Here is a 53,723-nt window from a genome sequence, read left to right as displayed (position 1 = left end):
GCAGGGGAAAAGGTGGAGATAATATCAAATCCTTACCTATTGCTATAAATATTAAGAAGCACGGGAGAGATGCTAAAGAATAACGGATATAACATAAAGGTCATCAATCTTATAGATATGGACCAGTCAGACTGTTATAACCCGTTTTTTTATATAAGAGAAGAAACAGATGTAATAAAACTTATAACAAACCTAATTGCAAATACAACGCCTAAAGGTGCAACATCAGCTGATCCGTTTTGGGAAAAAGCCGAGGGAATGTTCCTTCAGGCGTTGTTTTATTATGTGTGGCTTGAGGTTCCGCCTAAAAGAAGAAACTTTGAAACAGTGCTTAAACTTATGGGAAAAGCTGAAGTAAAGGAAAAGGGTAAGCCATCACAGCTTGATGCCATAATGAAAGCTTTGGAAGAGACAAGTACGCTTGGCTCAAATCATCCTGCTGTAAAGCAGTACAACAAATGTATGAGAGGGGCAGGAGATACTGTCCGTTCTATTATTATCAGTGCCAATTCAAGACTTGCTTTTCTTGAAAATAAGAAGGTACTAAGGATTCTTTCAAGAGATGAAATGAATCTTGCTGATATTGGAATCGGAGTTAATGGAGATTGTGAAACCAAGACTGCACTGTTTTGTGTTATTCCTGATTCGGATAAATCCTACAACTTTATTATAGGAATGCTGTATACACAGATATTTCAGGAACTATACTATCAGGCAGATTTCAATTTCGGTGGAAGATTACCTATACATGTTACTTTTATGTTGGATGAATTTGCAAACGTTGCTCTGCCGGATGACTATTGTTCATTACTGTCAACAATGCGAAGCAGGGAAATAAGTTCTGTAATCATCATACAGAACCTTGCACAGATTAAAGCATTGTTTAAGGAAACGTGGGAAACAATTCCAGGAAACTGCGACACGCTTATTTATCTTGGAGGTAATGAGCAGAGTACCCATAAGTATATATCAGAGCTTCTTGGAAAGGGAACCATTGATAAGAGGTCAAGCGGAGAAACAAGAGGACGTCAGGGAAGCAGCTCAAGAAATTATGATGTGCTTGGAAGAGAACTTATGACACCTGATGAGGCAAGAAAATTTGACAATAAAAAGTGTCTTATATTTATCAGAGGATTTGATCCCATTGTGGATAATAAATTTATACCGTTTAAGCATCCTGCGTTTGAACAGACTGCTGACGGTAAAGGAAAACCTTATATACACACACCTAAGGAGGATTCGACTTTTGTCGGTCCTCCTTTTGAAATCCTTAATAAACAGTCATTGGCATATTTTGAAAAGCTAAAGGAAAAAGGTGAAAACGTGTACATAGATGAAATGACACTGGAACAATTCATGCTGCTTGGTAATGACGGAATTGAAAAGAGATTAAGTAAAGCTCAAAGTAACGAGAAAAAAAGTCCTGCAGAAAAGGAAATGGCATATGAACTTGAGTATCAGGATGATGATGCTTCAGGTGGTGAAAAAAACACGGTAAAAAGAAAAGCATTAAAAGATGACACAGTTACAAACCGAATACTTAACTGGAACTTTTCAAAGGAACAAAAGGAAGAAGCAAAGGCAGCAATGAAAGAAGGAATTCCGGTTAAAAGGATTCTTGAATATTTTTATCCTGAGACATCGGTGGAAGAAATGAGAAACAAATTTAGAAGTTAGAAAAGGAGTAAGAGATTATGATAAGAGATTTAGTTAAGAAAATGAAAGATAAGAAAGAGACAGTTGGTGCAAAAATTAAAAACAATGTGATTCCGGCATTATCTGGAGCATTAATGATGACAACGATTGAATGTACAAATGTATTAGCAACGGATACAAGCTCTGTAACAAAACCGCTTGATAATCTTAAAACATTGATACTGGCAATTATCGGAGCAATCGGTGTAATAATTCTTGCTAAAAACGTAATGGAGTTTGCACAGGCATATCAGCAACAGGATTCGTCCACAATGAATTCTGCCCTTAAAGGAATTGTAGCAGGAATAATGATGGCAGGAATATCATCAGTTCTTGGAATTCTTGGATTTTAGAATCTAAAAACGGAAGAAAAGAGGTGATGAAAGTTGGATATTTTTAATCTGGGACAGCAGATACTTGATTTGCTTGAGATGGTCTTTGGATTCTGGAACAATCAGATATCACTTGTATTTGCTCTCTTAGGACAGTCACCGGTCAGTTTCAAAAGCGGGGGTCCGTGGGGAGTAATACAGAATCTGGAACCAATTTTTGTAGGTGTCGGTTCTTCGCTGGTTGTACTGTTCTTTGTTATTGGTTTTTGCTCGGAGAGTGTGGATGTAAAAGAGGACATGAGGTTTGAAGTTATTCTTCGTATGCTTATGAGAATAGGAATAGCAGAATGGCTTGTAGCAAACAATGTAACAATAATGAAAGCATTTTTTACCTCCGCAGGCAATCTGGTAAAACTTGTCGGAGCAGGAGAAATGGCAGAGCTTACCATAGACAGCGGACAGGCTGAGATTATAAAAAATCTTGGCTTTGGTTCAAGTCTGGTAATGCTGATACTTGCATCAATACTTTCCATTGTCATCATAGTGTGTGGATTTTTCCTGATATATACAGTGTATTTCAGATTCCTAAAGATACTGATTTTAGTACCTTTTGGAGCAATTGCATTTTCAACAGTCAGTGGAAACAGAATGGTAAGCCATACGGCGGTTTCATATGCAAAGTACTTTTTATCAATTGTGTTTGAGGCTGTGACAATGGCACTGGCTATAGTAGTGTGCAATGCACTAATAAGTGCAGGACTTCCGTCATTTACGGGAGAATATGCTGACTGGACTCAGACACTTATATATCTGTGTGAAATGACATTTACAATCGCACTTACAGTAGGAACGGTAAAGGGTGCACAAAATCTTACAAGCAGGGCATTAGGATTATAAAAGTTAGGAGGAGAGAAGATGAACAAAAAGATGAATTATGAATCTAAATGGGGAGATGTAAATGTAGAACTTTCAATGAGCCAGTATACAGACAATGGCAATATTTATCTTGAACTGGTAAATACAGAGGGTGAATATCCGGAACCTTATGGAAACATAACTGTTAATTTAGTGGAAGTACCTAAATACTGCGGATATGTTGATACAAATAACATGCCGGAGATGGAAAAGTTTTTGGAAGAAAATTATTTAGGAGATTTCACGGGAATTACATTAAAAAGCGGTTTTTGCGAGTATCCGCTTTATGTTTTCAATGTGGATAAACTACGAGAGTTATGCCCCAAACAGATGGCTGAATATGAAAAAAACTTTGAGCGTAACAGAGATAAAGAACATGAAAAAGGGCAGGTGAAATAAATGTCAGTAGAAATAAATAAAGATATAGATAAATTTCAGGAATCGGTTGTGTTAGGACTTACAGCAAAACAGCTTATAGCTTCAATTCTAAGTGTGCTGGTGGGTGGAATAATAGTATTCCTTACATATAAAAAAGTAGGTCTTACGTTGTCAGCATATATAGCCATTCCGGTGGTGGCTCCAATAGCTTTAAGCGGATTTTATACATACAACGGAATGAGCTTTATGCAGGTAATGAAAAAAAGAATACAGTTTATGTTTAAAGCAAAACCGTTACTTTATAAGTCTACGGAAAATGCAGAGGAGTTAAAGAAAATCGCAGCACAGATTGAGGAAGAAAAAAGAAAGACGGAAACGGATAATAAATCAGAGTTTAACAAAACAAAAAAGAAAATGATTGTGGTGCTTGCAGTAAGCATCGTGTCAGTAATTGCAGCCATAGGCATTGCCTGTGGCTGTAAATTTTTATAAGGAGGAAATAACATGGGATTATTTACGGATGGGTTTAAGAAATTAAAGAAAGCATCTGAACCGCTTTACAAAAGTCCTAAATCCATACAGGAAACAATAGAAATAATGGAAGTATCTGAAAGCGGAATCTTTAAGGTACAGCAGAATAAATATTCAAAAACATACAAGTTTATGGATATTAATTATACAACTGCAACTTATGACGAGCAGGAAGAAATACTGCAGAGATACTGTAAATTCTTAAATTCTTTTGACTGTTCTTTTAAGATTACAATCAATAATAAAAATAAAGACATGCAGGATTTGAGAAAGTACATACTTCTTCCATACTTAAATGACGGTTTTGATGATTTCAGAAAAATATATAACAAAATCATAGAGGAGAAGATAAAGGAAGGAAGACAGGGAATAGAGCAGGAAAGATATCTGACCGTAACTGTTGAGAGAAAAACATTTGAAGAAGCAGGGGCACAGTTTGCAACCATTGAGGTAAATATAAGAAAAGCATTTAATGAACTTGGAACAGGTATTAAAGCGTTAACAGGAAATGAAAGACTCCATGTGCTGCATGATTTTTACAACATTGGAAAAGAAGATGAGTTTGATTTTGACATAAGGGAAGCAAAACGTGTGGGAAGAGATTTCAGAAATGATTTGTGCAATGGAATGATTAAGTTTCATCAGGATTATTTTGAGACAGAAAACAAGTTTTGCCGGGCATTATTTTTCAAAAAATATCCAAAGAGTTTGTCAGAAGAACTTCTTAATACAATCACAATGCTTCCGGTACATATGATAACAAGCATAGATGTTGTTCCGGTTCCAAAAGATATGACCATTAGGGTTTTACAGAAAAAGTATCTGGGAGTAGAATCAGATATTATAAAACAGCAACAGGTAAGAAACAGAAACAATGATTTTTCAACAGAGATTTCTTATGCAAAGAGGATGGAGAAAAAAGACATTGAAGACATGATGAACAACGTAAGGGAAAATGATGAGAGCATGTTTTATACTTCCGTTAATATAATCGTTATGGCAGACAGTAAGGAAGAACTGGAAAGTGCCTGTGAAACAATTGTGACAATTGGAAAAGGTAATGGAGTTACAATCGACACAAATCAGTTTATGCAGAGGGAAGCATTAAATACCATACTTCCAATTGGTGTAAGACAGATTGAAACAATGAGAACAATGCTTACCAATTCACTTGCAGGTTTAGTTCCATTTAACGTGCAGGAATTAAATGACGAAGGCGGCAATTATTACGGTATCAATCAGGTGTCAAAGAATATCAATGTTGGAAACAGAAAGAAGCTTATAAATGGAAACGGGTTTGTATTTGGTGTTCCCGGTTCAGGAAAATCCTTTTTCAGCAAAATGGAAATGGGAAGTGTTTTTTTAAAAGGAGAAGATGATGTAATCGTAATTGATCCGATGCATGAATACTTTGACATTGCAAAGACGTACGGAGGAACAGTTGTTAATTTATCAACGTATACGGATAACTATGTAAATCCTCTTGATATGGACGTGTGGAATCTGGATGCCAGAGACTCAAAAGGATGGATTAGGGAAAAATGTTCATTTATGTTTGGCTTGTGTGAACAGTGTCTTAATAAACCGCTTACACCGCAGCAGCGTTCTATTATTGACAGGTGCTTAACAGAGATGTATTTGGATATCGCAAGAAGCAGAGAAAAGTATATTCCGGTAATGTCTGATTTTTATGAAAGACTATTAAACCAGACAGATGCAGATGAAAGAAAGATAGCTAAGGATATTGCCCTTTCTCTTGAAATCTTTGTAAAAGGTTCCTTAAACATTTTTAATAATCAGACAAACGTGGATATGAATAACAGATTTACTGTTTATGGAATAAGAGACTTAGGACAGGACCTTGCCCCGGTATCTATGCTTATTATGATGGAAGCAATTCAGCAGAGAATTGTTGAGAACGGACAAAAAGGCAGGGCAACATGGCTTTACATAGACGAATTTCATGTTCTCTTAAATTCAGAGTACAGTGCAAAGTATTTACAGCAGCTATGGAAAAAGGTAAGAAAGCAGGGTGGACTATGCACAGGCATAACACAGAATGTTATTGACCTTTTGCAGAACTATACTGCAACGACTATGCTTGCAAACAGTGAGTTTGTGGCAATATTAAAACAGGCAAACACAGATGCAGAAAAAATAGCGGAAGTGGTAGGTGTATCAGAGTCACAGCTTGAATTTGTAAGCAATGCACCGTCAGGCATGGGACTTATTAAGTGTGGAAACGTGATTATTCCGTTTGATAATACTATCAGCAAAGACACAGAGCTTTATAAATTGTATAATACAAATATCCATGAAAGAATAGCAAATAAGGAAAGTATCAATAGTTAAGTGAGTAGATAAAAGGAATAACCTATGTTAAAATTGTATCAGATAAATATGTGATTCTATTTTAACAAACCAATAAATTGTATTGGGTAAAGGAGGAGTAATGGGAAAAATAATTTATGAAAATTCAGAACCTGTAATCCATTTCGATTATTTGGTAAATAACAGTAAATATAATAAACTAACGAGGGAAAATTATGCGGTTATAGATAAGCGAACGTCATTTTATTTTAAAAATAATCCAAAAGCATACGAAATAAATAAGTCGGATATTGATGAAGGAAAAGTGCCAAGATATGATTTAGCATTAGACAAAAAAGGATTAACATATACAGATGAATGGTGCGAAAAACATAGAGAACAGGCTTTAAAAAATTTTGATATGAATATGGAGTATTATAAGTATGTGGGCAAAAATTTTGAAGAAAAACTAAATGAATTTTTGTTGACAGATGGAAGTGAGTTTAAAGAATACTATTCTCTAAATCACGAAGATATGAAAAAACCAGGAATATATATGCTTGTATTAGGTGAATATAAAAGAATCTATATAGGAATTACCAGAAAGCAAACATTACGCCGAAGAATATTAAAACATTGGAGCACGGTAAAACAGTTTGATAGATTAATATGGGGAAGCGTTAATAGTTCAATTATATCAATTGATTCGTTTGGGTGTTTAGATACAACAAGGATTTTTTTGATACCTGTAGATAGCGAAGCGATTGACGAGTTATATGAAAAAGAATTACAAATTACAAGTAGTCCGTTGATTTACAATTTTCTTCAAAACAGAACATCCGGTGGAATGACAACGTATATGGATTCAGTGATGAATATGAGATGTATTGATATAAAAAATAATTGTATAAAAGACCTTTGAGGTAAAGGAATAACAATACAAAAAAATGAAGAGTAATAAGCTAAAGATACTTTATTGTTTAGGTACTATTACAGTATAAACGGTGGAGGAGTTGGTGATATGGTACAACAAAAAGTAAAAAATGAACATTATGTTCCACAGAGATATTTGCATACATTTGCAAAACAAAAGGGAAAAACATATCGTTTTAATATTTTTGATAAAGAAAAAATTCAAATTAGACCGGGAAATGTTGAAGATTATGCATCGGAAAGATATTTTTACGATGTAGATTTTGAGCAGTTGAGAAAAAAAGCAGAAGAAAAAGATCCCAATTTTAAGATAGATCCTGAGATGGAAAAGTTGATGCAAGAGATTGACACTCAACATATTGAGCATTTTTTTGCAGAAAATGTAGAAACTTTTTTGTTTGATTCTGTTGCACAAATTACATCAACTTATATGATGGCAAATCCTGTACGATTGTTAGAAATGGAAATTCTTAACGATGAACAAATGGATAAAATTTCGTTATATCTTGCATTGCAACAAGTGAGAACAAAGGAATTTAGGCAAGTAATCATTGAAACGTATGAAAGAATGCCATTACTACTAATGAAAAAAATGGCTAAATCGGAAGAAGAAAGAGAATTATTAAATAATATTAGACTAGAATGGAATGACGAAAATCAGAAGAAATTGCTTCATGCACAGATGATATTGGATGAAGAAAATATTACAAAGTTAGCATTAGTATTTAGGGATAAATATTGGATGGTGTTAATTAATGAAACTGGGATGCCATTTTATACTTCGGATAATCCGGTGGTACGATATGGACATTGTGGACAAATGGGATATGGAAGCCGGGGAATAGAAATTGCATTTCCAATAAATTCACGATTGATACTTGTTTTACGTGATAGGGACTACTTCTCAACGGATGGAGTTCTTCATAAGCATTTTTGTAAAATAGACGAAGAAAATGTTATTTTTTATAACGCTTTACAAGTGCAACAAAGTTATAGATATGTTTTCTGTAAAGAAGAAAAATTTGATTTGGCAAACGATATACTAAAAAAAGAGCCTGAATTGAGTGATATAAATCGCAATAGATTTTTTATGTGTTGATAGATTTTTTGAATTCTACGGAGGTATATGTAGTTTGGTTGAAGTACAGTTTTATGATAGTATTAATGATAATTTATTAAAATTTGCGGTCATTATTTCAAAATTTGACGGGAAGTGGGTTTTTTGTAAACATTGGGAGAGAGATACCTATGAAGTTCCAGGTGGACACAGAGAAGCAGATGAACCTATTTTAGAAACAGCAAAGAGAGAATTGCAAGAAGAAACGGGAGCTGTTAATTTTGAAATAAAGCCAATATGCGTGTATTCAGTGAAAGGCAAGACAAGAGTGAATGAAAATATAGATGATGAAACGTTTGGAATGCTTTTTATTGCTGATATTACTTCTTTTGGAAATATAAATAGTGAAATAGAAAAAATTATTATTGTAGATGATTTGGTTGATAATTGGACATATCCATTAATTCAGCCTAAATTGATAGCTGAGGCAAAGAAAAGAGGCTATATATAATCACTCGAAGTTTTCAATTTGCCGAAGAGACAAATTCAAAATTATCGAGAATATAAAGTGATGTAAAAATTTGCAGTTGATGGTGAGATTATATGTAATTTTGTTAGAAGAATCAGCAATTTGGGAACAGTTAAAGCGAAAGAAATGATTTAATATATAACTACCACGTGGAGTTGAGAGGTGATGGTTATGAATCACGTACTAAAATATATTGAAGAACATTTAGAAGAATCATTAAATATAAAAAGATTGGCAGAGATAGCTGGGTATTCTGAGTATCATTTTATTCGTATGTTTAAGCGATATACGAATGAAACCGTTATGGAGTATGTTTGCCGACGTAGACTTATTAGGGCATGTGAAGATATTTTGTTGGGGATGCGTATAATTGACGTTGCAATAAAATATGGATGGCAGTCACATAGTGCTTTTTCTAAGTCGTTCAATAGAGAATTTGGATTTCCACCATCACTCCTTAAAACAATGAAATTAGAAATTGATTGTATAGGAGGTAGTTATATGAATCATATTTTTTTGCAAACTACAAAAATTGGTATGAGCAAAGAGGAATTGCTTGAACTACTGGAAGAAACAATGGATAAAAATAGTATTGCTTTTGCCCCCAAAAAATTATCAGAGGTTTTTAAAGTAGCATGCAATGCTTATAAAGACAAAAAAAGATATTCGGGTGAGGAGTATGTTACGCATCCTATAAATGTTTCAATCTTGTTAGCTGAATTAGGGGCGGAACAAGATATTATTTTAGCAGGCATGTTTTGTGATGTGTCGACCAAAGGGAATGATGCCAATTTAGAAAATGAATTGCCATACGACATATGGAATATAGTTAAACGAATTGATAATCAAGAATCAAATGAAGTGATTTTGATTAAACTTGCTGAAAGACTTCACAATATGCGAACAATAGATTACATTGATGAAAACAAAAAAGTAGCAAAAGCGAAAGAAACTATTGAAATTTATATGCCTTTAGCAAGAAAAATTAATAATCAAAAATTGATTGATGAACTTAATAATTTGGCCTATAAGTACAATAATTGATACTTGTTAGTCATTGCAGTTAATATAAGGGGAACCCAGGTTTAATGTATGATATTTTGTTTGAACGCAGAACAGAAATATGGTAATCTTGTCAATATTTAAGTTTCATGAAATAACAGAAAATCATCAAAAGATAGAAAATCGCAATTGTTGTATTTTATAAGAAAACCTATGAATTAAAAAAATATATAACATCACTTAAAAATTGTTAAGCCATTACAAAGCTAAAAACTTTGTAGTGGCTTTCTTTATGCAGGAGGAAAAATGGAAAAGAGGAAAGAGAAAAAGGAAAGGCATATCCATAGCCGTGATATGCCAAATTTCCGTAGAAATGATACAGATAAAAGAAAAGTCATTAAAGATAAAAAGAAAGTCCTAAGACAAGGAACAGATATGGCAGTAAGAACGGGAGTAAAAACCACGCTAGACCAAATGGAAGGCAGTGAGGAAGTAGAAAATGCACTGGTTACTGCGGCAGTTGTTACAACTCCCATTAGAAAAACAGCAAGTAAGACAACTAAAACTGTAAAAGAGAAAGCAAAGCGAAAACGTGTAAAAGAGCAGTCTGAAAAAAATGTAAGAGAAAAGCAGAAAAGTGAAAATAGAAAAATACACAGTCAGACACACAAAGAAGACAGTTATGCAAAGGAAAAGCAAATACGCAAGAGGGAAAATAGTGTAAAGAAAGATACAACAGGAGGAAATAAAGTAAAATCCGGTAAATCAAACAGCAGTAGTGATAGAGGCAGTCATTCAGCTTCCAAAAGCAGAAAGGTTGCTTTTTTTGTGGAAAAATTAAGAAGTACAGGAATGACAACATCGTTAAACAGTGAAAATCAGAAGTCTGGTGTATCTGACATAATGAAGACAGTTATGATAAAGATTGGTGCTGTTTTACTTCCAATTGTTTTACTTCTGTTTTCCATAGTTGCCATTGCCACAGCGTTGGTAGCCGTAGTTATAGCGGTTATATATAACTCTCCATTTTCTATATTCTTTCCACCATTAGAGAATGGAGATACCGTTATGACAGTCACAAGCCAGTATGTTGCTGAGTTTAACAGAGACATCAATACTATGGTTACCGAACATAAGGACTGTGATATTGGAAAAATCGTATACGTGGATTATGAGGGAACATCATCCGCACCATCCAATTACTATGATGTCATGAGTGTATATATGGTTAAATACGGTGTAGGAAATACTGCAACGGTTATGAATGATACAGCGAAGGCAAATCTTAAAACAGTGTTTGATGATATGTGTTCATACACCACATCAACGGGAGAAGAAAAGATTAAAAATGAAAGTGGTAATAAAGAAAAGAAAAAAGTTCTTTATGTAAATGTTACTTTAAAAACATATCATCAAATGGAAACAGAGTATGGAATGAGTGATGATGAAATAAGTATGCTTAATTCCCTGATGAGTCCTGAAAATCTGTCTTCACTGGGTATTACCAGTGGCAGTACGGGAACACAAACCGGAGGGAATAAAAAGTCATTGCTTACGCAGAATGAGATTAATGAGATTTTAAACAAGATAACTGATGAAAAAGCAAAAACAGCAGTGAGTTTTGCATTGTCAAAAGTAGGTTATCCGTACAGTCAGCCACTTAGAAATTCAGGGACACATTTTGACTGTTCATCTTTGGCATATTATTCATGGAACAGTGCCGGCATATCTGTAATGACGGACGGTTCAAATACGGCAGCATCTGAGGCTAAGTGGTGCAGTGATAATGACTGTACTGTGAAAGAAGAAAACCTAAAGCCGGGAGACCTTATATTCTACAGTTATTCAAATAACGGAAGATATAAAAATATAAGTCATGTAGGAATTTATGTCGGAGACGGAAAAATGGTTGAAGCAGTGGATGAGGCAACTGGAGTTGTTATGCAGGATTATCATAATGGTGGTCTGGTTATGATAGGAAGACCGGATAAAAAGAAGAAAAATTAAAATTATTAAGGAAGCAGAGCATAAATTGTTCTGCTTCTTTTGGAACAGGAGGACAAATGAGAGAAACATATATTAAAAACATGGAGTTTTTGATAAGCGAACTTCATAAGGAATGGAATAAAAGCAAAGGAGACAGCAATCAAATTAAAGTATCTTTAAATAAGGCTCATAAATTACGAAGTAAGATTTCAGAACATATAGTAAAACAACAGAAAACTATTAATGAAGACACAAACATTGACTTTGAGGAAAGTATGAAAATGTCAAAAGAAAATTTTGTAATGTTAAGACTGATAAAAAAGATAAACAGAAATATGAAAAAAGGTGAAAAAGAATTTTCTGTAAATCTTGATACAGAAGAATACAATGTATATTTGAAACTTTTAGAATCGAAAGAAGGTGCGTAGCATGGGTAAAAAATATAAAGTGATTTACGCTGATCCCCCTTGGCAGTATCGTGTGTATTCAAAAAAAGGTCAGGGAAGAAGTGCAGAAAATCATTACCATACAATGAATATTGATGACATACGTTCACTTCCGGTAGCTAATATTGCAGATGATGATTGTGTATTATTTTTATGGATTACGTTTCCATGTCTTAAAGAGGGAATTTCCGTAATGGAGAGCTGGGGATTTACATATAAAACCTGTGGTTTTAACTGGGTAAAGAGAAATAAGAAAAAAGACACTTATTTTATGGGGTTAGGATTTTGGACAAGGTCTAATTCAGAAGTATGTCTAATCGGAACCAAAGGACATCCTAAACGTGTTTCCAAAGCTGTAAGTCAGATATGTGATGCAAGAGTAATGGCACACAGCAAAAAGCCTGATGAAATAAGGAAACGTATTGTAGAGCTTTGCGGGGATGTGCCACGTATTGAACTGTTTGCCAGAGAGACAGCTGAAGGTTGGGACTGCCTTGGCGATGAAATTGACGGAAAGGATATAAGAGATGCCTTGAAAGGGGTGATTGAAAATGAGTGCTGATTACAAGGTACAAAGACTGTATGACGAGTATATTCATGACATTGTATCCAGTGCAGACAACTGGAAAAACTTTTTAAGAATAGCAGGAAGAATTTACAGATATGAGTTTGACAACATACTTATGGTTTATGCACAGCGACCAAATGCAACTCTGGTAGGAGATTATGATTCATGGAAAAAGGTAGGCAGATATGTAAAAAGAGGAAGCAGGGGAATTGCAATATTTCCGTCAAAGATTTTAAAAACACATATGCGATACATTTTTGATATATCTGATACAGGAGGAAAGAACGTTAAACTAACATGGGATTTGAATGGTGATAATCTAAAAAGTCTGGTGGACGAACTGACAGAAGAAGGAAAGATTGAGCCTTATTTAAATGATGACAGAAAAAGTTTAAAGAATCTCTTAAAGAACTATACAAAGGAGAACATACGATCTATAATGAAAGAGAAATCCGAAGCAGAGATTTCTGAACTTAACTGGATTACAGGTGGTGTGATTAATGGTGGAGATAATGAAACGCAGGGGCTTACTGTTGAAAAAATGTTATATGAAAGCGTTTTATATGCAGTAGGTACAAGATGTGGATTTGACATGTCCGCTGAAGAACAGGACATGAGTTTTATAATAAATATATCTGATGAAGATGATATTTACCGCTTTGGTTCCCTTGTATGTGACGTATCCTGTAGTGTTCTTAAAGAGTTTAATTACAGAGTAAGACGAATAGAAAAAGAAAGGAGCGTCACAAATGAAAGAAAAGAGAATAACTTATCACGAGGGAGCAGACGGAATGCTGTATCCGAATCTGGAATTGCCACAGGAGCAGGAAATAAGCATGACACAGATAGGAAAGTACGGAATGATGGCAGCAGAGTATCTGAAGGAAAACGAGAGGAACAGATACAACACACTGTATCGGCTGGGAAGACTGGCAGAGAAAATGAAGGAAGTGGACACGGAGGCAAACAGTCTGATAGACACGCTGATGACGGATTACTTAAAGAAACACAAATCTCAGAATCTTACTTCAACAATGGGAATGTGGAAACTAAGGAATCAGGCAAAGATGATGGCAGAGGAAGTGGTTCTAAATCAGATAGTGTACAGATTTCACTAGAAAATAAATCTGAAAATTCTGACGGAAAGATAAATGAAGAATTAAATAAAGAACTGGATGAAATTAATTCATTTGGAGTATCAAGGGAAGCAGGCTTTGAGCAGGCTTCCTTTTTATTTGATGATAATACTAAAGAAATAACAGTTGCAGACAGTAAAAAAACTTTGCCTAATCAAAGAAAAAAATATACCTATATGGAACCGAAAAAAGAACGTGTAGTTCCTCATGATTACATTGTTTCAGTTCTCTTAAGAGGAACCGGATTTGTGGGAGGAAAGGAAAGAGTATACAAAATATATCAGACAGTGGACAGCCCATCAGAAAGAGCAAAACTTATAAAAAAGGAATTTGGTCTTGGAGGAGCAGGCTGGCCAATTAATGGCTATGGTTTACATGGATATGATACTTTTAAGCCTCAGGGAATGAAATTTCAGTGGAGAGATGCTGAAGGAGAAAAAGAAGGATATGTAAGCTGGAATACTGTTGAGGAAGAATTAAGGGTTCTGATAAACAAAGGAGAATATTATCAGGAGATAATTGAGGAAGAAATAATCGGTGAGTATGATATTCCGGATGAAGTGTTTGAAATGGGTAAAAAGCCTATACCTGACATGGAACGAGACATTGAAAAGAAAGACTTTCATTACAATCTGTGGGAAATTGAAACAGGAGGTTCTAAAACAAGGTATCAGTGGAATGTTGAAGCAATAAAAACATTAAAGCAGATTGAAAAAGAAGAAAGAATTGCAACAGATGATGAGCAGAAAATACTTTCACAGTATGCAGGGTGGGGCGGAATCCCGGAAGTGTTTGACGAAAAGAATGATTTATGGAGAAGGGAGTATAAAGAATTAAAAGAAATTCTTACCCCGGCAGAATATGAAAATGCAAGAGCAAGTGTTAATAATGCTTTTTACACTTCTCCTGACATTGCCATGTGCATTAATCAGGCACTTGCAAACTTTGGAGTAACAAAGGGAAACATTCTTGAACCGTCTATGGGTATTGGAAACTTTTTCGGAAGTATGCCTGATGCAATGCAAAACTGTAAACTTTACGGTGTGGAAATGGACGATGTTACAGGAAGAATAGCAAAACAGTTATATCAGAACGCAAGCATCACAATTGCAGGATTTGAAGATACAAAGTTTCCGGATAACTTTTTTGATGCTGCAGTCGGTAATGTACCCTTTGGAGATTATAAAGTATATGATCCAAAGTACAATAAGTTAAACTTTCGTGTACATGATTATTTTCTGACAAAGGCGTTAGACCAGATAAGACCGGGAGGAATAGCGGCATTTATTACAACGAAGGGCACAATGGACAAGGCAAACCCGAATGTAAGAAGATACCTTGCACAGAGGGCAGAATTAATCGGTGCAATAAGACTTCCCAATACGGCATTTAAAGAAAATGCAGGAACGGAAGTAACATCAGACATTTTGTTTTTTAAAAAAAGGGAACGACAGATAGACATTGAACCTGACTGGGTACATCTTGGATATACGAAAGAGGGCATACCGGTTAATTCATATTTTGTGGAGCACCCTGATATGATGCTTGGGACAATGGAGTATGATACAGGAAGATTTGGAGGTAAAAGCAAATATACCATATGTATAAATCATAAAGAAAATTTCAATATCTATGAAAGCTTAAGTAGTGCAATAGGAAAACTTGAGGCAACCGTAACAGACTTTGAAATTGAAGAACCGGAAGAAAATGAGGAGATAATTGAGGCAAATCCGGATGTCAGAAATTTTACATATACTTTTTTAGACGGTAAGTTGTATTTCAGACAAAACTCCCAGATGTATTTAAAGGAGTATCCAAGGACAGCTGAGGAAAGGATAAAAGTACTTGATGAGATAAGAAAACTTACAAGAAATCTTATTGACATACAGACTAAAGGATGCAGTGAGGAAGAATTAAAAAACTGTCAGGAGATATTAAATGATAAGTATGATGAGTTCATAAATAAATACGGTGCGATTACATCAAAGGCAAATAACAGGGCATTTCGTGATGATGCTGACTATCCTCTTCTGTGTTCTCTTGAAAACGTGGATGAAGACGGTGAGGTTACAAAGGCTGACATGTTTTATAAACAGACAATTAAACCGGAGGTGACGATAGACAGAGTTGAAACTGCAGTGGAAGCCCTTAATATTTCAATCAGTGAATTTGGAGAGGTAAACATTCCGTTTATGCTTAGTATATATACACCTGACATAAATGGATATGACGAAGATAAAAATAACAATTTTTCAGATGAGAATAGGTCAGATGATGCAGAGAGCCAAAAACTAATAGAAGAACTAAGAGGACTAATCTTTTTAAATCCCTCAAGATATAATGAAAACAATATGGATGAGGGGTGGGAGACGGCAGACGAATATTTGTCAGGAAACGTAAGAAGTAAGCTTACATTGGCAGAAAAGTATGCTGAAGAAACTCCTGAAATATTTAGAATAAATGCAGAAGAACTTAAAAAGGTTCAGCCTAAAGATTTGGATGCATCTGAAATAGATGTAAGGATAGGTACAACATGGATTGAAGAACAGGATTATGAGAAATTTGTTTATGAACTTCTAGGAACACCGAGACGTGCAAAAGCAATAAGAAGTGCTTATTATTCATCAGGAATAATGGTTCATCTGAATAAATACAGTATGGAATGGTTTATAGAAAATAAATCAATGGATAAGCATTCTGTGGCAGCTTCCAAAACATATGGAACAAGCCGCATGGATGCTTATTCTATTTTTGAAGCAAGCCTTAATTTAAAGACCGTAACTGTAAAAGACAGGGTGGATGACGGTGACGGTAAATATCATTATGTTGTAAATAAAAATGAAACAATGCTTGCAAGGGAAAAACAAAATCTGATTAAGGAGAAATTTAAGGAGTGGATATTTGCAGAACCGGAAAGAAGAAAGAAATATGTAGATTATTATAATCAGACATTCAATAATACAAGACTTCGTGAATATGACGGTTCAAGCCTGACTTTTCCGGGAATGAATCCTGAGATTGAATTAAGAACTCATCAGAAAAATGCAGTGGCAAGAATATTGTTTGGAGGAAATACACTGCTTGCCCATTGTGTTGGAGCAGGAAAATCATTTGAAATGATGGCAGCGTGTATGGAACAGAAAAGATTAGGTCTTGCAAACAAAACAGCAATGATTGTTCCTAAAGCATTAATAAATCAGACTGCATCTGAATTTTTACGTTTGTATCCGTCTGCAAACATACTGGTTGCAACAGAACGTGATTTTGAAAAAAGCAGAAGACAGCAGTTTATATCAAGAATAGCCACGGGAGATTATGACTGCATTATTATGTCCCATTCCCAATTTGAAAAAATTCCAATCTCAAAAGAGAGAAAGGAAAGAATGTTAAATGAGCAGATAGAACAGATTTCTTATGCCATAGATGAGACAAAAGAAAAGAATGGTGAAAGATGGACTGTAAAACAAATGGAAGCTCAGAAAAAAAGACTAAAAGAGCAGTTAAAGACTCTTACAGATGAGCAGAGAAAAGATGACCTGATTACATTTGAAGAATTAGGCATCGACTGTCTTATGGTGGATGAAGCACATAATTACAAAAACCTTGCCATATTTTCAAAGATTAATAATGTATCAGGAATCAGCAGTTCGGGAGCAAAGAAAGCAACAGACATGCAGCTTAAATGTCAGTATATAAATGAGATAAATCCGGGAAGAGGAATTGTATTTGCCACTGGAACACCTATAAGCAATACAATGTGTGAAATGTATGTAATGCAAAGTTATCTGCAGAAGGATACATTGGAAGAAAAGGGAATATATCATTTTGATTCATGGGCAGCAAACTTCGGTGAGATTACAACAGCACTTGAACTTACAGTTGAAGGAAGCGGTTTTCGTATGAAAAGCAGATTTAATAAGTTTACCAATCTGCCGGAGCTTATGAACATATTTAAACAGGTTGCTGATGTACAGACACAGGATATGTTGGAGCTTGAAGTTCCTAAATTAAGAGATGGAAAGTACATCATTGTGGAATCAGAGCCGGACTGGTATGTCAAACAGGTAATGGAAGATTTTGTGGTAAGGGCAGAGCGTATCAGAAATGGTGGCGTAGACTCCAGTGTTGATAACTTTTTAAAGATAACTCACGAGGCAAGATTGCTTGGAACGGATGCAAGACTTCTTGATAAGGATGCTCCAAACAATCCTGACGGAAAACTTAATAAGGTGGTAGAAAATGTGTTCTACGAATATGGCAGGGCGAACAGTGAAGAAAAAATAGGCTGTCAGCTTGTTTTTTCAGATATTGGAACGCCCGGAGGAAAAGATTTTGATGTATATAATTACGTAAAGTCTGAACTTGTAAAAAAAGGAATACCCGAAAATGAAATAGCATTTATTCATGATGCAAAAACGGATGCACAAAGAGATATCTTATTTAAGGAAATGAGAACAGGTAAAAAGAAGATACTTATAGGCTCAACAGATAAATGTGGTACGGGAGTAAATGTTCAGACACATCTTGTAGCAATGCACCATATAGACTGCCCCTGGAAACCGTCAGATGTAGGACGGATTTTGCGGACATTCAAAATAAAAAAGAATGTGGAGGTAACAGACAATGGCAAAATCATTATTTGAGGAACTGGGCGGCAAATACGAAAGGCAAGGGGATTATTTGATACCGTGCTTAACTGTACCCGCCGAAGAAGAACAGGCAATAGGCATCTGGGGGCAACGGCATTTAGATTATCTAAAACAGTACCGTAAAGTTACATACACCAATCTTCTTACAAGCGGCAGGCTAAACGCCTACCTTGCCGACATCAACAGACAGGCACAGGAACGCTTTGAAAGGCTCATAGAGGGTATGAAACAGGCACAGGGCATAACGGAACAGCTAAAGGCAGAAAACGCCTTAGAATGGACAGGATGCCTCAATAACATAAGGGCTTGTGCGAGGGAGATTGTGGAAAAGGAAATTATTTTTGCATAAACAGATGATTAGTGGCAGGGGGAAATCCTGCCGCTTTTTCTGCTTTAGTTTGTCAGCTTGACAAATAAAGGGTTAAGGAATATAATTAGATTCAGTATTATACAAGGAGTTAATAAATATGCGGCAAGGTATTCTTAAATAAACTGTCAATTTGATAGTGGGAACAAAAAGTAGCAGTCTCGTTTCACTTTTAATATGGGGCTTAGTTTTTTGTACCCAGTTTAAGAATACTTTTATCATGTAATTTTATATGCCCGAAAACATATAAGTGTTTTGGGGCTATTGGAGTTATTTACCCAGTGATAGGAGTATTTATCACTGGGTATTTTTATGCCCTTTTTTGGGTGTTGATAGGAGGAAAATCACATGAAAATAATTAACTTAGGCATTCTGGCTCACGTTGACGCAGGAAAGACAACATTAACGGAAAGTTTATTGTATACCAGTGGTGCAATTGCAGAACTAGGGAGCGTAGATGAAGGCACAACAAGGACAGATACAATGAATTTGGAGCGTCAAAGGGGAATCACTATCCAGACAGCAGTGACATCTTTTCAGTGGGAGGATGTAAAAGTCAACATTATAGATACGCCAGGCCATATGGATTTTTTGGCGGAAGTATACCGTTCTTTATCCGTATTAGACGGAGCAGTATTATTAGTTTCTGCAAAGGATGGCATACAGGCACAGACCCGTATACTGTTTCATGCACTACAGATAATGAAGATTCCGACAATTTTTTTCATCAATAAAATTGACCAAGAGGGGATTGATTTGCCAATGGTATATCGGGAAATGAAAGCAAAGCTTTCTTCGGAAATTATAGTGAAGCAAAAGGTTGGGCAGCATCCCCATATAAATGTAACGGACAATGACGATATGGAACAGTGGGATGCGGTAATTATGGGAAACGATGAACTATTAGAGAAATATATGTCAGGGAAACCGTTTAAAATGTCAGAACTGGAACAGGAAGAAAACAGGAGATTCCAAAACGGAACGTTATTTCCCGTTTATCACGGAAGCGCTAAAAACAATCTGGGGATTCGGCAGCTTATAGAAGTAATTGCCAGTAAATTTTATTCATCAACGCCTGAAGGTCAATCTGAACTATGCGGGCAGGTTTTTAAGATTGAATATTCAGAGAAAAGGCGGCGTTTTGTTTATGTGCGTATATATAGCGGAACATTGCATTTGAGGGATGTTATTAGAATATCTGAAAAAGAGAAAATAAAAATCACAGAGATGTGTATTCCGTCAAATGGTGAAATCGTCCCGGCTGACCATGCCTGTCCGGGAGAAATTGTTATTTTAGCTGATGATACTTTGAAACTGAACGATATCCTGGGAAATGAAAAACTCCTGCCTCACAAAACACGGATTGATAATCCCATGCCATTACTTCGGACAACGGTAGAGCCGCAAAAGCCGGAGCAAAGGGAAGCCCTGTTAAATGCCCTCGCAGAGATTGCTGATACAGACCCTCTTTTGCATTTTGACATTGATACTGTTACCCATGAGATTATGTTATCTTTTTTGGGGAATGTGCAGATGGAAGTCATTTGTGCCATCCTTGAGGAAAAATATCATGTGGAGGCAGAAATAAAAGAGCCTACTGTTATATATATGGAAAGACCGCTTAGAAAAGCAGAATATACCATCCACATAGAAGTCCCGCCAAATCCTTTCTGGGCTTCTGTCGGGTTGTCCATAGAGCCGCTCCCTATTGGAAGCGGAGTGCAGTATGAAAGCAGAGTTTCACTTGGATATTTAAATCAATCGTTCCAAAATGCGGTTATGGAGGGGGTTCTTTATGGCTGCGAGCAGGGGCTGTATGGATGGAAAGTGACAGACTGTAAAATCTGTTTTGAATATGGATTGTATTATAGTCCTGTAAGTACCCCCGCAGACTTTCGGCTGCTTTCCCCTATCGTATTGGAGCAGGCTTTAAAAAAAGCAGGGACAGAACTATTAGAGCCATATCTCCACTTTGAAATTTATGCACCGCAGGAATATCTCTCACGGGCGTATCATGATGCTCCAAGGTATTGTGCAGATATTGTAAGTACTCAGATAAAGAATGACGAGGTCATTCTGAAAGGAGAAATCCCTGCTAGATGTATTCAAGAATACAGGAACGATTTAACTTATTTCACAAATGGGCAGGGAGTCTGCTTGACAGAGTTAAAAGGATACCAGCCAGCTATTGGTAAATTTATTTGCCAACCCCGCCGCCCGAATAGCCGTATAGATAAGGTTCGGCATATGTTCCACAAGTTAGCTTAACAGCTTGCAAAAGTCATATAAAATGAGATTTGAAAGGATTAGAGACTAATTATGATGAAATGCGAATGGATATTGTGTCCTGTTTGTGGGAGCAAAACCCGTAATAAAATTAGGAAGGACACTGTTTTGGAGAATTATCCCCTTTATTGTCCAAAATGCAGACAAGAAAGATTGATTAAAGTTGACAACTTGAAGATAACTGTCATCAAAGAGCCAGACGCTTAAGACGCAGAGCCGATGAAATTGTGGAACAATTCACGAATCATCGGCTCTTTTTGTTTCGTATTTGAAAGAACAAACTCACCAAATAAAAAAAACGATATTCGGGTGGGTTATTTTGTTATACCCTAAATTACCCTCTGAATTTGTTTTTAAATTTGGAGGGATTTTTTTATGTCCTTTTTTCGGGCAGTTATCTATCTGCTCATACGAAGCAAAATTTATCAATACATAGCATATCAGAGAACGGCAGGAAACCAGTTAAAAAAATTTCTGCCTATGCAACGGCACTTCCTGCCTTGAATGTAGAAGTACAATCTCCATACAACAGAATTAATATTTCCCATAACCGTAAAGGTCATAGAGCCTTTGCGGTTTTTCTTTTGTCGATTTTTGTTGGAAAGTGCCATAGGGCTATTAGTGGTGTTAGGTGTCGTTCGCCACCTCTCCATCTGGATTTTGAACATTTCAAAAATTCAGATGGGAGGTACTTACAGTGAAATACGCACCGAGAAAGGTATATATCAAGGAAAGCGGCAGATATGTGGAACTGTCCTATACGGATTTCTGCCGCCGCAGGGAATCCGACCAGACCTATATGGACAAGCTGTTTATCCCCATTCAAGGCTGTCTGCTTGAAGTCGTGAGGGAGCAATACACGGACTTCTACCGAGATAAGGAACGGTGGCGTTATCTGAAAAAATTAGATACGAAGAACAGCCTGCTTTCTCTGGATGGATTTACGGACAGCGAGGGGAAGCCTTTAGACTTTATCGCTGATGAAGCGGCAGACATTGCGGAAACCGTTGTCAATGCGGTTATGGTGGACAGGCTGAAAGCCGCCCTGCCTTTGCTGTCGGATAGTGAACAGGAATTGATACAGGCAATCTTTTTTGACGGACTTTCTGAGCGTGAAGTCGGGGCGAGGTTCGGCATAACCCAGAGCGTTGTGAACAAACGCAAAGCCAGAATCCTAAGAAAACTAAGAAAGATAATAGAAAATTAAAATTTAAGGCGTTCAGCCCCCTTGTTTTTTCCTTTGGGAAAATGAGGGGGTTTTTCTCTGCCCTCTCAATCAATTCTGATTGGAGGAAAAGAAGCATGGCATATAACCACGGACGGGAGGACAGGAAATGGCGTATCTGGAAAGAAGCGGAGGAAAAGCTGCTGCGTGAGTGCGGCGTTGATGAAGCGACCATTGAGCAGATACGCATTGCGGACAGGGCAGACTTCAATTCCAACAGGCGGTTTTACCGATGGACGAATGACATTGCGGAATACCTTGAGGACATGGCAGACAGGGAGCGGCAGACGGAAGTGGGTACGGTTGCGGAGTTACTGGACGAGATTGAGAGCGAAAATCTCTATCAAGTATTAGTCGCGGTGGACGGGCGTACCTTGAAAATCGTCCTGCTGAAAATGCAGGGGTATTCCACAAAGGAGATTGCCCCGCTCGTGCATTTGACGACTGGTGCCATCTATGCGAGGTTAGACCATCTGCGGAAGAAGCTACGAAAATTTTATAGCGTCTAAAACAGCCTGCCGTCCTGCGGGCTACTGGGTGAGGGATGGAAATCCCCTCACTTATTTTTTGCAGGAGGCAAGCGGGATGGCATACAGAGTTAAGGCGTACACGCTTCGGGAGGAATCCACGGAAAGCGGCACAAGGTATTTTATCAGCTTTAAGGACGGGCAGGGCAAATCCCACGAGTTGGAAGTGTCGGAACAGTTCTTTATGGAGTTTCGGCAGATGGAACGCAGGAACAGGAATCTCCTCCAATGGGACGAGCGGCACAGGGAGTTTTCGGAAGTATGGGACGAAACGCTGAACAGGCGGGCGTTGAAGCTGCCTAAGAGCATAGAGGAACAAATGATTGAGGCAGAACGGGCAGAACTGCTCTGTAAGGCGGTTGACGGACTGCCAGAGATACAAAGGCGGCGTTTCCTGCTCTACTACGAGTATGAGTTCAATTTTTACCAAATCGCCGCTATGGAGCATTGCACCGCTTCGGCAATACAGAAATCTGTTGCGATTGCAAAGGAGAAAGTAAAGGCGGAAATGAGGAAGTATCTCCAACCGTGACCGACACCGCCCGAAAAAGAAATCTGTTTTTTATTTGTGTGGGATTGGCGGCATTACATACTCTCACTTTTTCTTCGTGGGAGTAAATCTATTTTTAAGGAGGTCAACGCCTATGTGCAACGAAAACAAAAACACCGCCCGAAAGGAGGAAAGCCATGCAGAAGTTACAGACAGTCAACGCCGAAACGCTCCTTTATGAACCGCTTGAGAAGCCGTCCTTTGTGGTGGACAGCCTTATCCCCACAGGCTTGTCGCTGTTCTGCGGCTCACAGAAGATAGGAAAGAGCTGGCTCATGCTGAAGCTATGTTTATGCGTGTCGCAGGGACTTCCCTTGTGGGATATGCCGACAATGGAGGGCGACGTGCTTTACCTCTGCCTTGAGGACACGTTCTGCCGTATACAGGACAGGCTGTTCCGATTGACGAACGAAGCGAGCAGGCGGCTTCACTTTGCCGTGGCAAGCTGCAAGCTGTCAGACGGTCTTATCGTGCAGCTTGAAGATTATCTGAAAGATTACCCAAACAGCAGGCTTATTGTCATTGACACTTTGCAGAAAGTCCGTACAGCTTCAAAAGACAATGCCTACGCAAGCGACTATGGGGACATCTCACTAATCAAAGACTTTGCCGACAGGCATTCATTGGCGGTCATTGTCGTACACCACATCCGAAAGCAGAATGACAGCGATGTGTTCAACAAGGTGTCTGGGACGACAGGCTTAACGGGGAGTGCGGACGCTACCTTTGTTCTGGAAAAGGAGAAACGGGCATCCGACACCGCCAAGCTGTATGTGACGGGCAGGGACACGCCCTATCAGGAATACACGCTGCGTTTCCGTGATTGCAGTTGGGAACTTGTGGAGAGAAAAACGCAGGAGCAGCTTGCGAAAGAAACGATACCAGACGTCCTTTTTCGGTTGGTGGATTTTATGAGGGATAAGGAAGAATGGGCAGGCACGGCAACGGAGCTGTTAGCCGCTATGAGGGAAACGGAAACCATACCCACGGTGATTACGAAATGGCTCAATGAATACCGCACCACATTTTTAAATGAGAACCATATCGTTTATCAGTACAGCCGCAAAAAACACGGCAGGCAGATTTCGCTTGCAAAGCGGGCGGCGTTGCGGCTTGCGAACGCCACAACGAGCGTAAAAAAGAAGCCTATAAAAGCAATCCAGATATAGATATGGAACGCTCGAAAGATAACTACCATCTTGTGAATCCGCCGAGGTACACCTACAAGAAAGAGATTAACCGCATGGTAGCCGAAGCAGGGTGCAGGACGAGGAAAGATAGCGTGATGATGGTGGAAACGCTTATCACGGCTTCGCCAGAATTTATGAACAGCCTGCCGCCCAAAGAACAGAAAGCGTATTTTACGATGGCTCTGGATTTCATTTCAGAGCGTGTCGGGGAGAAAAATATCCTCTCCGCAGTCGTCCACATGGACGAGAGAACGCCGCATATGCACCTCTGTTTTGTGCCGATTACACCAGACAATAAGCTGTCTGCCAAAACAATTTTAGGCAATCAAAAGAGCCTGTCCGAATGGCAGACCGCCTACCATGAGCGGATGTCCTCACGGTGGAATCAGCTTGAAAGAGGTCAGTCCTCAATGGAAACGAAGCGGAAACATGTCCCCACATGGCTCTATAAGTTGGGCGGCAGGCTTGATAAACAGTATGAGGAAATTGTGTCTGCACTGTCCGACATCAACGCCTTTAATGCAGGGAAGAAGCGTGACAAGGCTCTGGAACTGATTGCGGCATGGCTCCCAGACGTGGAGAAATTCTCAAAGGAAATCAGTAAGCAGAGTGCCTATATCAATAGCCTAAAGGAGCAAATCGGGCAGGAATCAGACTATGCGGGGCGTATGCGTGATGAAAAGTATGAGCAGGAACTAAAGGTGCAGAAAGCGAACCAGAAGATATTTGAGTTGCAGAGAACCAACGAGCAGATGGGGCGGCTGCTCTCAAAGATACCGCCCGAAGTGTTGGAAGAATTGCAGAAAAACCATAAAAGCAGAGCGAAAGAAAGGTAGATATGTGAATGAAGAAACAGGATTTTAAGGTGTTAAAGACCAAAGACTTGTACCCGTTTCCCGACAATCCGTTTCATGTGGCAGAGGATGAAACGCTGTCAGAATTAGCGGAAAGCATCAAGGAATTTGGCATTGTCACGCCGATAATCACACGCCCGAAAGAGGACGGGAACGGCTATGAAGTGATTGCAGGGCAGCGGCGTGTCCGTGCGTCTGAACTTGCAGGGATAAATACCGTGCCTGCGTTTGTCCTGCCCTTAGACCGTGACCGAGCCATCATCACCCTTGTAGACAGTAATTTACAGCGTGAGAATATCCTGCCATCAGAGCGGGCGTTTGCCTACAAGATGAAATCCGAAGCCATGAAGCGGCAGGGTTTCCGCACAGACTTAACCTCGTCACAAGTTGTGACGAAGTTGCGGACGGACGACAAGGTGGCACAGGGCTTCGGCGTAGGCAGGATGACCGTACAAAGATTTATCCGTTTGACGGAACTGATACCGCCGATTTTGCGGATGGTGGACGAGGGGAAAATCGCCCTCACGCCTGCGGTGGAACTGTCCTTTTTGAAGAAAGACGAGCAGGAAAACCTCTTTGCCACGATGGAGAGCGAAGAAGCAACGCCCTCACTCTCACAGGCACAGCGGATGAAAAGCCTAAGCCAGAGCGGGCGGCTTGACATGGATACGATATTTGCAATTATGACGGAGGAAAAGGGAAACCAGAAAGAAACCTTGAAAATCAACACAAGCAAGCTGAAAAAGTATTTTCCGAAGAACACAACGCCGAAGCAGATGGAGGAAACCATCATTAAACTTTTGGAGCGTGAATTGCAGAGGAAACGGGGCAGGGACAGCCGCTAATCTTCTCTTTTCGGGAGGTAAATGCAGAAAATTGAGGTATGAAGAATGAAAGAAATCCAGTATGAGATTGTAAAGGAAATCGCCGTATTGTCTAAGGGCGACAGCGGCTACACAAAAGAAATCAATCTTATCTCATGGAACGGAAGAGAGCCGAAATATGACATCCGCAGCTTTTCCCCGAACCGTGAGAAGTGCGGAAAGGGTATCACGTTGAACGCTGATGAAGCAGCAGCACTCCTTGAAGCATTACAGAAAGAAGTAAACAGCGGGGATTGATGGTATCTGATTGACAGGGCGGGGCGTTTCCAGACGTTCTCCTGCCCTGTCTGGAAAGGAAGATTTAAGTATGGGCGAGGATAAGAAAGCAGATAAAAAGAGAAAGCGTATCGTGCCGAAAGCACCAGTTCAGATGATAATCAGCCGTGAATATGTCGGCACGCAGACAGTCACAGAAGCGTTTATCCCGATTATTTCCGAGGATATTCGGAAGAAGATTGCCGAGGGCGACACCTTCGACAATGAGGGGCTGTCCGCTTAGAATGTACGCAATGGAACATGAAAACAGATAGGACAGATATGGAGGTTTTACAGTATGGCAGGAATAAGAATGGAGAACAAGATTTATGAAGTCGGCATGTACTGCCGCTTGTCAAAAGACGATGGCACGGATAACGAGAGTGCGAGCATTGCGACACAGAAATCCATCCTCACGGATTATGTGAAAAAGCAGGGATGGCACTTAGCAAAAACGTATGTGGACGACGGTTACTCTGGTACAAATTTCCAAAGACCAAGTTTCCAGAACATGATTAAGGACATTGAAAGCGGTCTGATAAACTGCGTTATCACGAAAGATTTATCTCGTCTGGGGAGGAACTATCTTGATTGCGGACTGTATCTGGAAGTGTTTTTCCCAGAGCATAATGTGAGGTATATAGCGGTCAATGACGGCGTGGACACGCTCAATAAATCCGCTATGGACATCACGCCTTTCCGCAACATCCTAAACGAAATGTATTCCGCCGATGTGTCGGTCAAGATAAAATCGGCGTACCGAGCGAGGTTTCAGCAGGGGAAATTCATGGGGACGACAGCACCATACGGTTACGTCAAAGACCCCGCCGACCACAACCATCTGCTGATAGATGACAAAGTTGCCCATGTGGTAAGGGAAATATTTGACCTTGCGTTAGCGGGCAACGGAATCGCCAAAATCCGCAAGCACATCAACAAACAGCATATCTTACGCCCCGCCGCTTATGCGGCGGAGCAGGGGGCAACAGGCTATGAGAGGTATTTTGAGGAGAATGAGGAGAACCGTTATATTTGGAGCGAGAACAGCGTAAGGGGCATTTTAAGAAGCCCGATATATGCGGGAAACCTTGCAGGCTACAAGCGGATTGCCGCCAACATGAAAAGCAAGAAACGCCCCTCTAAGCTGCCCGAAGAATGGGAAGTGATACCAGACACCCATGAGGGGATAGTCACGCAGGAGGAATTTGATACCGTACAGCAGCTTATTACAAGCCGCAGATTACCAGAAAACAAGGGCGGCTTTGAGAACATCTTTGCAGGCGTTATTAAGTGTGCGGACTGCGGCTATGCGATGCGGGCTATGAGTGCCAACAGGAGGAAACGCCCCGACATCATCGACTGCGTACAATATTCCTGCAATAATTATGGCAGATACGGTAATATCATGTGTACCGCACACAGCATTGAAGCGAGGGACTTGTTCAACGCTGTCCTCACCGACATCAACCGATTTGCGGATATGGCAGTCAATGATGAAAAGGCAGTGAGGGCGATTGAAAAGCGGCTCACGGAAACAGACCAGAGCAAGGCAAAGGCACTGGAAAAGGAGCAAAGAAAACTGAACAAACGCCTTGCAGAACTGGACAGGCTGTTTTCCTCACTCTATGAAGATAAGGTGATGGAGCGTATTACCGAGCGGAATTTTGAGATGATGTCGGGAAAATACCAGAAAGAACAGCTTGAAATTGAAGCAAGGCTGAAAGAGGTAACGGAAACGCTCAGCGACAGCTATGAGAAGACGCAGGGTGTCCGTGATTTCCTCTCCCTAATCCGCAACTATCAAGGCATTAAGGAACTGGACGCAACCATCATAAACGCACTTATAGACAAGATACTTGTTTCGGAACGTGAGAAACTTACAGACGGAATGGTGCGGCAGGAAATCAAGATTTATTATAAATTCATCGGCTTTGTCGGTGAATTACATATCACACCGACAAAGCGGTGGACTGCGTTAAAGCCTAAGAATTGTACGGTGTGCGGTGTTGAATATGTTCCCCGCTCTGGCATATCGAAGTATTGTCCTGCTTGTGCCAAGAAGATACAGAGGGAGAAATCAAACGAGAGCAAACGCAGGAGCAGGGAGCGAAACAGACAGGCATGTATTGAACTGTCCGCAAAAAATGACCGACTAGTATTGAACAGAGAGAGGGACGAGGAATAAGACAGGGCAATTTGAATAAAGAAGTTGCAGTATACAGATATGTTACAAAGGAAACTTTTGATGCATATTCATGGTCACTTGTGGAGAACAAACAGAGATTTATAAGTCAGGTAATGACAAGCAAGGCAGTATCAAGAACATGTGAAGATATAGATGAGGCAACATTGTCTTATGCAGAGATAAAGGCAGTTGCAACAGGTAATCCACTGATAAAGGAAAAGATGGAAATTGATAATGAATTGCAGAGATTAAAGCTGTTAAAGGCTAATTACGACAGCCAGAGATATACTTTTCAGGATAACTTTATGATTAAGTATCCGAAACTGATTAAAGCTGCAGAAGAAAAACTTAAGTGTGTAAAATATGACATTGAAGCAAGAGATAAGGAATTATTAAAAGGTGATGAATTTGCCATAACCATAGGTAAGATTACATATGATGAGCGAAGTGAAGGCGGCACTGCATTGCTTGAAGCAGTAAGCAAGAGCAAAAGCGGAGATACTTATGAGATTGGAAGTTTTAGAGGCTTTACACTGTTAGTAGAAAAGAACTATATGGATATTAATTATATGATACTTCGTGGAAAGACAGAGTATAATGCTGAAATGTCAACAAGCCCCGTGGGAAATATGATAAAACTTGACAACCTGTTTAATAACTTAAATGAAAATGAAGAATTTCTCAAAAAGAAGATTGAACAGTATAAGAGAGATATGGAGTCCTCAAAGAGCGAGTATGAGAAGCCTTTTGCCTATGAGAAAGAATTAAGTGACAAGCAAAAGAGGCAGGCAGAATTAAATGCAATGCTTGATTTGGAAAAGAACATTGATGAAGAAATATGTGTGTCAGAACAGTCAAATTTGAAAGTATCAGAGAATGTGAAAAACACATATACCGTAAACAAAGACAGTAAAACACAGGATATGAGTGAATATCCTGATGAAAGTAACAGGGATGGCAGATAGCTGTCCCTATTTTAGTAACAAGAAATTTTAAAACATAGCATAATAATAATTTATGCAGAAAAGGAGTAGAAAATGAAATATACAGTAAAAGTAAATAAGGTAAGAAAAAATGAAGGAAATTTAAGAGGATTTGCGACAGTAGTATTTGGAGAGTCATTTAAAGTGACAAACATCGCAATCCTTGAAAACAGTGAAGGCAATCTGTTCGTATCTATGCCAAGGTACAGAAGCAGTGAGGTGGATGAAAAAAATAATTATATTTATAAAGATATATGTAATCCAATCACAAGAGAGTTTAGAACAGAATTATATGATGCAATACTTGATGGATATAAAAACGCAGGAAATGAAAACAGAGAGGTGACAAAAGAAGCAAATGAGCTGGAAATGCCATCATTTGCTGTAAAGGTAACACCGTATGAGAGAGAAGGAAATAACATAAAAGGACTGGCAAGAATATATCTTGATGACAGTTTCGTAATCAATAATGTATCTGTCATTCAGGGCAAAAATGATGTATTTGTGGCAATGCCTTCTTACAAAACAAAACAGACAGATAAGGACGGAAAGGCAGTATATCAGGATATATGTTTCCCAATAACAAAAGAGTTTAGAGAAAGATTATATAGAGAGATTGTTGAAACATACAAGGAAGAAAAGGCAAAAGCTGTAGATAGTGCTCATCCCATAAAAAAAGATGAATTTATGCAGGTGTCTGATAAGGAAGAAGGTTTGCCAATAAGATAGATTAAGCTTTTAGTTTGATTTTAGATCTGGAAACAGATAATATAATTTTTATTATTCTCAATTATGAGCAGCTTGATTTTTAGTTAAAGAGAATAAAAACTGGTAATATTCGTTGTAAGAACATTGGATATTACCAGTTTACATATTTTTTGTACAGATTATTTAATTGCAATTAAATATTATGTATACAACATTTTTTGTTTTTCATTTTTTCAAAAACAACCAGAATGGCTGACAGATTAATAGATGTAAAAAATGTAGTAGAATATAGAAAATATTCTGTTAAAAATAAGATAATTCCCACGCAAACAATTATTAATAAAATGATACGCTTTATCTTAGTATATTGAATAATTTCATAGTCATCCAAAGAACGCACCTGGTTACCTTTTGTTTTTGTACAAAACAAGTAAAGAAAATTCACAAAGGATATTACCAGAAAAATGACAATATTTTCGTAAAAATAATTCTGAATAACCAGCAAACTGGTAATGATAATGTTGGAATATATATAGCAAAGATAACGAGATTTACAGTGTATTCCCCCACAGTATGAACGTAATGGTACAAACGAAATAAGAAAGAATAGTAAAATATCTGTCTTGCGAACGACGCATGAAAGAAATAATGCTGTTATGATATTTATAAGTATCGTAAAACCACTGTTCAATCCATAAATATAAATTTTTCTATCTTCATTAATAATATTTTTTTCCACCATTTTATTAACTAAATAATCTGATATTGCCATAATTAAAATTTCCTAAGTTTTTTACTGTTTTCAGGCAATTTTTCTTCATGTAATACATACCAACATCTCTGATTGGATGCCATTGTAGTAATAACTAATGCAAATGTAGCAAGTGAAGAAAGCATTTTAACATTTGTTTTTGTAATTAAATTTTTAATCTTAATCATAATAGAACCTCCTTATATTTTTAATAGAGATTACCATAGATTATCCATTGAAAATTAAAAATGTAACAAAATGTAGTTTATATGTAATCTTTTCACAAAAAACAAATAAAATATTGTAACATACTAGCACTATATATAGACCTAATTTTGAAAACTAACAAGTAAAATCTTAATAGGACTATATATGGGAGGAGTGCTATGACATCAAATGAAGCAATCTGTAAAAGAATATCAGATTTATGTAGTGAACAGAATATTACTTATTATACTTTAGCGTCACGTTCTGCCATTCCAAAGTCTACACTCAAAAATATATTGTCAGGTACAAATACGACTGTTGCGACAATTAATAAGATATGTAATGGTTTAAGAATAACAATGGCGGAATTCTTCAATTCAGAATATTTTGAAGATTGTGAAGATGATTAATTAAAGGGGGAAGAGAGATGTTACGCTTGGCAGTTTGTGATGACGATGAATTTGTTGTAGAACAAGTAGAGTCGTATATAGAAAAATTAAAAGATATATCTATTGTATATGAAGTGTATTTTTCAGCAGAAGAGTTTTACAGTCATATGTTAGAATTAGATTTTGATGTATATTTTTTAGATATAGAAATAGCAACTGCATCAGGGATACAATTAGCTGAAAAAATTAGGCAGGTTAATCAATATGCGTTGATTATTTTTATGACTAGTTATCCTAAATATGTTACAGATGTGTTCGATGTGAATACTTTTGATTTTATAGTAAAACCCGTAACATTTGAAAAATTTAAAAAAGTTGTAGATAAGGTATCCAATTATATCTTTGTTTCTAAAACTAATTTTGTATTTATGCATAACAAAAATCAGTATGCACTTCCATATCAGAATATTATTTACATAGAAAAGATAAAACGAAAAGCATATATTCATACAAATTCAGAGCATATGTATGAATGTAATATAACAATGGAAGAAATCTTGGAGCAACTCTCAACAGGTATGTTTGCTAAAATTAATCGTTCTTGTATTGTCAATCTATCCATGGTTGATGAAATTATAAGAGATGAAATTCATCTGATAAATGGAGAAACATTATATATTGCACGAGATTATAAGATGTTGGTCAAGGAAAAACATCTGAATTATTTTATGAACACAACATAGAAGGTTTTTGGACGAAACTCTTGTTAAGGATGCATTTAGTGTTGAATTATGGTATAATTAAGGGCAAAAAAGGGGGACAGAAGATGAGAATTGCGGTTTGTGATGATGACAGGGCAATAATTGAACAGATTGAAGAATATATTGAAACTATTCATGATAAATCACTGGAATATGAGGTGTTTTTTTGTGCGGAAGAATTACAGCGGTACATAACAGAGCAGGATGAAGTTTTTGACGTATATATATTAGATATTGAGATGAAAGAAATGTCAGGAATAGATTTTGCAAAAAAATTTCGGGAAGACAATGCAAATGCCTTAATTATTTTTATGACAAGTCATTCTCAGTATGTATTTGATGTATTTGAAACGATAACGTTTGATTTTATTGAAAAGCCTCTGACTTTTGAAAAAATAAAAAAGGTGCTGGAGAAAACAAAGAAATATCTGGGTGTAGCAAAGAAAAGCTTTGTGTTTTCTTACAGAAAAAATAATTACAGCATTGCATTTTCGAATATTAGTTATTTAGAAAAAGAGGGCAGAAAAGTATGGGTTTATACAACCGATGAAAAAAGATATCAGTGTAATATGACGCTGGTAGAAATATGGTCACGGTTAGATACCGAAACATTTGGTTTACTGAATAAATCTTTGATTGTAAATATTTCAAAGATTGAAGGCATTATAGGAGAAAATGTAATCTTACAGGACGGAAAGAAGTTATATTTAAGCAGAAATTATAAAAAGGAACTCAAGAAAAAACATTTAGATTACTTAAGGGGGAAGGTATGAGTATAATTTACGATATTGTAATAAATTTAATTGACTATTTGATTATTTTTAAATATTTCAATTGTTTCAGTGAAAAAAGAAACATGGAAAAGAAATATTGCATTAGTCTTTTTTGTGGTTGTATTATATTGATAAGTGTAGTAAACCAGTTTCATAATCAAAGTATGAATCTTATTTTATGTATATTAATAATGTATCTATATAATCTCTCATTTTCATATAGTATTTCTTATCATATTATCCTACCAGTTTTGTACATAGGATTTGGAATTGTGGCAGAACTAATCGGTTTTTTTATTTTAAATATTTCAGGAGAGATGATTCCATACTTTATCCGTTATTATGGTAGTTCTTTCATTTGTGAATTCATCCGTTTTTTGATAGTTTATGTTATCTGTGGAATTAAGGAAATGAAACTTCCCAAATTGTCTTTTGACACAGGCAAATTTCTAGTTATTATTCCGCTTTCAAGTATTGTCATATGTTGTATTGCTATCAATATTGTTCAAAATAGTAAAAATGGTTTAGTTAATATAATGTGTTTGGTTATAATTATTATGACAATTACCAGTAATGTTTTAATGTTTAAAATGTTTCTTAAAGTAATAGATACATTATCGGATAACTATGAAAAAGAAATGTTGTTACAGGAAGCATAAGCAAAAGAACAATATTATCAGGAAGTAGAACAAAGCAATAGAGAAGTGCGGAAAATAAAACATGATTTAAAAAATATGTTGTTAGCGATATGTGGAAAAGCGAAAGAGCAGAATGAGGTTTCAGAAGAAATTTATAAAATTATGAAGGAACTGGATCAGAGTGACAAAAAGATATTTACATCTAATGTGGTTATCAACACGATAATGAATCATAAAATCAGTCAGGCGAAACAGTTGGAGATAAAGACAGATGTCAATATTAAAGTGTCAAAAGCTGTCAGTCTAAATTATAAAGATGCAGGAATTCTGTTGGGAAACATATTGGACAATGCCATGGAAGCATGTGAAAAGATAAGGAAGGAAAAAAGATGGATTAAGATAGATATGTTTCATCAGAAGAATACATTGTTTATTAAGGTATGTAATAGCAAAACTAAGGAGCCTGTGAATATAAATAAAAGCAGTAAACGTGATGTTCATAATCATGGAATTGGGGTATCCAGTATAAAGTCCATTGTAAATAAGTATGATGGTTATATAGAATTTGCAGATAAAGGAGAAAAATTTGAGGTTGATGTTAGCTTATATAGAATGATATCTTGAAAATAAAAAGTTATAGATCAATATGTTGTTGTTAATAAGTATAGGTCGTTGAGGCAGAGTATGTAGATGGTATGTGCTCTGCTTTTTTTATTGATGAATATTCTTGCGGAAGAACCATCAAGACCGAAATATTCATTATTGAATATTTGTATATAGAAAAAATTATTTGGTTGATAGTAAGTGTTAAATAAAAAAATGGCTATTTAGCAATGATGGATATACAAAGAAATGGACAGGCATGTTCTGGAGCAGAAGGCAGACCCTTGATCAGGTGTGCATTTATTTTAGATGATTGTATTGAGCCGGAAGACGGTGAACTATATTGTTGCAAATAGCTCGATAATTTTCTAGTAATGAGTCAGCATATGGAATTTCTTATTAATTTCTTCTAAGTTACATAAAGTATTTTTAGCCTATTCGTTAAATAGCGCATGGAATCATAAAATTTCTCATTTACAATCTAATTCTATAAGTTATCCTCATAATGTTCATACATGGTCAGAAATATTATAATATTATGCCGTTTATTGATTTGAAAACTAACTATAGAGTATTTTTTATTACAGATAAACGACAAATTATGACATTTTAAACGGAATAGAAAATAAGATATGTATAATAAATGGCAGATGTCTAATTGAAAATAACAGAATTTTGTATTGAATAGATATAAGACAGGATATCAAAAGATACACTTTTTGATAAATTAGGCGTAGAAATTATCAAAGAAATCCTTGAGACGATGGATATAGCAATCAAAAACAGTGCCAAAAGAAAGGAGGAACTATTTATAATTTCAAGTACAATAGTCGATGTCAAAAAGTGCGATATTCAGCATACTTGGCTCTGTTTTAGAGGTAAATAAAATACGTCAAAGCCAGTAAAAATTATAATATAATAGGGAGGTTATGTGACCAGAAGGTTACAAATGAATGCAATGAAGACTATTGATGAATATGTTTCATATTTTAAAGATAAAAAGGTAGATTATTTTGATTATGCTGCAACTACATTTATGCCACAAAAGGTAATTGAGAGTTGGGTAGAATATCAAAACAATATTGGAATTTATTATGGGAAAGGTAATAATATTCTGGCAGACAAAGCATACAATACATATATAAATTCTGAAAAGAGTATATTTAATCACTTTAATGTTTCATGTGATTATAAATTGATATATGGAAAAAATGTAACAGAGTTAATTAATATTATAGCTTTGTCATTAGGCGAAATAATACGTCCGATGGATGTTATACTTATTGGACCATATGAACATCACAGTAATATTTTGCCGTGGAAATATTTAGCAAAACGCACAGGTGCAATTTTTATTGAAATGCCACTTACAATTAATGATGAAATCGATTGGAGTTATCTGGAAAGGATAAAGCAAAAAGTAAAAATTGTTGCAGTATCGAGTGCATCAAATACAAACGGTTTTAAGGTAGACGTGGAAAAGGTGTGTGGCATTTTTTCGAAGTCATATATCTTTGTAGATGAGTCACAGACGGTTGCACATAGTTCAATTGTAAAGAATGACAGAATTACGGCACATTTTTTAAGTTCGCATAAGATGTATGGACCTAAAAATATAGCGGGTGCTTTTATTAAGAAGGAATTTATTGATGAGATTCCTCCTTTGTTTTTGGGAGGAGGAATGGTTGAAACGGTTGCCCTTGAGGATACATGGAAGAAATGTGAAAAGAAATTTGAGGCAGGTACAGTTGATATAGGCTTAATAAGTGCATGGGCAAAAGCTTGTGAATTTGTAAATGATATTGGCTATGACAGAATAAATGAAATTGATAATTATTGTATTAGTAAGGTTTATGATGTATTAGTTTCAAATCCGAATGTACGAGTTGTGTCCAAAGTAAATGATTGTAAATCGCTGATTTCTTTTGTGAATGACAAAAAAAATGCACACGATATTGAATACAGTCTGGCCGAAAATAATATTATAATTAGATCAGGTAACATGTGTGCACAGCCATCTATCAGAAAGATGGGAGAATTTGCAATAAACAGAATTTCCTTTGGTATTGGCGTAAGCGAGATGAATATAGAAAATTTGTGTAGAGTGTTGAAAGAGGTGTAATATGCAAAGTTATTCTAAAATGATTCAGAAATATAGCAATATGAAATACAATAGGTTAATAATTCCAGATTATGTATTGGAGAAAGATGGAGTAGCTTGTGGTGATTATGTATCACTAGTTGGTGAAAATAATGATGGGATAATTGAGTTTTGTTTCTATGTTGAAGGATGTGAGTTATGCAATGCATCAGCAAACTATTTATTTGAAAAATACAATGATAAGCCTATTAATTTTGTTTTAAATGAAATTACTTCAAGACTTAAGGAGATAAAGGATAATAATCAAATCTTATTGGATTTATTTGAGGTGCCCAAATTAGTTAACAGAATTAATTGTTTGACGTTTCCGTTTGAAATGCTTTATGCACTCGCTTCAGAATTGAGTACCTGTATTAAAGAAACAACAAAAGAGATTGATACATTGCAGAATTTGGATTGTGATGCATGTATGGTAGCAAGCAATGTTTCGTGGGAAACAAATTGTCAGCTACAAAATGAGAGGAAGCAGGTGAATGATACTAAAAAAAAGGAAGAAAAGGTTGAGTATTCGACAGAGTATAAGGAAAAATGGGGAAAGGTGTCAAAAGCTTATCTGTCACAGGATGAAGTGGAGTTATTAAAAAAACTTGTGAAAGATATCACACCTGATGATTATCAATATTTAAGAAAAGAAAAAATATCCCAAGGTGTATTGGGCAATATGGAAAAATATAATATTTCGGTCGGTGAAAATGAAATATGGAAAGATATAATATATCGTATTCATCGTAAAAGTATTACAAAGTGTGAATTTGAAAGAGTGTATGCATATATAAAGTCCAAAGGACTGAATATATTTATGACTAAGGGGGCTAATTCGAGTGAGTTATATGAAGGCGAAGGAATAAGAGTTCATTTGGATTACGATTTTATAGCAACAAACATTTCAGATGCTTTTAAACTTGCTAAATATTTGTTGAACAATGGATATAAAATCAGTGCAGGATTGTTCTCTTTAAAAAAAATAATGATAAATGGAAAGGATACTTATTCTGGTCATTTTCATTTGGAAAGAGTAATGAATAGTCGTTACAAGATTATTGTAGATGTTAATTTTCCAGGATTTCCTATGGGAAGAATTGATTACTTTGTTCCTGAAATAAAAAACGGAGAAATTATTCCAGAAGATCAGCTGATAATTACTTTGTGCCATGCGTATAAGCATAAAAATGTATATATGAAAGATATCAATGATATATACATGATGGTAAAACATAAAAAACTTGATTTCAACATAATTGGTAAAAAAATTAAAGAAAATAATCTTGATGTTTTTGCTTCAGTATTGTTTGGGTTTATCTTTACAAATTATGATTTAAAAGATGAAAAGAAAGAACAGATAAAAAAAGAATTATGTGTTGATGAACAGTATATGTATTGCTACAAAAAGTGGCCATTTGATTCACAGGAAGTATACCAAATCAAGAAAATGGATTTGGAAAATAGACTAAAATCAGGAACGGATAATGAACGTGTTTATTTACAACCTTTGTTTGTTTTTGATGAGAAAGTCGGAAGCATAGATGAAATTTATGTTGGCCTAAAAAAGATATATCAGGATTTTGATATATTTGATGAAAGCATTATTAAATTAACTAATTCCATGTGGACATTATACATATGCGAAATAGGAATCTTTATTGATGTATATTCTGTAGAAAATGGAATAAATAGAAAAATGGTAAAGAAAGAAATTGGAAAGATACTTGGAGAATTGGGGGAAAATGAATATCATCCTATTCCTTATTCGACAGATTATTTGGCAAACTGGTTCTTTTAAAACATACGTTAACAAATAGAATTTTTGGATAGAAACAGTAAATACAAACAATAATTGGAAATTAACACATAGGGGGAAAAATGTTTAAAATATTATTTTATAGAACTCTTTTTTCTCAGTCAGCTGCGTCACTAACAGCAGGTTATTTGGCAAGTTACATAAGGGAAAATAATTATAATGTTCAATTAGCTTTGCTTGAAAAAAATCGAATGGATAATTTGACGAAGATAATATCTGAGAATGAAAAGTATCCAGTAATCATATATAAATGCAATTTTCAGGACTACAATGAAGGAACAAAATTACTTAGTGCATTAAAAGAGGTTTGCCCAAATAGCAAGATATATATTATGGGGTATTTTGCAGAGATTAATGCAAAACAACTAATAAAGAAATATGAATTTGTAGATGGGATTGTATATGGAGATGGATGCGATTTTGCCATTGCTTATGGAAAAAGTGAAGGCAAAAAACTTATAGGTGGTTTGTTTAGAATGTCAGATGGTAGCCTTTATGAAAATTGCAGACATACATATATTCCTCTAGATAAACTTCCTAATCCTGCAAGAGATATTGAGAAAACAGAACAGTGTAAATATATAAATCTAATATGGAGAAACGGATGCTTTGGAACATGTTCTTTTTGTCACATTAATCTTGTAAAACGTCCATTTTCTGCAAGAAGTATAGAAAGTGTTGTTGAAGAAATAGAAGATTGTTATGTAAACATGGGGAAGAAAATGTTCATATTTAATGACAATGTATTTTGGTGTAATGAAAGGGATGATAAGAGTATAGAACGATTTGTTGAATTAATTGAACAAAAAGGGCTAGATATATCATTTATGATTTATTTAAGATGTCAACCTTTTATCGGAGAGGAAAGACTTAAATTATTAAAAAGAGCTGGATTAAGAAGAGTTTTTATCGGTATCGAGAATATATCAGATTCGTTTTCTGAAAAGTACAATAAAAAAATTGATGAATATGACAAAATTTTAGCGACATTTGACAAATTAAAAATTAGTTATCATATAGGCTTTATTATATTTCATCCAAGTGCTACTGTACAGGAAGTAATTGAAAATATTGACTATTTGTATAAGCTTAACAAGTTATACAGGCTTGGAATCATTGTTGAGAAAATGAGATTGTTGTCAGTGGAACGTATAAAAGGAAATGATGAAAGAGATAGAGTTGATGTTGCATATGATTATCAGTTTGAAAATTCATCTGTTGAAAAAATCTATAATGTTTTGTGTAGATTCTTTGATTTGTTTGATGTTAGAGACTATGAAAATGTATGTACAAGCACATTATATTTAATTAATCTATATGGAAATAAGTATGATGAGTGGAATGCTCCTTGCATGAATCATTTTAATGACCTGATACAAGAATATAATGATTTTGCTTGCTTGTTATTTAAAGATATCACTGAAATATATGACAATTATAATGAAGATGAGTTGTTTGAATATGCTAAAGAAAAATATTTTGATACATTTGAAAATTATTATTATCGTCTGCAGGCAGGTCGTGGTCTTGTATATGATTATGTATCCAAGAAAAATTCTGATTTGCAGTTAATGGTATCTCATGGCCAAAAGAGGTTAAATGCATATGACTAGAATAATTGTAGCAATAGATGGAAATGTGAATACTGGTAAAACATCATTGTTAAAAAATATAATGAAAAGATACCCTGAGTTTTGTGCTGCAGATGAATACGAAATAATAAACGAAGAGAATCCATTTAAGAGACAGTTTTTATATATGATTCAGGATGAGAGTCGTATTGGGAATTCTGAAAATAATACAATTTTGGATAGATCGATTATTTCTTTAAGCGCTTATGCATTTTGGTTATTTAAAATTCAAAATATAGATATAAGAAGTGAATTTCATAGTGCATATATTAATTCTTTGGCAAAGGGGAAAAACAAAGTACCCAACAGAGTTATTATTTGTAGCCAGAAATATGATGCTATTGTCAGTTCTTATGAAACAAATAGGCTAATAAAGGGTACAGCACCAGTATATGTAGAAAGAGAATACATTGATATTCAAGAGGAGTTTCTTGCAACGTTTCAGGAAGAATTAAAAGATAAAATTATTGAATATAACTATTCTAATACAGTGAATAAAATAGATTTATATGATGAAAAATATGAGATAGGCAAAGTTGATTTTTTACACGCATTACAAAAAGCATTAAGAATTGATAACATTAATTGTAACTTTAGCATTGATGGAATGTCTGCTGTTGGAAAGAGCTCTTTATGCAAAATTTATTCTTTATATGGCTTTTATATTGCGGATGAAATAAGAAAGGTTAATTGTAGCACCGATGAAGAATCGTTTTTGAAGCATCAGATTGAATATTTTATTGAGTCCGTTCAAAGATATAAGTCAAAAAAAAGAATAGTTATCGATAATGGGATATTTGAAAATATAGCTTATTCATTTTATTCTGCTGCTAAAAAGAATTATGGGATGTCATTTATTGATAGTTATATAAAGAAAATAAAAGAAGTGAGTCAGGACATAAGAATTAATCAGATTTTTTTCTTGTATATGGAAAGAGAAAAAATAGAACAACGAAAGTCATCTGATATATCAAAAACAAGACAGCATTTTAAAAGTAATATCGAATTATGGTCTGGTGAAATAAAACTGTCAAGGTTACTTACACAGTTGTTGCCTAATCAGATGTTTGTAATGATTAATGCAGATAAAAGTATAGAAGAAGTATTTGCAGATTGTTACGGAAGAATGCATTATCTTCAGATGGAATTATTGGAACTGATTAATGTCATAGAAAAAAATAAGAAAATAATATATCAGTTTTTCTCTGATTATGGGGGAGGGATATGAATGTTATGGTTGATTATTTTTGATTGCTTTTTGTTAGCGATAGGTGGAGGCTTGGGAGTTTATAGATTGCAAAAGAGTCGAGAGATAATCAAAAAAGCTTCTTCAACATTCAATTGTGGTGAGAGCAAGGATGATTACAAAGATATAGCAATAATAATACCTGTATATAATGAACAAGCTGTAATAAAAAAATATTTTATGAACTTTTTACCACTTATGAGAAAGGGAGTAGAAGTAATTTATGTTTGTACCAATAAAGAAAAAGGAAAAATAAAGACATACGATTTGCTAGAAGAATTAGTAAATAAATTTGATATAGAGGATTATTGTAAAATAATGTTGTATCCAAATTCAGATGGTGTAATGGCACACCAAATTAATTATGCGTTAAGGCAAGTTGAAGAGGAAACGATTGTAGGAATATATAATGTTGACTCGTCCATAGGAATACAGACTATAGACTATGTATTAAAAAATAAGAACAAATTGAAAAATGGAGTTTTTCAACAGTACGCATATTCCATTTGCAATAGCAAAGGAATGATTAGAAATGCTGTAATGTGGCAGAATAGATGGTCTTTAGCTTATGAATTACCAAGAGCAGCACGTCAATACGAGTTTGGAATAAAGAAATTCAATTATACAATAGGTCATGGCTTGTTTTTTTGTAATAAAACAATAAATGACATAGGTTTATTTTCAGAAAGCTATATAAATGAAGATAATGTTTTAGGATACGAATTAAGCAACAATAATATTAGGATTTATCCAATTCCTTTTTTGGAAAAAATCGATTTTGCACATAATATACCTGTATATGTAAAACAACAGTCGGTTTGGTTTAATGGTCCTTTATATGCATTTAATTATTTTATTGATAAGAAAAATGAAAGAAAGAATTTGTTAAAGCAGTTCATTACATCATGCCAGAACTTTAAAAATGCACTAAACTGGTTTGCTTTTGAGTTATTAACAGTTATCTTACTGGTTTACCTGGCACTATCAGGAAATGTGGTTTGTTTTACAATATTACTGGCAGAAACGCTTTTTTATGTGATATGTCCCAATATAATTGCAGAAAAAATATTGTATGAGAATGGTTATATTAATCAAAAAGAGCATAAAGACATAAGATATGCAATAAGAGAAGTTGTATTTTGGCTACTGATTCATTCGGCAGGACCTATTATTACTTTTGGAAGGATATTTGGAGGAAAGAATTCGCAAAAGAATAAGTACAAGACTGAAAAAGTAGTTTAATAAATAAAATAATAAAGATATAAACTAAGGAGGCTCAATATGCACAATTTAATTGCACATGCATTAGTAAAAAATTTAAAGGATGAGATTTTAATAATCAGGAGAACAATGATTAAAAGAGGAAAAGAAAACTTCGAAGGTGGAAAATGGGATATTCCAGGAGGAACAGTAGAAGAATTGGAATTTCCATCTGTAGCTGCAGAGAGAGAGGCAAAGGAGGAGGTGAATCTTGATGTTACTGTTGAGAGAATACTTTGTGAAAAGTCAAATATAGATACAAAGAAAAATAAGATATTTACTACGTTGATTTATTCATGCAGAACAGTAAATAATTCAGAAAATATTGAACTTGATTTGGAGGAACATGATGACTACAAATGGGTGACAAAAGAAGATATATTAGCAATGAAGGATGATGAATTAGTTTCATATATGAGAGAATTAATACAAATGCTATAAGAGGATTAAAAAGATGAGAGCAGAGAACGAATTGATTTTATTAACATCAGCTATTAATAAGAGTGAAAGTGAAATAAAGAGAATTGAAGACATATTGTCTGAACCTGTTGATTGGGGTTACATAATTGGTCAATTAATTCACCATAGGTTAACAGGATATTTTATGATGGGATTGCCTGAAACATGTACAAAATATTTGTTTAAGGAAGTAAGAAAGCAGTTAGATCTTATTGTAAAGTTGAACAAGGTGTTAACACGCGAGAACATGGATTATATGCAGAAAATATTTGATGAGTTTGAAAAAGAAAATGTAAAATATGCAGGACTAAAGGGTGTTATATTTAACTCTTCTTTGTATGAACTTGGAATGCGGAGATCAAACGATATAGACATTCTTGTTCATGAAGCAGATTTAAAGAAAATTGATGAAATACTTAGAAAAGAAGGGTTTATTCAAGCATTAAACAGTGATAAAGGTGAAGCATCGAAGAAAGATAAGATTATTCAAAGATTACATCATCATGATTTGATTCCATATTACAAGAAAAATGAAGATTTTGAGTTGTTAGCCTACTTTAAGATTGACATTAACTTCAGAATAGATGATGGAAAAGATAAAGAAACTTTAACGGAAAAAGTTTTTGATTATGGCACAATTATCTATGAAGAAAATGGTTATAAGATTAGAGGATTACGTTGGGAAGGGCATTTACTTCATTTGTGTATTCATTTCAGCAGAGAGGCAAGCCATAGCCTTTGGGTAAGTGATAAACGTGATTGTATGATTTACAAACTAATAGACATTGAAAATACAATTCGTTCAATTGGAGTTGACAAGCTTGAAAAATGGATTAAGGAAGTAAGTCAGTTTGATTGTAACAGAGAAATTTATTTCACATTATTCTATCTTAATCAGTTCTATCCAAATACAGAGTACGAGAGAATTATGGAAATGATTAAGACTGACAAGGAAGGTGTTGATGAAATAGCAATATTAGGAACAACAGATGTAGTAAAGAGAAAGAGAAGCTTTGTCGAGAGTGCTTTCGATTTGAAGTATAGCATTGACTTTTCAAATAATGACTATAAGAAAGTCGATTTACAATAAGATGCTCCTAGGAAAACGTTACATTTAAGGAGATTTAAAGATGAGATATGATTTACATATGCATACAAGTTTTTCAGATGGAGAATATAGTCCACAAAAATTAATAGAGAAGGCATATGCAGAAAAGATAGGAGTAATTTCCATAACAGATCACGATACGGTTAAAGCATATCAACAGTTAGGAAATGAGAAGATTGAGGGGATAAAGATTATTCCGGGGCTTGAAATAAGTACAAGGGATACTTTTTTTGGAGAGGAATATTCTTTGCATATTTTGGGATATAATATTGACATTCATAATCAGAAACTGAATGCAGAATTGTATAAAATGGAAATTATGAGAATGAAAGAAATAAAGAATGTTGTAAAGCTTCTTGAGAAAACGGTTGATAATAGTATTAACGTAAAGAACATAATACGTGAAAAGAAGAAACTTACAATGAATGCCATTGCTTATTATTTATGTGAACTCGGATATGCGAAGACAAAAGAAGAGGCTTATAGTAAGTATCTTGTAGCGGGTAGAGTTGCTCATGTACAAAAAAAGTGTATGACGCCAGAAGAAGCTATACAACTTGTAGTTGATGCAGGTGGAATACCAGTTCTTGCTCATCCTAATAGAGTAAATTTGTCTAAGGATAGAATGGAGCAGTTAATAGAACGTTTGTCAAAATGTGGCTTAAAAGGCATTGAGTGTTACTGTTTATATATTACAGATGAAGAAATTAAGTGGTATGAGGCTCTTTGCCATAAAGAGAATTTATGGATATCTGCAGGAAGTGACTTCCATAAGCCAACAGATATGATTGGATTCTGGAGAGAAGAAAATGAGATATCTACACAAGTCAAAAATACAGATGGATCGTTACTTATAGATGTCTTATAGATAATATGAAGTAATCGCACATTTACAACGATTAAGGTAAAACCTGGGTGAAACTTGGATTAGATAATGATATTGTAAAATAGTATCTTGGAATGAGAAACGATAAAAATGTTTTGAGACACATGTAGCATTATCTTTAATTGTTGAAAATGATGATTTTGAGAGATTTGCAAAAGGTAATAGTTCTTTGCAATTGTTATTAATTGAAGTAGCTGGAAGAAGCTGTAGAGGAGCAATAGGGTATAAATAAAAGATTTAATAGTGAGATAAAATGGCAATATGGCATAAGTAATCACATATGACAACATAACAAATACAAGGTTACGAAGCCGATACTATTAATTCGTAAGACAAGGCAAGAAAAAACTGCATATTGTAACTTTTTCTGCCAATGAAAACAAAAAAATGTGGTTAGAGTTAAGAAAGAGTATCTTTTAGTGTACTCTTGACAAAAGTCATTTTATGACAGGAGATAATATGAAAATAAAGATGAAATCAATACCGGAAGATTTTATTGTTAATGAGAGTCAAGCTTTGCTAATATCATCTTCCAAGAAAAATATGAAGTATGTTATTATGTCAGTTGGGAAAAAGGGATATACAACATTTGAGGCAATTTCAGAACTGGCAAATTTTTGGGTAATTGATTCGAACAAGTTGGGGTATGCAGGTCTTAAGGATGAAGATGGTGTGACATATCAAATGATATCTATGCCTATTGAATGTGATATACAGAATAAGATCGAAGAATTTAATTCAAAATACAGTGGTAGGGAACGTTTTATTACCATAGTAAGAATGGGCTATTTTGACGGGCCTATTCGAATAGGACAGTTGCAGGGAAATTCATTTAAGATTAGGTTGCGAAATGTATCAGAGAAGACTGCCACAAAAATGAAAGCAAAGCTAAGAAGAAGAGTATTCTTCCCCAATTATTATGATACACAACGTTTTGGTATTCCTAATATGCCTAAGCGTACACATTTAATTGGAGAAGCTCTTTACAATAATAAATATGATCTTGCAATGCAGTATATGAAAGAGGGGACACCTAATGATTGTAAAAACGCACATGAGTTTGAGGATAGTCAGAGCTTTTTCGTAGGGATGGATAAAAATAAGTTGTCATTCTACTATAATGCATTTATATCAAAAATGTATAACAATTATTTAGGAGATTATATCAAGAAAAACATGCAGTGTTATGAAAAGATTTATGATGGGATTTCCTATGTTATGCCACAGAGTGGCGAATGTTTGGCTAACGTTGACAGGGATTATGAGAAAGTGTGTGTGCCAAGGTATGATGTGGATTCTAATATGGAATTGTCTTTGCGATATTTTTATAGGTATGCATTCATTGATACAATAATTCACGTAGGTAACGTAGAAGAAGATAGCCTGAACGAGGGAAAGTATGCGGTTAATATAGATTTTTTCCTTCCTTCTGGTTGTTATGCTACGATGGCAGTAAAGCAATTCCTTTGCGAAGTGGAGTATGAGAGATGTATGAAGTAACAGAAAAGAAGTGTATTAATATTGTCTTTTTAGGCGATAGCTTTACTAATCGCACAGGTGTTAAAAATTCTGTTATTCCTCAAAAGATGTTTTCTACATCTTATACAGGTAATTATACAGAGTTTGTTTCAAAAAGACTTTTTGTTCATTACAAAGATATAGATTTCAGCTTTTATAACAAAGGAATCAGTGGTGATAGTGTGTCTGATGTATTGAAGAGATTTAATAAAGAATTTGAGGAAATATTTCCAGATTTGGTTATTTTGTTAATTGGACACAATGATGCAAAAAAAAAAGGGACAGATGTGTTCACAGAAGATTATTCAACACTTATAGATAAAATAAGCAAGTGCTGTAATAAGTTAATCGGAATTTCAATTATACCGATCAAAGACCATTCGGAGTTGAATGGCAAAGTAGCTGAGTTTAATGAGATTGTTAAGCATGTATTGATGGAACACGGGTATGAATATCTTAATATATATGATTTATTTTTAGACTTAATGCAAAAGAGTGAAAAAAATTTTCACCTGTTTGAAGAAACACACCATTTATCAGAACTTGGAAATATTTTAATAGCTGACAATGTATATGAATCAATAATAAGAATTCTTGAGTTAAAGATTTAGGAAGATTAAGTTTGAAACAAATAAGTAGAAGACAACTATAAAATAGATGTCATAGCAAATAAATCATCTAAAAAGTTGGTTTTGAAAAAAATGAATATTGGCACAACACTTAATCAGGCTACAGTTATGCACCATTCAGTGATGCTTTAACGGATGAACGACAACATATAAGTATGCGAGGTCACAGCTATACAGCTACGCCATTCAACTAAACATGTTATTTACTGTGTTAGTCTTAAAAATAGCATCGGAAGGAAACGATAATAGAAAATAAAAAAGCGAAGGTTGTCCATATGTTTCATAACATGTGAATGCCTTTGGCAGAAAGGCAAAAAATTAGGATGAAATATATTAAATATAGAAATATGATAATAAAATATAATGGAAAAAATGATACTATAAAAAAAATGGAAGGAAAATCAGTTTTAGGTAAGGGAAAAATAGAAGTGCTGGATAATTGGTGCGGAATGATTGATTTCAGTATTGAATTTGTTGAAGCAGAAATAAATGAAGTTAGATATGGAGAAGATAAAATAGTTTTGCTTGGAAAGGAGGAAGAACTGTTGTCTTCGACAATTCTTCAGTCGATTATATTCCTTCTGTACCAAAAAAGAAACTTGAGAGAAAATATTGTAAGCTTACATGCTTCAGCTGTTGTCAAGGGAGATGAAGTGATAATTTTTTCTGGAGGAAAAGGTTCTGGAAAGACAAGTATGGCATATCTGCTTGCAATGAAACATGATGATATAAAACTTGTAGCAAACGATTATATAGAATTAAAAATAAATGATGATAATACTGCTACAGTTGTTTATTCGGATTATGGTAGTCAGATAACATTCAGATCGCATGTTTTGTATAATCTGGATAGAAATTTATACAGAAAACTGACTAACACTAATGAATGTATTTTTAATAAATATGTTAAGGGGACAGCGGACTTTGTAGACTTGAGTAAAAATACATTGAGATGTAATAAAGTTAAAATTTATTTTGTTGGAATGGGAAAGACAAAAGAACTTGAGGTATCAAACAAAGTAGATTCTGCTTTACAGATTGAGGTCTACAAGGAACTTGTACAGTATATTCGTGGTAAATCAGTTGTTGCAATACATGAAGACAGAAAGACAATTTCTAATCTATTTATAGATTCATCATTTTTCTTTAAAAAGAAAGATTCAGAGTATTTATTCAAATTGCTCGAACAGATTTGCACTGGTAAAAATTTCAATATTGAATGGATTCGTGGGCAGGGTAATGATATAGAGAAATATGTATTGGGGAGTTGATATATAAAATGAAAGATTTTCCAAGTGTAATAGAATTTCAATTACATAATTATTGTAATGCGAATTGTGTTATTTGTCCTTATAGAGAGATATCAAATACTAAGACATATATGAGTGATAGCTTGTTCGATAAGTTGATTTCAGAAGTTGGGCAAAAGGATATGCTGTTAATTCCATATTTAAATAATGAACCATTTCTTGATCCGGGATTCTTAGAAAAGATTAAGAAAATCAATCGAAAATGTCCTAATTGCAAAATAGAGATATCCACTAATATTTCATGTATTACAGAAGAAAGTATTAATAAATTAAAAGAATTAGAAATATATGATTTTAGAATTAGTTTTTTTGGTTATTACAAACAATCATATGAGCAGATGATGCCTGGATTAAAGTATGATGAATCATGGCAAAAACTTAATATGCTTATGAATTCAGGATTAAAAGAGATTATTCCTAATATGAGTATAACGATGATAGAACATGATTTGGTTGATAAAGAAGAATATGAGTTGATGGAAAAATATTGTAAAGATAATGGAATTACATTTAACCGTTGGGGATATTTGGACAGAGCTGGTAATAATTCCTTTTATAAGAATAATGTTTGCAGTGATTCTGGAATATGTGGATGTGAACAAAACAGACCTTTAGAAAGAATGCATATATTGAGTGACGGCAGAGTTGTAATTTGCTGTCAGGACTGGAGGTCAGAAGTGGTTTTAGGTAGTATTACCACAAACACTATTTCAGAAATTTGGAATAGTGAAGAATATGCAAAAGTTAGAAAACAAATCTATGATAGAAATAAAAAAAGTATAGAATTGTGTGAAAAATGTAAGCTAGCAGTACGGAACGGAGGTAAAACAAGTGAACAATATTATTAGTTGGAAAACAACAAGAGTAAAAATGATATGTGAGTGTGAGTTTGAAATAGAAAGGGTAGTGCCCGCTTATTATAATTTAGAAAAGAATTCAGACAAAGATTATAGCAAGGAGTTTGTAATTAAAATTGCAGACACAGCTGAGGTCGATTGGGATAAGGCAAATAACAGATTAACTCTTTCAGTAAAAAAAATAGATGATGATGTTTATAATGCAGTTATTGTTATTTTGAATGTTTTGATTAAACGTGATCTTCAAGAAAAAGGGATGTATATTCTACATGCTTCAAGTGTTGTAGTAGATAATAGAGTTTTGTTATTGTTTGGAAGCAGTGGAAGCGGAAAGACAGCAACATCAATGCACCTTTGTCTAGCAAAGAAAGCAGCATTTTTATCAAACGGTTCTACAGTAGTAGCTTATGATGGAAAGAAGTGCAAGGTAGTAGGTACATATAAGACAGGAATAAAGATAAGAAAAAGCACATTAAAGCAGTATGACATAAAATTATGTGATGAAATATTCGGGACTGATGAAAAAGACAATGGTTATGATCAAAAGAAAGTGCTTAGTCCTGAACAAATGCATATGAAGGACGGGTTAGTGCTACTTAATGATAATAATGAAATTGAATTATATATTATTCAGTTAGATAAAGTTAATAATGAAATACATCAGAATACGGAATATGATTACAAAGTTTCAATGCAGATATATGAAGATTTAGCAAGAGAATTGGATTGTTCAGAGGTATTTGTTAATATTGATGGTCAACTACTATATGTTCCGTCATTCGATGATGAAGGACTGTACAAAAATAGAGTAGATTTTATTAATTATTTTATGGAGAAACATTATAAAGGAATATTAATGGGTGGAATAGATGAAGTGTCTGTCAGACTACTAAAAGAGGAATAAGGAGGGAGAATGCTGTGGATATAAAAGAAGGTGTAATTGAATGTATAGAAACTATCATTTCGGAAATAGTATCAGGAATAGTAGTTGATGAGAATACTCTTATTTCAAGGGAAATTGGTATTGATTCATTGGGTATTGTATCGCTTGTATTGGAATTAGAGGATAAATTTGAGATTGATTTGGATGATTATCTTGCTGATATTAGAAGTTGTAAAGATGTAAAGACCTTGATTGAAGTAGTAACAAAAGCAAAAAATAGTTAATTATTTTTATATGCATGGATGGTGATATAGCAGATGAAAAAGATAGAGATAGAACTTGATGATAAAGTTATTTTGAGTGAATTTAAAAAAATAGTTGGTTTTGTTTCTGAAAATATAGAAGGAGTCCGATTTGAGAATTGTAAGTTGATTTTGAATGTTTCAGATGACACAAACGAAAGTGAGTTAACTAATGACATAATAAGCTTAGCTAATAAGTATATTCCAAACAGTTCTTTAGAACAGAAAGAATTTGAAAATAGGATTGATGTTATTAAGTATGAAAATGACTTTTCTTCAGTGCATTATTTTGATGATGGAATGATTTCATTCAGTGATCAGTCTCTATTTTTATTCAATTATTTTAATTCCGTATTTGAGAAGATAGCTGAAGATGCATTTAGTAATGAGAAAACTGATTTTGTTAAGAAGATTTATCCTGTAATGCTTCCAGTTTCAAGCTACAAGAAAACAGGATATTTGAAAAGATCTCCACAGTACTCTATTTTCTGCTGCTCAGCAGTAGAAAATTTGAAGAGCCTAGGAAAAATTGATAGTATTAACTTTTATGATTATAAGAGTGTGATTAACAATCCACAGTATGCTTTATCTCCATCTGCATGTTTTCATGTGTATGAAGAATATAAGAATAGGATACTTGAGAAGGATACTGTCGTAACATTTGTGCAAAATGTTTTTAGAAATGAGGGAAGATTTAATTTCTCTCAGTTTGGAAGAATGAGAGACTATCATGTCAGAGAGATAGTATTTATTGGGGACAATGACTTCATAAATAATTCTATGGAGAAAATGATAGGTAAAATAAAAGAATTTATTAAATATGTAAATGTAGATTCCAAAATAATAGTTGCAACGGATTCATTCATATTGCCTAAAATGCAAAAATTTAAAAAAATTCAACAACTCGATAAGAGCAAGTATGAATTGCAAGTTTCGTATGATGTTGATAAGTATATGTCTGTGGCATCATTTAATCTGCATGGAACAGCGTTTACATATCCTTTTAATATTAAAATAAAAGACAAAGATACGGTTACAGGATGTATAGGATTTGGTTTAGAACGTTTTGTGCTTTCGTTTTTATCCCAGTATGGGGAAGATTCAAATAACTGGCCAGAATTAATAAGAAAAGAATATAAAAACTAAAATGGCAGTTGTTAGTAAGGAGATAATGCAAAGATAATTATGGTTAATAAGTTTGTTCAAAAAAAAATAGTACCTAATGATGATAATTATAGTCCAAGGGAATTAACCTGTTTTCATAAACCATGGGCAATTTTGTATGGTTCTATAAAAAAAGAATATTTTAATTTATATTTATTAACATCGATTTTTTATGAGAATTTTGATTATAATTATTATTTTAAATGGTATGATTTTAACGGAAACTTTAATAATAATTACTATAAGTTTGTCAAAGAAATTCTAGAACCTAGATTTGGTGTGAAAGTAAATAAAAATGTGTACAAGAGCCAGAATGAGTTTATAAAAAATATTTGTAGTAATCTAGAAAATGATCACCGAATACTTGTACCAGTTGATCTTATAGAATTACCATATTATGAAGAATATAAAGTTCGCAACCATGTTCATTTTCTTATTATTAAAGGATTTGATATTGATAAAGAGGTATTTTATGTTCTAGACAATATGCAGATTGATGGTGGTATTGATGGGGTGTATAAGAATTTTGCATTAACTTTTGATTGTGTTTATAAAATTGCAGAAGCAATTTTTAACTCTATTCTTAAGAAAGAAGAGTTTCCATATTATTGGGATATGGAATATATTACTGAAAACAAATATACATATAATTATGAAGAAGCATTGAAAATTCATAGAGAAGAATTGTTAATGGCAAAAGAAAATAAAGGAATTTTGTCATATCCAGAAACCGATATTATTCACAGGAAAAATGAAAATATTGCGAATTACTCAAGAATTTATGCAAAAGTACTTAACTTTAAAGAAGTATATTATGATATGCTGTTTATATTATTAAAAGAAGCAAATATAGACAAGGATGAAATCGCAAGTCTTTTGGCATCCAGAAAAGATGATTATGCCAAGTGGGAAAAATTGAAAATGTCTGTTTTATATAAGTTTGCAAGGAAAAGTGATGGTTTAACAAAGCTTGAAGAAGACTTTTGTAAATGCAGAAAACGAGATGAAGAATTGTTTGAAAAGGTAGTTAAACTTATTGAAAATATTAAGTATATAGACGTTAGCCCAGATGAGTAAAGGATAAAAAAATAAATTATTTTTTGAAATCTACACATTGTTAAATGGGAAAAATATTTTTAAATATAATGAGTTATAATCAAATCTCAAAAATTACGATTATAAAGAGTTTATTGAAATGGTTAAGAAGAAAAAATGTTTGTCAGGATGTTTTTTTGTTCTTTAATTGAAACAGTTAGAAAGATACAACGACAAAACTAGAATACATCTAGTAAAGAAAAATAATGAATTAATAGATGAAGAAAAAACATAATTGAAAATAGTGTTTTTAGTAAAAAAAGGAGACAACTATGAATAATATTGAGCAAGAGATTGTTAAATTAATGATTGAAGTAGGGGAACTGACGGATAATATTGGATTAGACACTACTTTTAAAGAAATCGAAATAGAGTCATTAAATTTTATCACAATTATTGTAGAAATCGAAGATAATTTTGGAATAGAATTTGATGATGAAAATATGCTTACTTCAAATTACAAAACTGTAGGGGATTTTGTAAATTACGTAGAAAACATAATAAAAATTAAGAATTGATAGAAAACTATTTATAAAAAAATCTGAAGATAGCTAGTGAGGAGAACAATGGAAAAAGAAAAAACGTATGGTTTTTTGAATAATTTTATGTATGCACTTCAAATCGCAAAGAAGAGCAATAAAAAACTGTTGGCTGTTATATTAATTAAACCAATGGCAAACATAGTTACAAAGTTAATGTGGGCATATTCCCCCAAATTGGTGTTATCTTTTATTGAACAAAATCTCGAGTTGAATAAAATTATTTTCAATATAATTATTGTTTGTACAGTAATATTGATTTTTAACATTATTA

Annotated in this window: 51 protein-coding genes and 2 pseudogenes (1 of these 53 only partly in view); 51 read left to right on the top strand and 2 right to left on the bottom strand. The window is 34.6% G+C overall.

All coding sequences use genetic code 11. The annotated features are described in order from the left end of the window. The first annotated feature begins 69 nt into the window (after nucleotides 1-69). From DW006_RS09895 to DW006_RS09745, 28 genes and pseudogenes are all read left to right on the top strand, one after another. Nucleotides 70-1,677, top strand: coding sequence for a VirD4-like conjugal transfer protein, CD1115 family (locus DW006_RS09895; RefSeq protein ID WP_118000206.1), 1,608 nt, complete (start codon nucleotides 70-72; stop codon nucleotides 1,675-1,677). Nucleotides 1,678-1,718: 41 nt separating this feature from the next. Beyond that, the gene (locus DW006_RS09890) at nucleotides 1,719-2,048 is read left to right on the top strand and encodes a hypothetical protein (protein WP_050750973.1); all 330 of its coding nucleotides are present in this window, start codon (nucleotides 1,719-1,721) and stop codon (nucleotides 2,046-2,048) included. A gap of 33 nt (nucleotides 2,049-2,081) precedes the next feature. Further along, the gene (locus DW006_RS09885) at nucleotides 2,082-2,924 is read left to right on the top strand and encodes a hypothetical protein (RefSeq protein WP_021952019.1); all 843 of its coding nucleotides are present in this window, start codon (nucleotides 2,082-2,084) and stop codon (nucleotides 2,922-2,924) included. 18 nt (nucleotides 2,925-2,942) lie between these two features. Further along, nucleotides 2,943-3,341 carry a DUF4313 domain-containing protein gene (locus DW006_RS09880; RefSeq protein ID WP_118000204.1) on the top strand — a complete coding sequence of 133 codons (399 nt, stop codon included), beginning with the start codon at nucleotides 2,943-2,945 and terminating at the stop codon, nucleotides 3,339-3,341. Continuing rightward, nucleotides 3,342-3,812: a PrgI family protein gene (locus DW006_RS09875; protein WP_021952020.1), complete on the top strand. Its 471-nt coding sequence runs from the start codon at nucleotides 3,342-3,344 to the stop codon at nucleotides 3,810-3,812. A 12-nt stretch (nucleotides 3,813-3,824) separates the two neighbouring features. Further along, nucleotides 3,825-6,203: a VirB4-like conjugal transfer ATPase, CD1110 family gene (locus DW006_RS09870; RefSeq protein ID WP_118000202.1), complete on the top strand. Its 2,379-nt coding sequence runs from the start codon at nucleotides 3,825-3,827 to the stop codon at nucleotides 6,201-6,203. A gap of 100 nt (nucleotides 6,204-6,303) precedes the next feature. Beyond that, nucleotides 6,304-7,083, top strand: a complete 780-nt coding sequence (locus DW006_RS09865; protein ID WP_005363082.1) for a hypothetical protein — start codon at nucleotides 6,304-6,306, stop codon at nucleotides 7,081-7,083. Nucleotides 7,084-7,182: 99 nt separating this feature from the next. After that, nucleotides 7,183-8,193 (top strand): DUF4238 domain-containing protein, encoded by a 1,011-nt coding sequence (locus DW006_RS09860; RefSeq protein WP_118000200.1) that lies wholly within the window; start codon nucleotides 7,183-7,185, stop codon nucleotides 8,191-8,193. 34 nt (nucleotides 8,194-8,227) lie between these two features. Next, entirely contained in the window at nucleotides 8,228-8,662 is a 435-nt protein-coding gene (locus DW006_RS09855; RefSeq protein ID WP_040447152.1) for an NUDIX domain-containing protein, read from the top strand. 189 nt (nucleotides 8,663-8,851) lie between these two features. Next, nucleotides 8,852-9,724 (top strand): AraC family transcriptional regulator, encoded by an 873-nt coding sequence (locus DW006_RS09850; protein ID WP_158561116.1) that lies wholly within the window; start codon nucleotides 8,852-8,854, stop codon nucleotides 9,722-9,724. A 264-nt stretch (nucleotides 9,725-9,988) separates the two neighbouring features. Then, nucleotides 9,989-11,689 carry an NlpC/P60 family protein gene (locus tag DW006_RS09845; RefSeq protein ID WP_118000198.1) on the top strand — a complete coding sequence of 567 codons (1,701 nt, stop codon included), beginning with the start codon at nucleotides 9,989-9,991 and terminating at the stop codon, nucleotides 11,687-11,689. Between the two features lie 56 nt (nucleotides 11,690-11,745). Continuing rightward, nucleotides 11,746-12,096 carry a hypothetical protein gene (locus tag DW006_RS09840; protein WP_118000195.1) on the top strand — a complete coding sequence of 117 codons (351 nt, stop codon included), beginning with the start codon at nucleotides 11,746-11,748 and terminating at the stop codon, nucleotides 12,094-12,096. Between the two features lies 1 nt (nucleotide 12,097). Then, nucleotides 12,098-12,676 (top strand): MT-A70 family methyltransferase, encoded by a 579-nt coding sequence (locus DW006_RS09835; protein WP_118000193.1) that lies wholly within the window; start codon nucleotides 12,098-12,100, stop codon nucleotides 12,674-12,676. Next, nucleotides 12,666-18,461: a DEAD/DEAH box helicase family protein gene (locus tag DW006_RS12450; protein WP_347475129.1), complete on the top strand. Its 5,796-nt coding sequence runs from the start codon at nucleotides 12,666-12,668 to the stop codon at nucleotides 18,459-18,461. Before DW006_RS09835 ends, DW006_RS12450 begins: the two co-directional genes overlap by 11 nt. Then, nucleotides 18,442-18,816: a TnpV protein gene (locus DW006_RS09820; RefSeq protein WP_001129922.1), complete on the top strand. Its 375-nt coding sequence runs from the start codon at nucleotides 18,442-18,444 to the stop codon at nucleotides 18,814-18,816. Before DW006_RS12450 ends, DW006_RS09820 begins: the two co-directional genes overlap by 20 nt. Before the next feature lie 366 nt (nucleotides 18,817-19,182). Continuing rightward, nucleotides 19,183-21,102, top strand: coding sequence for a tetracycline resistance ribosomal protection protein Tet(O) (gene tet(O), locus DW006_RS09815; protein WP_117823345.1), 1,920 nt, complete (start codon nucleotides 19,183-19,185; stop codon nucleotides 21,100-21,102). A gap of 51 nt (nucleotides 21,103-21,153) precedes the next feature. After that, entirely contained in the window at nucleotides 21,154-21,327 is a 174-nt protein-coding gene (locus DW006_RS09810) for a cysteine-rich KTR domain-containing protein (protein ID WP_002779755.1), read from the top strand. 490 nt (nucleotides 21,328-21,817) lie between these two features. After that, entirely contained in the window at nucleotides 21,818-22,327 is a 510-nt protein-coding gene (locus DW006_RS09795) for a sigma-70 family RNA polymerase sigma factor (protein ID WP_002596252.1), read from the top strand. A gap of 95 nt (nucleotides 22,328-22,422) precedes the next feature. Further along, nucleotides 22,423-22,854: a sigma-70 family RNA polymerase sigma factor gene (locus tag DW006_RS09790; RefSeq protein ID WP_002596253.1), complete on the top strand. Its 432-nt coding sequence runs from the start codon at nucleotides 22,423-22,425 to the stop codon at nucleotides 22,852-22,854. Between the two features lie 76 nt (nucleotides 22,855-22,930). Further along, nucleotides 22,931-23,404: a sigma-70 family RNA polymerase sigma factor gene (locus tag DW006_RS09785; protein WP_002596254.1), complete on the top strand. Its 474-nt coding sequence runs from the start codon at nucleotides 22,931-22,933 to the stop codon at nucleotides 23,402-23,404. Nucleotides 23,405-23,559: 155 nt separating this feature from the next. After that, on the top strand, nucleotides 23,560-24,591 hold the full coding sequence (locus DW006_RS09780; RefSeq protein ID WP_243002609.1) for an AAA family ATPase: 1,032 nt from the start codon (nucleotides 23,560-23,562) through the stop codon (nucleotides 24,589-24,591). Further along, nucleotides 24,516-25,448 (top strand): annotated as a pseudogene (mobV, locus tag DW006_RS09775) (MobV family relaxase); the annotation flags it as partial. The gene DW006_RS09780 and the pseudogene mobV, both read left to right, overlap by 76 nt. Nucleotides 25,449-25,456: 8 nt before the next feature. Next, nucleotides 25,457-26,311 carry a ParB/RepB/Spo0J family partition protein gene (locus DW006_RS09770; RefSeq protein WP_002596257.1) on the top strand — a complete coding sequence of 285 codons (855 nt, stop codon included), beginning with the start codon at nucleotides 25,457-25,459 and terminating at the stop codon, nucleotides 26,309-26,311. A 45-nt stretch (nucleotides 26,312-26,356) separates the two neighbouring features. Further along, nucleotides 26,357-26,587: a PC4/YdbC family ssDNA-binding protein gene (locus tag DW006_RS09765; protein ID WP_002596258.1), complete on the top strand. Its 231-nt coding sequence runs from the start codon at nucleotides 26,357-26,359 to the stop codon at nucleotides 26,585-26,587. A 70-nt stretch (nucleotides 26,588-26,657) separates the two neighbouring features. Then, on the top strand, nucleotides 26,658-26,849 hold the full coding sequence (locus DW006_RS09760; RefSeq protein WP_002596259.1) for a hypothetical protein: 192 nt from the start codon (nucleotides 26,658-26,660) through the stop codon (nucleotides 26,847-26,849). 54 nt (nucleotides 26,850-26,903) lie between these two features. Continuing rightward, nucleotides 26,904-28,761 (top strand): annotated as a pseudogene (locus DW006_RS09755) (recombinase family protein). A gap of 40 nt (nucleotides 28,762-28,801) precedes the next feature. Then, nucleotides 28,802-29,755 (top strand): hypothetical protein, encoded by a 954-nt coding sequence (locus DW006_RS09750; RefSeq protein ID WP_118000187.1) that lies wholly within the window; start codon nucleotides 28,802-28,804, stop codon nucleotides 29,753-29,755. A 72-nt stretch (nucleotides 29,756-29,827) separates the two neighbouring features. After that, nucleotides 29,828-30,502, top strand: a complete 675-nt coding sequence (locus tag DW006_RS09745) for a SpoVG family protein (RefSeq protein ID WP_118000185.1) — start codon at nucleotides 29,828-29,830, stop codon at nucleotides 30,500-30,502. Nucleotides 30,503-30,674: 172 nt separating this feature from the next. Here the strand turns inward: DW006_RS09745 and DW006_RS09740 are convergent, their stop codons facing one another. Together DW006_RS09740 and DW006_RS09735 are read right to left on the bottom strand one after the other, a co-directional pair. Further along, a complete protein-coding gene (locus tag DW006_RS09740) occupies nucleotides 30,675-31,253 on the bottom strand; it encodes an accessory gene regulator B family protein (RefSeq protein WP_118000183.1) in 579 nt (192 codons plus the stop codon). A gap of 2 nt (nucleotides 31,254-31,255) precedes the next feature. Then, entirely contained in the window at nucleotides 31,256-31,420 is a 165-nt protein-coding gene (locus tag DW006_RS09735) for a cyclic lactone autoinducer peptide (RefSeq protein WP_243002608.1), read from the bottom strand. Between the two features lie 198 nt (nucleotides 31,421-31,618). Between DW006_RS09735 and DW006_RS09730 the strand changes: the two genes are divergently transcribed. The 23 genes from DW006_RS09730 to DW006_RS09620 form a co-directional block, all read left to right on the top strand. Beyond that, complete coding sequence (locus tag DW006_RS09730; protein ID WP_118000178.1) at nucleotides 31,619-31,849, top strand: helix-turn-helix transcriptional regulator; 231 nt, start codon at nucleotides 31,619-31,621, stop codon at nucleotides 31,847-31,849. Nucleotides 31,850-31,866: 17 nt separating this feature from the next. Beyond that, nucleotides 31,867-32,571 (top strand): LytTR family DNA-binding domain-containing protein, encoded by a 705-nt coding sequence (locus tag DW006_RS09725; RefSeq protein ID WP_118000176.1) that lies wholly within the window; start codon nucleotides 31,867-31,869, stop codon nucleotides 32,569-32,571. A gap of 83 nt (nucleotides 32,572-32,654) precedes the next feature. Beyond that, a complete protein-coding gene (locus DW006_RS09720) occupies nucleotides 32,655-33,362 on the top strand; it encodes a LytTR family DNA-binding domain-containing protein (RefSeq protein ID WP_158561115.1) in 708 nt (235 codons plus the stop codon). Continuing rightward, nucleotides 33,359-34,021, top strand: a complete 663-nt coding sequence (locus DW006_RS09715) for a hypothetical protein (protein ID WP_118000171.1) — start codon at nucleotides 33,359-33,361, stop codon at nucleotides 34,019-34,021. Before DW006_RS09720 ends, DW006_RS09715 begins: the two co-directional genes overlap by 4 nt. A 141-nt stretch (nucleotides 34,022-34,162) precedes the next feature. Next, complete coding sequence (locus DW006_RS09710; protein ID WP_199521906.1) at nucleotides 34,163-34,624, top strand: ATP-binding protein; 462 nt, start codon at nucleotides 34,163-34,165, stop codon at nucleotides 34,622-34,624. Nucleotides 34,625-35,552: 928 nt separating this feature from the next. Beyond that, nucleotides 35,553-36,725, top strand: a complete 1,173-nt coding sequence (locus DW006_RS09705; protein WP_118000167.1) for an aminotransferase class V-fold PLP-dependent enzyme — start codon at nucleotides 35,553-35,555, stop codon at nucleotides 36,723-36,725. 1 nt (nucleotide 36,726) lies between these two features. Continuing rightward, a complete protein-coding gene (locus DW006_RS09700) occupies nucleotides 36,727-38,544 on the top strand; it encodes an iron-sulfur cluster assembly scaffold protein (protein ID WP_118000165.1) in 1,818 nt (605 codons plus the stop codon). An 80-nt stretch (nucleotides 38,545-38,624) separates the two neighbouring features. After that, complete coding sequence (locus tag DW006_RS09695; protein WP_118000163.1) at nucleotides 38,625-40,175, top strand: radical SAM protein; 1,551 nt, start codon at nucleotides 38,625-38,627, stop codon at nucleotides 40,173-40,175. Beyond that, complete coding sequence (locus DW006_RS09690) at nucleotides 40,168-41,421, top strand: hypothetical protein (RefSeq protein ID WP_118000161.1); 1,254 nt, start codon at nucleotides 40,168-40,170, stop codon at nucleotides 41,419-41,421. Before DW006_RS09695 ends, DW006_RS09690 begins: the two co-directional genes overlap by 8 nt. After that, the gene (locus tag DW006_RS09685; protein ID WP_118000159.1) at nucleotides 41,422-42,681 is read left to right on the top strand and encodes a glycosyltransferase family 2 protein; all 1,260 of its coding nucleotides are present in this window, start codon (nucleotides 41,422-41,424) and stop codon (nucleotides 42,679-42,681) included. A 39-nt stretch (nucleotides 42,682-42,720) separates the two neighbouring features. After that, nucleotides 42,721-43,140 (top strand): NUDIX hydrolase, encoded by a 420-nt coding sequence (locus DW006_RS09680; protein ID WP_118000156.1) that lies wholly within the window; start codon nucleotides 42,721-42,723, stop codon nucleotides 43,138-43,140. Nucleotides 43,141-43,153: 13 nt separating this feature from the next. Next, complete coding sequence (locus DW006_RS09675) at nucleotides 43,154-44,248, top strand: nucleotidyltransferase family protein (protein WP_118000154.1); 1,095 nt, start codon at nucleotides 43,154-43,156, stop codon at nucleotides 44,246-44,248. A gap of 40 nt (nucleotides 44,249-44,288) precedes the next feature. Then, nucleotides 44,289-45,134: a PHP domain-containing protein gene (locus DW006_RS09670; protein ID WP_118000152.1), complete on the top strand. Its 846-nt coding sequence runs from the start codon at nucleotides 44,289-44,291 to the stop codon at nucleotides 45,132-45,134. 477 nt (nucleotides 45,135-45,611) lie between these two features. Then, entirely contained in the window at nucleotides 45,612-46,652 is a 1,041-nt protein-coding gene (truD, locus tag DW006_RS09665; protein ID WP_158561114.1) for a tRNA pseudouridine(13) synthase TruD, read from the top strand. Beyond that, nucleotides 46,640-47,281 (top strand): GDSL-type esterase/lipase family protein, encoded by a 642-nt coding sequence (locus DW006_RS09660; protein ID WP_118000148.1) that lies wholly within the window; start codon nucleotides 46,640-46,642, stop codon nucleotides 47,279-47,281. The genes truD and DW006_RS09660 overlap by 13 nt, the downstream gene beginning before the upstream one ends. Before the next feature lie 317 nt (nucleotides 47,282-47,598). Continuing rightward, on the top strand, nucleotides 47,599-48,570 hold the full coding sequence (locus tag DW006_RS09655) for a hypothetical protein (RefSeq protein ID WP_147337647.1): 972 nt from the start codon (nucleotides 47,599-47,601) through the stop codon (nucleotides 48,568-48,570). 8 nt (nucleotides 48,571-48,578) lie between these two features. Continuing rightward, on the top strand, nucleotides 48,579-49,457 hold the full coding sequence (locus DW006_RS09650; protein WP_118000143.1) for a radical SAM/SPASM domain-containing protein: 879 nt from the start codon (nucleotides 48,579-48,581) through the stop codon (nucleotides 49,455-49,457). Next, nucleotides 49,441-50,370: a hypothetical protein gene (locus DW006_RS09645; protein ID WP_118000141.1), complete on the top strand. Its 930-nt coding sequence runs from the start codon at nucleotides 49,441-49,443 to the stop codon at nucleotides 50,368-50,370. The genes DW006_RS09650 and DW006_RS09645 overlap by 17 nt, the downstream gene beginning before the upstream one ends. A gap of 14 nt (nucleotides 50,371-50,384) precedes the next feature. Continuing rightward, nucleotides 50,385-50,633 carry a phosphopantetheine-binding protein gene (locus DW006_RS09640; protein WP_158561113.1) on the top strand — a complete coding sequence of 83 codons (249 nt, stop codon included), beginning with the start codon at nucleotides 50,385-50,387 and terminating at the stop codon, nucleotides 50,631-50,633. A gap of 33 nt (nucleotides 50,634-50,666) precedes the next feature. Next, a complete protein-coding gene (locus DW006_RS09635; protein WP_118000137.1) occupies nucleotides 50,667-51,797 on the top strand; it encodes an aminoacyl--tRNA ligase-related protein in 1,131 nt (376 codons plus the stop codon). Between the two features lie 39 nt (nucleotides 51,798-51,836). Next, complete coding sequence (locus tag DW006_RS09630; RefSeq protein WP_118000135.1) at nucleotides 51,837-52,892, top strand: BtrH N-terminal domain-containing protein; 1,056 nt, start codon at nucleotides 51,837-51,839, stop codon at nucleotides 52,890-52,892. 290 nt (nucleotides 52,893-53,182) lie between these two features. Then, complete coding sequence (locus DW006_RS09625; RefSeq protein ID WP_118000133.1) at nucleotides 53,183-53,428, top strand: acyl carrier protein; 246 nt, start codon at nucleotides 53,183-53,185, stop codon at nucleotides 53,426-53,428. Between the two features lie 48 nt (nucleotides 53,429-53,476). Then, nucleotides 53,477-53,723, top strand: partial view of an ABC transporter ATP-binding protein gene (locus tag DW006_RS09620; protein ID WP_118000131.1) — the 5' end (the start) only. 1,592 nt of this gene lie beyond the right edge of the window; 247 of the gene's 1,839 nt are visible here — the first part of the coding sequence; it begins with the start codon at nucleotides 53,477-53,479; its stop codon lies off the right edge, out of view.

It is taken from the genome of Eubacterium sp. AF36-5BH (assembly GCF_003460505.1).
Lineage (GTDB): Bacteria > Bacillota > Clostridia > Lachnospirales > Lachnospiraceae > Eubacterium_G.
The sequence above is the reverse complement of the archived record's forward strand: the minus strand, read 5'-3'. Positions and strand labels throughout refer to the sequence as shown.

Bases quoted from the DNA above. Each gene is read 5' to 3' on its own strand.
- DW006_RS09895 (WP_118000206.1), top strand. From the start codon at position 70: ATGCTAAAGAATAACGGATATAACATAAAGGTCATCAATCTTATAGAT.
- DW006_RS09890 (WP_050750973.1), top strand. From the start codon at position 1,719: ATGAAAGATAAGAAAGAGACAGTTGGTGCAAAAATTAAAAACAATGTG.
- DW006_RS09880 (WP_118000204.1), top strand. From the start codon at position 2,943: ATGAACAAAAAGATGAATTATGAATCTAAATGGGGAGATGTAAATGTA.
- DW006_RS09875 (WP_021952020.1), top strand. From the start codon at position 3,342: ATGTCAGTAGAAATAAATAAAGATATAGATAAATTTCAGGAATCGGTT.
- DW006_RS09870 (WP_118000202.1), top strand. From the start codon at position 3,825: ATGGGATTATTTACGGATGGGTTTAAGAAATTAAAGAAAGCATCTGAA.
- DW006_RS09865 (WP_005363082.1), top strand. From the start codon at position 6,304: ATGGGAAAAATAATTTATGAAAATTCAGAACCTGTAATCCATTTCGAT.
- DW006_RS09860 (WP_118000200.1), top strand. From the start codon at position 7,183: ATGGTACAACAAAAAGTAAAAAATGAACATTATGTTCCACAGAGATAT.
- DW006_RS09850 (WP_158561116.1), top strand. From the start codon at position 8,852: ATGAATCACGTACTAAAATATATTGAAGAACATTTAGAAGAATCATTA.
- DW006_RS09845 (WP_118000198.1), top strand. From the start codon at position 9,989: ATGGAAAAGAGGAAAGAGAAAAAGGAAAGGCATATCCATAGCCGTGAT.
- DW006_RS09840 (WP_118000195.1), top strand. From the start codon at position 11,746: ATGAGAGAAACATATATTAAAAACATGGAGTTTTTGATAAGCGAACTT.
- DW006_RS09835 (WP_118000193.1), top strand. From the start codon at position 12,098: ATGGGTAAAAAATATAAAGTGATTTACGCTGATCCCCCTTGGCAGTAT.
- DW006_RS12450 (WP_347475129.1), top strand. From the start codon at position 12,666: ATGAGTGCTGATTACAAGGTACAAAGACTGTATGACGAGTATATTCAT.
- DW006_RS09820 (WP_001129922.1), top strand. From the start codon at position 18,442: ATGGCAAAATCATTATTTGAGGAACTGGGCGGCAAATACGAAAGGCAA.
- DW006_RS09810 (WP_002779755.1), top strand. From the start codon at position 21,154: ATGATGAAATGCGAATGGATATTGTGTCCTGTTTGTGGGAGCAAAACC.
- DW006_RS09790 (WP_002596253.1), top strand. From the start codon at position 22,423: ATGGCATATAACCACGGACGGGAGGACAGGAAATGGCGTATCTGGAAA.
- DW006_RS09785 (WP_002596254.1), top strand. From the start codon at position 22,931: ATGGCATACAGAGTTAAGGCGTACACGCTTCGGGAGGAATCCACGGAA.
- DW006_RS09780 (WP_243002609.1), top strand. From the start codon at position 23,560: ATGCAGAAGTTACAGACAGTCAACGCCGAAACGCTCCTTTATGAACCG.
- DW006_RS09770 (WP_002596257.1), top strand. From the start codon at position 25,457: ATGAAGAAACAGGATTTTAAGGTGTTAAAGACCAAAGACTTGTACCCG.
- DW006_RS09765 (WP_002596258.1), top strand. From the start codon at position 26,357: ATGAAAGAAATCCAGTATGAGATTGTAAAGGAAATCGCCGTATTGTCT.
- DW006_RS09760 (WP_002596259.1), top strand. From the start codon at position 26,658: ATGGGCGAGGATAAGAAAGCAGATAAAAAGAGAAAGCGTATCGTGCCG.
- DW006_RS09745 (WP_118000185.1), top strand. From the start codon at position 29,828: ATGAAATATACAGTAAAAGTAAATAAGGTAAGAAAAAATGAAGGAAAT.
- DW006_RS09740 (WP_118000183.1), bottom strand. From the start codon at position 31,253: ATGGCAATATCAGATTATTTAGTTAATAAAATGGTGGAAAAAAATATT.
- DW006_RS09735 (WP_243002608.1), bottom strand. From the start codon at position 31,420: ATGATTAAGATTAAAAATTTAATTACAAAAACAAATGTTAAAATGCTT.
- DW006_RS09730 (WP_118000178.1), top strand. From the start codon at position 31,619: ATGACATCAAATGAAGCAATCTGTAAAAGAATATCAGATTTATGTAGT.
- DW006_RS09725 (WP_118000176.1), top strand. From the start codon at position 31,867: ATGTTACGCTTGGCAGTTTGTGATGACGATGAATTTGTTGTAGAACAA.
- DW006_RS09720 (WP_158561115.1), top strand. From the start codon at position 32,655: ATGAGAATTGCGGTTTGTGATGATGACAGGGCAATAATTGAACAGATT.
- DW006_RS09715 (WP_118000171.1), top strand. From the start codon at position 33,359: ATGAGTATAATTTACGATATTGTAATAAATTTAATTGACTATTTGATT.
- DW006_RS09710 (WP_199521906.1), top strand. From the start codon at position 34,163: ATGAAGGAACTGGATCAGAGTGACAAAAAGATATTTACATCTAATGTG.
- DW006_RS09705 (WP_118000167.1), top strand. From the start codon at position 35,553: ATGAATGCAATGAAGACTATTGATGAATATGTTTCATATTTTAAAGAT.
- DW006_RS09700 (WP_118000165.1), top strand. From the start codon at position 36,727: ATGCAAAGTTATTCTAAAATGATTCAGAAATATAGCAATATGAAATAC.
- DW006_RS09695 (WP_118000163.1), top strand. From the start codon at position 38,625: ATGTTTAAAATATTATTTTATAGAACTCTTTTTTCTCAGTCAGCTGCG.
- DW006_RS09690 (WP_118000161.1), top strand. From the start codon at position 40,168: ATGACTAGAATAATTGTAGCAATAGATGGAAATGTGAATACTGGTAAA.
- DW006_RS09685 (WP_118000159.1), top strand. From the start codon at position 41,422: ATGTTATGGTTGATTATTTTTGATTGCTTTTTGTTAGCGATAGGTGGA.
- DW006_RS09680 (WP_118000156.1), top strand. From the start codon at position 42,721: ATGCACAATTTAATTGCACATGCATTAGTAAAAAATTTAAAGGATGAG.
- DW006_RS09675 (WP_118000154.1), top strand. From the start codon at position 43,154: ATGAGAGCAGAGAACGAATTGATTTTATTAACATCAGCTATTAATAAG.
- DW006_RS09670 (WP_118000152.1), top strand. From the start codon at position 44,289: ATGAGATATGATTTACATATGCATACAAGTTTTTCAGATGGAGAATAT.
- truD (WP_158561114.1), top strand. From the start codon at position 45,612: ATGAAAATAAAGATGAAATCAATACCGGAAGATTTTATTGTTAATGAG.
- DW006_RS09660 (WP_118000148.1), top strand. From the start codon at position 46,640: ATGTATGAAGTAACAGAAAAGAAGTGTATTAATATTGTCTTTTTAGGC.
- DW006_RS09650 (WP_118000143.1), top strand. From the start codon at position 48,579: ATGAAAGATTTTCCAAGTGTAATAGAATTTCAATTACATAATTATTGT.
- DW006_RS09635 (WP_118000137.1), top strand. From the start codon at position 50,667: ATGAAAAAGATAGAGATAGAACTTGATGATAAAGTTATTTTGAGTGAA.
- DW006_RS09630 (WP_118000135.1), top strand. From the start codon at position 51,837: ATGGTTAATAAGTTTGTTCAAAAAAAAATAGTACCTAATGATGATAAT.
- DW006_RS09625 (WP_118000133.1), top strand. From the start codon at position 53,183: ATGAATAATATTGAGCAAGAGATTGTTAAATTAATGATTGAAGTAGGG.